The organism is Eudoraea chungangensis (genome assembly GCF_029360665.1).
Classification (GTDB): domain Bacteria; phylum Bacteroidota; class Bacteroidia; order Flavobacteriales; family Flavobacteriaceae; genus Eudoraea; species Eudoraea chungangensis.
Window position 1 is genome coordinate 230,685 of sequence record NZ_JARDUB010000001.1, and the last position, 57,671, is coordinate 288,355.

The 57,671-nt window shown below is 37.7% G+C and carries 49 protein-coding genes, 1 tRNA gene and 1 pseudogene (2 of these 51 cut by a window edge); 32 read left to right on the forward strand and 19 right to left on the reverse strand.

Going from position 1 to position 57,671, the window contains the following annotated elements; genetic code table 11:
* The 3 genes from PXG98_RS01015 to PXG98_RS01025 all read right to left on the reverse strand — a co-directional run.
* Window positions 1-228: the beginning of a peptide MFS transporter gene (locus tag PXG98_RS01015; protein WP_276388480.1), read on the reverse strand. It extends 1,545 nt beyond the left edge of the window; only the first 228 of its 1,773 coding nucleotides appear in the window; it begins with the start codon at window positions 226-228; its stop codon lies beyond the left edge, outside the window.
* Window positions 229-290: 62 nt separating this feature from the next.
* Window positions 291-1,670: a peptide MFS transporter gene (locus PXG98_RS01020; protein ID WP_276388482.1), complete on the reverse strand. Its 1,380-nt coding sequence runs from the start codon at window positions 1,668-1,670 to the stop codon at window positions 291-293.
* Window positions 1,671-1,686: 16 nt separating this feature from the next.
* Window positions 1,687-3,852 (reverse strand): S9 family peptidase, encoded by a 2,166-nt coding sequence (locus tag PXG98_RS01025; RefSeq protein ID WP_276388483.1) that lies wholly within the window; start codon window positions 3,850-3,852, stop codon window positions 1,687-1,689.
* A 165-nt stretch (window positions 3,853-4,017) separates the two neighbouring features.
* On the opposite strand from PXG98_RS01025, the gene PXG98_RS01030 reads away from it, so the two are divergent.
* Entirely contained in the window at window positions 4,018-5,337 is a 1,320-nt protein-coding gene (locus tag PXG98_RS01030; RefSeq protein ID WP_276388485.1) for a hydroxymethylglutaryl-CoA reductase, degradative, read from the forward strand.
* Window positions 5,334-6,287, forward strand: a complete 954-nt coding sequence (locus PXG98_RS01035) for a GYDIA family GHMP kinase (RefSeq protein ID WP_276388487.1) — start codon at window positions 5,334-5,336, stop codon at window positions 6,285-6,287. Before PXG98_RS01030 ends, PXG98_RS01035 begins: the two co-directional genes overlap by 4 nt.
* Before the next feature lie 32 nt (window positions 6,288-6,319).
* On the opposite strand, the gene PXG98_RS01040 is transcribed toward PXG98_RS01035, so the two are convergent.
* From PXG98_RS01040 to PXG98_RS01070, 7 genes are all read right to left on the reverse strand, one after another.
* Window positions 6,320-8,440 carry a peptidylprolyl isomerase gene (locus tag PXG98_RS01040; protein WP_276388489.1) on the reverse strand — a complete coding sequence of 707 codons (2,121 nt, stop codon included), beginning with the start codon at window positions 8,438-8,440 and terminating at the stop codon, window positions 6,320-6,322.
* A 90-nt stretch (window positions 8,441-8,530) separates the two neighbouring features.
* A complete protein-coding gene (locus PXG98_RS01045) occupies window positions 8,531-9,760 on the reverse strand; it encodes a hemolysin family protein (RefSeq protein ID WP_420909542.1) in 1,230 nt (409 codons plus the stop codon).
* Window positions 9,761-9,819: 59 nt separating this feature from the next.
* Window positions 9,820-10,026, reverse strand: a complete 207-nt coding sequence (locus tag PXG98_RS01050) for a hypothetical protein (protein ID WP_276388492.1) — start codon at window positions 10,024-10,026, stop codon at window positions 9,820-9,822.
* Window positions 10,023-10,625 (reverse strand): LPS export ABC transporter periplasmic protein LptC, encoded by a 603-nt coding sequence (lptC, locus tag PXG98_RS01055; protein WP_276388494.1) that lies wholly within the window; start codon window positions 10,623-10,625, stop codon window positions 10,023-10,025. The genes PXG98_RS01050 and lptC overlap by 4 nt, the downstream gene beginning before the upstream one ends.
* A 2-nt stretch (window positions 10,626-10,627) precedes the next feature.
* Window positions 10,628-11,998 (reverse strand): tetratricopeptide repeat protein, encoded by a 1,371-nt coding sequence (locus tag PXG98_RS01060; RefSeq protein WP_276388496.1) that lies wholly within the window; start codon window positions 11,996-11,998, stop codon window positions 10,628-10,630.
* 40 nt (window positions 11,999-12,038) lie between these two features.
* Window positions 12,039-13,304, reverse strand: a complete 1,266-nt coding sequence (gene bamG, locus PXG98_RS01065) for a BamG family beta-barrel-assembly machinery protein (RefSeq protein WP_276388498.1) — start codon at window positions 13,302-13,304, stop codon at window positions 12,039-12,041.
* Complete coding sequence (locus PXG98_RS01070) at window positions 13,305-14,033, reverse strand: type III pantothenate kinase (protein ID WP_276388500.1); 729 nt, start codon at window positions 14,031-14,033, stop codon at window positions 13,305-13,307.
* A 124-nt stretch (window positions 14,034-14,157) separates the two neighbouring features.
* Between PXG98_RS01070 and PXG98_RS01075 the strand changes: the two genes are divergently transcribed.
* From PXG98_RS01075 to PXG98_RS01085, 4 genes and pseudogenes are all read left to right on the forward strand, one after another.
* Window positions 14,158-14,230: transfer RNA gene (locus tag PXG98_RS01075), tRNA-Phe, on the forward strand.
* 340 nt (window positions 14,231-14,570) lie between these two features.
* A pseudogene (locus PXG98_RS16505) lies at window positions 14,571-14,846 on the forward strand (hypothetical protein); the annotation flags it as partial.
* Between the two features lie 141 nt (window positions 14,847-14,987).
* Complete coding sequence (locus PXG98_RS01080) at window positions 14,988-15,266, forward strand: hypothetical protein (protein WP_276388501.1); 279 nt, start codon at window positions 14,988-14,990, stop codon at window positions 15,264-15,266.
* A gap of 141 nt (window positions 15,267-15,407) precedes the next feature.
* Window positions 15,408-16,901, forward strand: a complete 1,494-nt coding sequence (locus PXG98_RS01085; protein WP_276388502.1) for an amidohydrolase family protein — start codon at window positions 15,408-15,410, stop codon at window positions 16,899-16,901.
* A gap of 190 nt (window positions 16,902-17,091) precedes the next feature.
* On the opposite strand, the gene PXG98_RS01090 is transcribed toward PXG98_RS01085, so the two are convergent.
* Window positions 17,092-19,491 carry an ABC transporter permease gene (locus PXG98_RS01090; protein ID WP_276388504.1) on the reverse strand — a complete coding sequence of 800 codons (2,400 nt, stop codon included), beginning with the start codon at window positions 19,489-19,491 and terminating at the stop codon, window positions 17,092-17,094.
* Between the two features lie 129 nt (window positions 19,492-19,620).
* Window positions 19,621-20,313: an ABC transporter ATP-binding protein gene (locus PXG98_RS01095; RefSeq protein WP_276388506.1), complete on the reverse strand. Its 693-nt coding sequence runs from the start codon at window positions 20,311-20,313 to the stop codon at window positions 19,621-19,623.
* A 306-nt stretch (window positions 20,314-20,619) separates the two neighbouring features.
* Here PXG98_RS01095 and PXG98_RS01100 point away from each other — a divergent pair, with 306 nt between their 5' ends.
* The gene (locus tag PXG98_RS01100) at window positions 20,620-21,027 is read left to right on the forward strand and encodes a MoaF N-terminal domain-containing protein (protein ID WP_276388508.1); all 408 of its coding nucleotides are present in this window, start codon (window positions 20,620-20,622) and stop codon (window positions 21,025-21,027) included.
* Window positions 21,028-21,258: 231 nt separating this feature from the next.
* Here the strand turns inward: PXG98_RS01100 and PXG98_RS01105 are convergent, their stop codons facing one another.
* From PXG98_RS01105 to PXG98_RS01115, 3 genes are read right to left on the reverse strand one after another with little or no spacing between them, the layout of a single operon-like run.
* Entirely contained in the window at window positions 21,259-22,050 is a 792-nt protein-coding gene (locus PXG98_RS01105; RefSeq protein ID WP_276388510.1) for a methyltransferase domain-containing protein, read from the reverse strand.
* Between the two features lie 27 nt (window positions 22,051-22,077).
* Window positions 22,078-23,475, reverse strand: coding sequence for an FAD-binding oxidoreductase (locus PXG98_RS01110; RefSeq protein WP_276388512.1), 1,398 nt, complete (start codon window positions 23,473-23,475; stop codon window positions 22,078-22,080).
* Between the two features lie 37 nt (window positions 23,476-23,512).
* Window positions 23,513-24,832, reverse strand: coding sequence for an adenylate/guanylate cyclase domain-containing protein (locus tag PXG98_RS01115; RefSeq protein WP_276388514.1), 1,320 nt, complete (start codon window positions 24,830-24,832; stop codon window positions 23,513-23,515).
* A 246-nt stretch (window positions 24,833-25,078) separates the two neighbouring features.
* Between PXG98_RS01115 and PXG98_RS01120 the strand changes: the two genes are divergently transcribed.
* The 6 genes from PXG98_RS01120 to PXG98_RS01145 all read left to right on the forward strand — a co-directional run bounded on the left by PXG98_RS01120 (window position 25,079) and on the right by PXG98_RS01145 (window position 31,924).
* Complete coding sequence (locus tag PXG98_RS01120) at window positions 25,079-26,950, forward strand: ATP-binding protein (protein WP_276388516.1); 1,872 nt, start codon at window positions 25,079-25,081, stop codon at window positions 26,948-26,950.
* A gap of 20 nt (window positions 26,951-26,970) precedes the next feature.
* The gene (locus tag PXG98_RS01125) at window positions 26,971-27,615 is read left to right on the forward strand and encodes a response regulator (protein ID WP_276388517.1); all 645 of its coding nucleotides are present in this window, start codon (window positions 26,971-26,973) and stop codon (window positions 27,613-27,615) included.
* A gap of 87 nt (window positions 27,616-27,702) precedes the next feature.
* Entirely contained in the window at window positions 27,703-28,317 is a 615-nt protein-coding gene (locus tag PXG98_RS01130) for a MarC family protein (protein WP_276388518.1), read from the forward strand.
* The gene (locus tag PXG98_RS01135) at window positions 28,317-29,213 is read left to right on the forward strand and encodes an MBL fold metallo-hydrolase (protein WP_276388519.1); all 897 of its coding nucleotides are present in this window, start codon (window positions 28,317-28,319) and stop codon (window positions 29,211-29,213) included. Before PXG98_RS01130 ends, PXG98_RS01135 begins: the two co-directional genes overlap by 1 nt.
* 24 nt (window positions 29,214-29,237) lie before the next feature.
* The gene (ggt, locus tag PXG98_RS01140) at window positions 29,238-30,950 is read left to right on the forward strand and encodes a gamma-glutamyltransferase (RefSeq protein WP_276388521.1); all 1,713 of its coding nucleotides are present in this window, start codon (window positions 29,238-29,240) and stop codon (window positions 30,948-30,950) included.
* An 89-nt stretch (window positions 30,951-31,039) separates the two neighbouring features.
* Window positions 31,040-31,924, forward strand: a complete 885-nt coding sequence (locus PXG98_RS01145) for a DUF808 domain-containing protein (protein ID WP_276388523.1) — start codon at window positions 31,040-31,042, stop codon at window positions 31,922-31,924.
* Window positions 31,925-31,968: 44 nt separating this feature from the next.
* Here the strand turns inward: PXG98_RS01145 and PXG98_RS01150 are convergent, their stop codons facing one another.
* Window positions 31,969-32,943, reverse strand: a complete 975-nt coding sequence (locus PXG98_RS01150; protein WP_276388525.1) for a hypothetical protein — start codon at window positions 32,941-32,943, stop codon at window positions 31,969-31,971.
* 234 nt (window positions 32,944-33,177) lie between these two features.
* On the opposite strand from PXG98_RS01150, the gene PXG98_RS01155 reads away from it, so the two are divergent.
* From PXG98_RS01155 to uxuA, 9 genes are all read left to right on the forward strand, one after another.
* Entirely contained in the window at window positions 33,178-34,137 is a 960-nt protein-coding gene (locus PXG98_RS01155) for a 3-keto-disaccharide hydrolase (RefSeq protein WP_276388526.1), read from the forward strand.
* 54 nt (window positions 34,138-34,191) lie between these two features.
* The gene (locus PXG98_RS01160; protein WP_276388528.1) at window positions 34,192-35,697 is read left to right on the forward strand and encodes a S10 family peptidase; all 1,506 of its coding nucleotides are present in this window, start codon (window positions 34,192-34,194) and stop codon (window positions 35,695-35,697) included.
* A 228-nt stretch (window positions 35,698-35,925) separates the two neighbouring features.
* The gene (locus PXG98_RS01165; protein WP_276388529.1) at window positions 35,926-36,711 is read left to right on the forward strand and encodes a hypothetical protein; all 786 of its coding nucleotides are present in this window, start codon (window positions 35,926-35,928) and stop codon (window positions 36,709-36,711) included.
* Window positions 36,708-37,784 carry a PCMD domain-containing protein gene (locus PXG98_RS01170; RefSeq protein WP_276388530.1) on the forward strand — a complete coding sequence of 359 codons (1,077 nt, stop codon included), beginning with the start codon at window positions 36,708-36,710 and terminating at the stop codon, window positions 37,782-37,784. Before PXG98_RS01165 ends, PXG98_RS01170 begins: the two co-directional genes overlap by 4 nt.
* Before the next feature lie 88 nt (window positions 37,785-37,872).
* Window positions 37,873-38,844 carry a phosphotransferase gene (locus PXG98_RS01175; RefSeq protein WP_276388531.1) on the forward strand — a complete coding sequence of 324 codons (972 nt, stop codon included), beginning with the start codon at window positions 37,873-37,875 and terminating at the stop codon, window positions 38,842-38,844.
* Window positions 38,841-40,139, forward strand: coding sequence for an ADP-ribosylglycohydrolase family protein (locus PXG98_RS01180; RefSeq protein ID WP_276388533.1), 1,299 nt, complete (start codon window positions 38,841-38,843; stop codon window positions 40,137-40,139). Before PXG98_RS01175 ends, PXG98_RS01180 begins: the two co-directional genes overlap by 4 nt.
* 2 nt (window positions 40,140-40,141) lie before the next feature.
* On the forward strand, window positions 40,142-41,548 hold the full coding sequence (gene uxaC / locus PXG98_RS01185) for a glucuronate isomerase (protein WP_276388535.1): 1,407 nt from the start codon (window positions 40,142-40,144) through the stop codon (window positions 41,546-41,548).
* A 95-nt stretch (window positions 41,549-41,643) separates the two neighbouring features.
* Window positions 41,644-42,468 (forward strand): SDR family oxidoreductase, encoded by an 825-nt coding sequence (locus PXG98_RS01190; RefSeq protein WP_276388537.1) that lies wholly within the window; start codon window positions 41,644-41,646, stop codon window positions 42,466-42,468.
* Between the two features lie 5 nt (window positions 42,469-42,473).
* The gene (gene uxuA / locus PXG98_RS01195; protein WP_276389248.1) at window positions 42,474-43,628 is read left to right on the forward strand and encodes a mannonate dehydratase; all 1,155 of its coding nucleotides are present in this window, start codon (window positions 42,474-42,476) and stop codon (window positions 43,626-43,628) included.
* Window positions 43,629-43,635: 7 nt separating this feature from the next.
* On the opposite strand, the gene PXG98_RS01200 is transcribed toward uxuA, so the two are convergent.
* On the reverse strand, window positions 43,636-45,201 hold the full coding sequence (locus tag PXG98_RS01200; RefSeq protein WP_276388539.1) for a glycoside hydrolase family 32 protein: 1,566 nt from the start codon (window positions 45,199-45,201) through the stop codon (window positions 43,636-43,638).
* 112 nt (window positions 45,202-45,313) lie between these two features.
* On the opposite strand from PXG98_RS01200, the gene PXG98_RS01205 reads away from it, so the two are divergent.
* From PXG98_RS01205 to PXG98_RS01225, 5 genes are read left to right on the forward strand one after another with little or no spacing between them, the layout of a single operon-like run.
* Window positions 45,314-45,805 (forward strand): rhodanese-like domain-containing protein, encoded by a 492-nt coding sequence (locus PXG98_RS01205; protein WP_276388541.1) that lies wholly within the window; start codon window positions 45,314-45,316, stop codon window positions 45,803-45,805.
* A 21-nt stretch (window positions 45,806-45,826) separates the two neighbouring features.
* Complete coding sequence (locus PXG98_RS01210; protein ID WP_276388543.1) at window positions 45,827-46,441, forward strand: TIGR04282 family arsenosugar biosynthesis glycosyltransferase; 615 nt, start codon at window positions 45,827-45,829, stop codon at window positions 46,439-46,441.
* The gene (locus tag PXG98_RS01215) at window positions 46,438-47,253 is read left to right on the forward strand and encodes a purine-nucleoside phosphorylase (RefSeq protein ID WP_276388545.1); all 816 of its coding nucleotides are present in this window, start codon (window positions 46,438-46,440) and stop codon (window positions 47,251-47,253) included. Before PXG98_RS01210 ends, PXG98_RS01215 begins: the two co-directional genes overlap by 4 nt.
* A gap of 60 nt (window positions 47,254-47,313) precedes the next feature.
* Window positions 47,314-48,069, forward strand: coding sequence for a DUF547 domain-containing protein (locus PXG98_RS01220; protein ID WP_276388547.1), 756 nt, complete (start codon window positions 47,314-47,316; stop codon window positions 48,067-48,069).
* Window positions 48,062-48,754 (forward strand): TIGR04283 family arsenosugar biosynthesis glycosyltransferase, encoded by a 693-nt coding sequence (locus tag PXG98_RS01225; protein ID WP_276388549.1) that lies wholly within the window; start codon window positions 48,062-48,064, stop codon window positions 48,752-48,754. The genes PXG98_RS01220 and PXG98_RS01225 overlap by 8 nt, the downstream gene beginning before the upstream one ends.
* A 7-nt stretch (window positions 48,755-48,761) precedes the next feature.
* Here the strand turns inward: PXG98_RS01225 and PXG98_RS01230 are convergent, their stop codons facing one another.
* Complete coding sequence (locus PXG98_RS01230) at window positions 48,762-49,793, reverse strand: N-acetylmuramoyl-L-alanine amidase family protein (protein ID WP_276388551.1); 1,032 nt, start codon at window positions 49,791-49,793, stop codon at window positions 48,762-48,764.
* 84 nt (window positions 49,794-49,877) lie between these two features.
* Window positions 49,878-50,879, reverse strand: a complete 1,002-nt coding sequence (locus PXG98_RS01235; RefSeq protein WP_276389249.1) for a glycoside hydrolase family 113 — start codon at window positions 50,877-50,879, stop codon at window positions 49,878-49,880.
* 116 nt (window positions 50,880-50,995) lie between these two features.
* Between PXG98_RS01235 and PXG98_RS01240 the strand changes: the two genes are divergently transcribed.
* The 5 genes from PXG98_RS01240 to PXG98_RS01260 all read left to right on the forward strand — a co-directional run.
* Window positions 50,996-52,333: an NAD(P)/FAD-dependent oxidoreductase gene (locus PXG98_RS01240; RefSeq protein ID WP_276388553.1), complete on the forward strand. Its 1,338-nt coding sequence runs from the start codon at window positions 50,996-50,998 to the stop codon at window positions 52,331-52,333.
* Window positions 52,334-52,378: 45 nt separating this feature from the next.
* Entirely contained in the window at window positions 52,379-53,962 is a 1,584-nt protein-coding gene (locus tag PXG98_RS01245; protein WP_276388554.1) for a 4Fe-4S binding protein, read from the forward strand.
* A 156-nt stretch (window positions 53,963-54,118) separates the two neighbouring features.
* Window positions 54,119-54,808, forward strand: coding sequence for a glycosyltransferase family 2 protein (locus PXG98_RS01250; RefSeq protein ID WP_276388556.1), 690 nt, complete (start codon window positions 54,119-54,121; stop codon window positions 54,806-54,808).
* Window position 54,809: 1 nt separating this feature from the next.
* Window positions 54,810-56,294: a cellulose synthase family protein gene (locus tag PXG98_RS01255; RefSeq protein WP_276388558.1), complete on the forward strand. Its 1,485-nt coding sequence runs from the start codon at window positions 54,810-54,812 to the stop codon at window positions 56,292-56,294.
* A gap of 118 nt (window positions 56,295-56,412) precedes the next feature.
* Window positions 56,413-57,671 carry the 5' portion of an MptA/MptB family glycosyltransferase gene (locus tag PXG98_RS01260; protein ID WP_276388560.1) on the forward strand. It continues 103 nt past the right edge of the window, so 1,259 of the gene's 1,362 nt are visible here — the first part of the coding sequence; its start codon is at window positions 56,413-56,415; its stop codon lies beyond the right edge, outside the window.

The following is a 57,671-nucleotide window of genomic DNA, read 5'->3' on the forward strand; positions in this document are numbered from 1 at the left end:
TAGATATAGGAGTGAAGCATAGGTGCCAATAAGAGCTAGAGCATTTTCTCTAGGCCATTCCCATCCCGGATTATCACTTATAATTGGAGCAGTCAAAAAAAGTATAAGCAAAATACGCATGCCATAAAAGGAAAAGCGTTCCCACATCTCGGTAAAAAACAAAACCATTAAACCCGCGGGGTGACCTAATACCCTGTCCTTGAACAAATTCTCTATATCCGTATTCATGGTAAAAAAAGTTTATTTGATTTCTGAAAAGTCAATTTAAACAATGTTTAAGGACCGTCGTCTTACTCAATAATTTCATCTCCAGCGACCATCACACGTTCATTATCTTCTGCGCCATGAGTAAGGGCCTTGAGCTTTTTAATAAAAAGCCAGATAAGTAGTCCGAAAAATATACAGAAAACGGCGATACCTGTAAACACAGTATATTCGCCATACTGGGAAGCCGACTCCCCCAACAAACCAGCTAGCTTATTACCTAGGCCTGTTGTGGCAAAATAAAGTCCCATCATTAAAGAGGCATACTTAGCTGGTGCCAATTTGGTCACAAAGCTCAAAGAAACAGGTGAAAGACTTAACTCACCAACGGTATGAAAAAGATATGCTAATACTAACCAATACATAGCAGAAGAACCTGTTGCCTGATATTCCGCAGTGGCAGCAGTCATAAAGAGAAACCCAGTACCCATAATAATCAACCCTATTATCATTTTAAACAAGGAAGAAGCTTCCTTCCCCTTCAGTTTTCTATTGGCCCAATAAGCAGCAACAACAGTACCAAGGGTTATAATAAAAAAGGCATTTAATGATTGAAACCAAGAGGCTGGAACTTCCCACCCCAAAAGCATTCTATTGGTATAATCCTTTGCATAAATATTCATCAGTCCTCCGGCTTGTTCAAAGGCACCAAAAAAGACAATTACCATTAAGAAAGATAAAATCAAGACTATTACTCTGTCTTTTTCAATCTTGGTAAGAGGTCTTTTCAAGGCTTCTCTATCTTCTAATTTATCGGACTTCCCTAAATACTCCCCAACTCCCTTAAGGTATTTTTGACCATAAACGAATTGTATTAGACCAAAAAGCATACAGATACCTGCCAGGCCAAAACCATAGTGCCAACCATATACTTCGCCCACATAGCCAACGATCAAACTAGATAGAAAGGCTCCAACATTAATTCCTATATAAAAAATAGTAAATCCCTTATCCCTTCTTATATCTCCTTTCTTATATAGTCCTCCCACCATTGTTGAAATATTGGGCTTTAGCATTCCAACTCCGGCGATAATAAAACCCAAGCCCGTATAAAATGCCCACATTTGTTCTATAGCTAACACACTATGGCCGATTACCAATAAAATTGCACCCAGAATAACTGATTTCTTCTGGCCCAGAAACCTATCCGCGATAATCCCACCGGGGATGGATGCAACATAAACTAACATCGTGTACCAACCATAAAGTGCGAGTGCCTCCCCATTTGTCCATCCCAATCCTGGATTTAAGTCTGTAGTCTGTGTTACTAAGTAAAGAACTAATATGGCGCGCATACCATAATAAGAGAAACGTTCCCACATTTCTGTCATAAAAAGGACATAAAGGCCTACTGGCTGCCCAAAAAGCTCCTTTTGATGTGCTGGTTTACTGCTTAGGTCTGACATATTTTAGTTGGTTTAGTTATAAGTTAGATTTAATAAAGTTTGTCATTTTGGTATAAAGATGCAAACGGGTGTTACCGGAATAAATCCCATGGTTCTTATCAGGGTAAATAGCCCATTCAAAATCCTTATTTGCCTGAATTAAAGCTTCTACCATACGCATGGTGTTTTGAACATGTACATTATCATCTCCAGAACCATGCACTAATAAATACTTTCCCTTCAATAATTCGGGATAACTCAAAGGAGAGTTATCATCATATCCCCCGGGGTTTTCTTGTGGGGTTTGCATAAATCTTTCCGTATAAATGGTATCATAAAAACGCCAACTTGTAACCGGAGCAACAGCAATGGCCATTTCAAAGACATCATTCCCCTTTAATAAACAGTTCGTAGACATAAAACCTCCATAACTCCAACCCCAAATTCCTGTTCTAGTCTCATCGATATAAGGTAATTTACTCAACTCCTCCGCAGCAGCTATTTGATCTTCCACTTCATATTTTCCCAATTCTTTATACGTTAGCTTCTTAAAATCGCGTCCTTTGAAACCCGTACCCCTGCCGTCTACACAGACCACAATATAGTCATTAGAAGCCAGCATCTGAAACCAATAATCATTATTTCCATTCCATTTGTTTGCAACCCTCTGCGATCCTGGTCCGCTATACTGTGTCATAAACAAGGGATATTTCTTGGATGGGTCAAAGTTGGAAGGTTTTATCATCCACATATTTAGATCTTCACCATTTATATTTATGGTAGAAAACTCTTTTTCTGGTAAATCGTACGACAAGAGTTTTGATTTTAACAGGCCATTGTTTACTAATACTTTGAGCTCTTCGCCTGTGGAAGTATCTATTAGACTTATTAGCGGTGGTGTTGCCGCCGAGGAATAACTGTTAATAAAATAGGTGAAATCTGTGCTGAATTCTCCAGAATTAGTGCCCGTTCTGGAAGTTAAACGTTCTTTATTCTTCCCTTTTAAATTAATTGAATAGACATCTCTATTAATAGAGCCATTTTCTGTAGACTGGTAGTATACCATATTTTTCTTACGATTGAAACCGTAGTATTTAGTTACTTCCCAGGGTCCCATGGTAATTTGACTCAGGGGTTTCCCTTCCTGAGAATGTAAATACAAATGGTTAAACCCGTCTTTTTCGCTAGACCAAATAAAGCGATCATCTGGTAGAAAAGTAAGGTCGTCCTTTACTTTTACATATGCCTTATCTTTTTCATTATGAAGAAGTGATAATTTCTTGCTACTAGTATTATACGACCAAAGCTTTAGATCATTTTGACGCCTGTTGACAGTCTGAAAACTAAGATCTTGAGGGTTATTTCGCCACTGTATTCTAGGTATATAATAAGGATCGTTTAGGGCAATGTCCACGATATCTGTGGAGGATAGGTCATAAATATGTAAGGATACTTTGGCATTTTCCTCACCCGCCTTGGGATATTTAAACACCGACTGTGAAGGATATAAATTGGAACCGTAAATATCCATGGAAAAAACAGGGACGGAAGTTTCATCAAAACGGAGGTAGGCAAGTTTGGTGCCATCGGCATTCCATTGAAAAGCTCTGACCAAATAGAACTCTTCTTCATACACCCAATCCGCTATCCCATTAATGATACTATTCTTGATGCCATCAGTGGTTAATGTGACCGTTATCGAGCTTTTTAAATCATAGACATATAGATTATTCTCTTGGGCATAAGCAATCTTATTACCATCTGGCGAGAATGCAGGTTCCTGAATCTTTTCCTCAGATACCTGAGAGACTTGCCGGCTTACTAAGTCTAATACGTAGTATACCCCTTTGGTAGATCTGCGATAAATACTTTCTATTTCAGTTCCCAGTAGAATTTTTGTTTCATCCTTACTAAATTCATAGGTAGTAAAATAAGGAATGGCCATATTATCCTCTGAGCTAACTACAGTTTCAACCTTTTCGAGGCTTTTATAATTAAACTTTTCAATAGCGCTGATTTGGCTTGATGAATTAGAGTTCAATAGGGTATATTGCTCTCCATTATTCATCGAATTAAAAGACTCCAATACTTCTTCCTGAAAATTTCCGGCCCATACTTCTTCTAGTCCAATTTGTTTTAACTGAGCCAGTCCAGAACTCACAAAACACAATCCAAAAAACAGAAAAATAAATATCTTCTTCATACTTTATAAAAATATCCTTATTAACCTCCAAGTTTACTAATATTTTTACGATATAAATAGGAAACATCACAAAATCTTAAAGGTAAAAGAATAGTCAAATAAGCTTTACTTAGCCAAGTCGTTTCTTGCTAATCCTTATCTTTGCAAAGACTAAATTGGATTTCTATGACCCAACCAATCAAAGGTTTCTCCAAACTTTCTAAAGAACAGAAAATTGCATGGATAGGAGAAAACTACACTGAAAATGTGCAGAATACAAAAGATATTTTAAGGCAATATTGGAATAATGATCCAAAATTGCAGCAGCTACACGACGAGTTTATAGAAAATACCATAAGTAATTATTACCTCCCTTTTGGAATAGCTCCCAATTTCCTAATAAATGAAAGAATTTACGCCATCCCTATGGCTATAGAAGAAAGTTCCGTAGTAGCTGCAGCAAGTAAGGCGGCCAAATTCTGGTTAGACAGAGGGGGTTTTAAAGCGGAAGTAATAGGCACAGAAAAGGTTGGGCAGGTGCATTTTATTTATACGGGGAACTCAGAAAACCTCTTTCGTTTTATAGGAAAGATTAGGCCTAGTTTCTATGCAGAAGCCAAGTCTATCACCGAAAAAATGGAAGCTCGCGGTGGGGGAATATCCAGTATTGAAATAAAGGACAAAACAGATCTTCTTCCCAACTATTACCAACTTCACTGCACCTTTGAGACTCTCGATGCCATGGGAGCCAACTTTATAAATTCTTGTCTGGAACAGTTTGCGACCACCTTAAAAGCTAAGGCAGACAGGGATGGCTTTCTCAAAGAAGGTGAAAAATTAGAGATTGTAATGAGTATCTTGTCTAATTATGTACCTAACTGTCTGGTCCGGGCAGAAGTTAGTTGTTTGGTCTCTGATTTATCTCTAGACACTACAATTCCTCCTGAAAAATGCGCAGAAAAAATAGTACAAGCTGTTGGCATCGCCAATGTAGAACCACATAGAGCAGTAACCCATAACAAGGGAATAATGAATGGGGTAGACGCGGTTATACTTGCCACTGGAAACGACTTTAGAGCTGTAGAAGCCGGGGTTCATGCTTTCGCTGCAAAAGATGGAGGCTACAAAAGTTTAACCAATGCGAGCATCGAAGATGGAGTTTTCAGGTTTTGGATAGAAATTCCCTTGGCATTAGGCACTGTTGGCGGACTTACCAGCTTACATCCAATGGTACAACTAGCCCATGAAGTTTTACAATACCCCTCCGCAAAACAACTCATGGAAATTGTTGCTGTGGCAGGTTTAGCGCAGAACTTTGCAGCATTGAGCTCCTTGGTTACTACAGGAATTCAGGAAGGGCATATGAAAATGCATCTTTTAAACATTCTAAATCAGATGAAAGCGACGAAGGAGGAGAAAACTACCTTGGTATCCTATTTCAAGAATAATACGGCTACCCATAGTGCGGTAGTCGAGGCGCTTGATAAACTGAGAGAGAATTTATGAAGAAGGTGTATTACAGTAATGGCAAATTACTTCTTAGTGGAGAATATGCAATCCTAGACGGTGCAATGGGCCTGGCTCTGCCTACTTCTTTTGGACAATCCTTAATAGTTTCCCCAAATAACTCCCCCGAGTTACATTGGGAAAGTATAGATGATAAGGCCAAGCTTTGGTATTCCTTAACCCTCAATATGGCAGTTTTCTCCGCAGACGAATTAATGCACAATCAAGGGCATTATTTCAAAACCAAAGGGGATACTATTGGAGCTATTTTGCTACAAATTTTGGGTGAGGCAAAAAAACTAAACCCTCACTTTCTTCAAAACGAGGGATACAAGGTCTCTACTGTTTTAGATTTTCCAAAGGACTGGGGACTAGGGAGCTCGTCTACCCTAATCAACAATATCGCGTCCTGGGCAGGGGTAGACCCCTTCCTTCTGTCTATAAACACCCTTGGAGGCAGTGGTTATGATATTGCCTGTGCTGGTTCAAACCTTCCTATAACCTATAGACTAGAGAATGAAACACCCAAAGTAGAAAAAGTAGACTTTGATCCACCCTTTAAAAATAAATTGTTCTTTGTATATCTCAACCAAAAGCAAAATAGTAGAGAAGGCATTAAGACTTATAGAAATAGATTAAAAAACACGCATAGCCTTATAACTAACGTCGACCAGATAACGAATTCTCTGCTCAGCTGCAGGGAACTGTCCCTTTTTGAATCTCTTCTCCAGGAGCACGAGTTACTTATCGCCTCAGTATTACAGACAAAACCAGTAAAAGAAAAATTATTTAAAGACTACCAGGGCGTAGTAAAAAGTTTAGGAGCCTGGGGTGGAGATTTTCTATTGGCCACAGGAAGCGAAGCCTATTTAAAAAGATATTTCAATAACAAGGGTTATAAGACTATCTTGCCTTATTCGGAAATGATCTTACAAAAAAACCTCTCCTAATAGAGAGGTTTTTTTATTATTTATAGGTCTAACTAGTAAAAAGTAGCTCTGTTATCTTTTATCTCTGAATTTTCTTTTAAAGCTTCAAAAACACTAGCTGCGACCCTTGTTCCGTTTGCAGTTTGTACAGAATTTGCAAAGGTTGCATAATTTTCTAATGCCGGAGCTTCTTCTTTTTTAACAACTTCTACCATAAATACTCCAGTCTCTCCTTCAATTAAGGAAGAAGAACTTCCTTGATCCAGAGCAAAAGCAGTTCCAACGACCATAGATTCTCTTCCTGCACCTGGAATAATCGGATTTTTTACCGTCAGGGCAGAGGCATTGGCAATGGTTACATTATTTAAAGAGGCTATGTCTTCCATAGACTTTCCAGAATTAGCCTGGATTATTTGAGCGGCCTTCTTTTCTTTTCTAATCTTGGGCAGCACTGTGGCAGAAGCATCTTCAACGCTCATTATTCCTTCTTCATAGGTAGCTGTTAATTGAACTACTGCGTAGCCATTTCCAATACTAAATCTCTTAATATCTCCTATATTGGTTTCTTCGTTAAAAGCCCATTGAACTATATTCCTTTGGTTATCCAAGCCTGGCAAATTCTCATCCATTTGCTTTACCTTATTTACCGGTCTTACGAGTAGTTCCTTTTCTTTTGCAAGATCCGGGAAAGACATATCCGATTCTATAGCTCCCATTTCAAACTTCGTTGCGTCTGTAAAAAGGGTGTTTAAAGTTTCTTCCGATGCCTCAATTTCTCTGCTCAAGGTAGCCAGTTGCACTAAGTTTTCTTTGTCGTCTACCCTAACAATATGATAGCCAAACTCCGTTTCTACAAGTCCTATATATCCTACATCATTACCAAAGGCAAAATCGTTAAACTTAGGAGTCATCACGCCTTCCTGAAAATAGCCCAAATCTCCTCCTCTGGGTGCAGAGGGTCCATCAGAATTATCTCTTGCCAATTCTGCAAAAACTACATCTGCTTTTTTTGCTTCTTTTAAAAGCTCTTTAGCTTTTGTCTCAGCCTCTTCTTTTGTTCTGGAAATAGCAGGATTAGCTCTTTCTGCCCCCTCCCAGGTTATAAGAATATGGCTTGCCTTTACGGAACCGTTAGGCTTTTTGGCAACCATTTTTGTAACCTTGTAACTATTGTTATCCTTATAAGGCCCATAGAGTTCCCCTATTTCCAAGCCCATTAAGCTGTCGGCGAATTTTATAGGCAAGTCTTTCTTAGATTTATATATTGTATCAAATTTGGTGTCAGAATTTCTATCGAGAAACGCGGCATTGTCCTTGGTATTTCTAAAGCCGGGAATAGTATCTGTAGCGTCGCGTTCTTCAAAATATTCTACCGTATCACTTAGTAATTTTTGTATATCCTCCTCTATTGCGGCTTCATCTTCTGCAGATGGCTTATCATCAAAATATACAAACTGAATATCACGAGCCGGATCTTGTTTGTATATTTCTTTATGCGCCTTAACGTATTCTCCTATTTCTGCCTTAGAAATGATAAATGAGCTATCGGGAATTGAAGTATAGGGGACTCTAACATATCTAATATCTACTTTATCTGTAGAGAGTTTATAATCTAGTTCTCCTTCTTTCAAAGTAGCTCCTACCCCAGCTCTAATTAAACTGTAGTATGTCTGCTCCTTTGCACCTTGTATTATTGCATCTTCATCTTGCAGCCAATCCTGGTATTGTGCAGGCGCGTTAACACTGAGCTCTGCGATGAAATCTCTAAATTTCATTTCATCGAAAAATCCATTTTCATCTAAAAACTGCGGGTTTTGAGAAATCCCAGGGCTCGATTGAATTACGTTAATAATTTGATCTTGCTCTATGGATATTCCCAGATCTTCAATCTGCTGTCCTAAGATTGTATTTCTTTCAACTTGGCTCCAAACCGAATTTACCAACTGCATCGAAGTCAAATTTGGCCCTCCTCTTCTGGAAGCCCTTTCAACTTTTCTTCTAAAATCGTCTATAGAAATTTCCTCTCCATTAATCTCACCCACCGAAGAACCTACTTTTCCTCCACCAAGATCATTGCTAGTAAATATCCCAGAAATTACGAAGGCAAATAATGCCATCCCGATAATAAGGATTAACACCGTAGTACGTTTTCTAATATTCTCTAGAATTGCCATTGTTTAGTTATTTTTAAATCAGTTTGCGAAATTAGTATTTTAGATTAAGAAATAAAAACATTCCTAGGCCTATCTGTTCCTGTTCTTATGCTAAACCTTATCTAAAATTTGAAGGGATACCAAATCGATTTTTGTGCTGGAGACTTCCAGGATATGAAAAACAAAATTTTCTATCCGGATCTCGGTATCTTTTTCAGGAATTTCTCCTGTTTCATTAACAATTAATCCCCCAAGGGTTTCATACTCTTCGCTTTCAGGAAGTTCTAATTTATATTGTTCATTGATATAGTCTACTTCCAGTCGTGCAGATAATTTAAATCTATTCTCAGAGATTTGTTCTTCAATTAGATCCGTAGTATCATGTTCATCTTCAATTTCTCCAAATAATTCTTCTACAATGTCTTCCACGGTCATAATACCAGAGGTGCCTCCATATTCATCAAGTACAACCGCAATACTCTTACGCTTTTTGGTTAACACATTTAGAATATCCTGAATCAGCATTGTTTCTGGAACAAACTCTACAGGCAGTAAAATACTCTTTATCGTTTTTGGTTTTTTGAAGAGTTCGTAAGAGTGAATATATCCAATGATATTGTCAATAGTTTCTTTGTAGACAAGAATTTTGGACAAACCCGTTTCGGTAAAGAGTTTTGCTAAATTTTTGGGACTTTCTGAAATGTCTACAGCAATGATTTCTGTACGAGGAACCATTACTTCGCGCGCCTTTACCGCTGAAAATTCCAAGGCATTTTGAAAGATCTGGATTTCGGAATCCAAGTCGTCCTCCTCTTTTACAGTCTCCATTTGCTCGGTTATATAGTCCCCTAGTTCCATCTTACTAAAAACAAGTTGTACCTGATCTCCTTCGGTTTTAAAAAATAGTTTTAAAATTATATCGGATACCCGGATTACAAAATCAGATAATAGAGAAAACAATACATAGAAAATATAGGCTGGAAGCGCCAAAATTTTCAGTAGAGAATTGGCGTAAATTTGAAACAGTACTTTTGGCAAGAATTCTGCCGTAATCAATATAACAAGGGTAGAAATAATGGTTTGGGTTAACAGACTAAAATTGGTGAACATCAGCTGAAGAAACGCACTATTGTTGGGCAACATGGTCTGAAACCAGTTCATAAGCGCTTCTCCCATAAAAAGTCCGTAGATAACAAGAGCAACATTGTTTCCAATAAGCATGGTTGCAATAAACTTGGAGGGCTTTTTGGTTAGCCGGTCTAAAATTTTAGCCAGCAGCCCATCTTGTTTCTTTTCAATTTCTATATGGATTTTGTTCGCAGAAATAAAGGCTATTTCCATACCGGAAAAGAATGCTGAAAACAAAAGAGAAATAACGATAATGAAGAAACTCGAATCCACTAGTTCTGCTGGTTATCGCGTTTGCGTTTTTCAAAACGATGTCTATAATTTCTTCGAAAAAGAAACATCCCTATAGAAACAATCCCGAAGAAAATAAAGATGTACGTACCCTCTCTATCAATATTCCAAAGTTCAAAAATTTTATAAACTGAAATAATTGCTACTGCCAAATACAAGTACTCTGTATACTTTAATATTTTTATCATGACTCTTCTTTTATTGTAATTAACCCGTAGGTTTTATGTGCATTAAAAAAGCTAAAATCCTTATTAAAATCCATTCCTTCGCCGTCCATAATGGTCCCATCTTCAGGATTGGTATATTTAAAGGTGCTCTGTGTAAAAATCCATTGGTTTGCTCTATCCCAATATAGTTGCGGCGCCTCTAGTTTTTTCCCATCGTGCGATTTAATTACCACATTGCCCTGTAGGTCTACAAGATTGGTAGTTGAGTAGACAATACCATAGTCTGCTGTAATAGTGCTTTTATTGTTCTCTTCATCAAAAAAATCAATTTCCAAACCCTTTGGAAAAGTCCTGTATTTAAACCTCATATTATCGAAGTCTTCGCTCATGGGGCTGGTAAGGACTGCAATAATGCGAGAGCCTCCTTCATCTTCACTCTCTAATTTCCTTTCCGTTTCTGTATAGGTCAGTACAAAGTTATGGGCTATTCCCTGAGGGTAAATGGTTTCCTGCGCCTCCTCTCCTATTCTTTGGTAATTATCCTTACAGCCATTAAAAAACAATGCCACAGTAAAAACTATGGCAAGGTTCCTTATGTTATTTCCAATAAAATGCCTCATTCTTAGAGGTTAGGTACGGTAACGCTACCTCCTACCCAACAGCTAAAGCTTACAGACTTTCCGGCCATACCAGAATTAAATATGTCTGTTTTGGTTGGTGCTTTTGCACTATAACTCGCTGCAGCCTGGCTAGCCCTGCTACTCAAAGATGGATCTACTCTACCTCCTTTTCGCGCCATATCTGCAGCCTTCCAGTAGATAGCTCTTTTCTCGAAAGGCGTTTCTCCACATTGGTTAGCACTACTAGCGTACAGGGTAGCTATTAGTAAATAAGCTTTTCCATTTGCAGAATTAGCATCAATTGCCTTTTGTGCATATTTTCTGGCTGTAGACTTACTTGTTTTTCTATAACTCGTAGCAATCTTGTAAGCAATATTAGACTTCTTTTTGCTATCTGTTTCTAATTGAAGAGCCTTATCAAAGTCAGCAATAGCCCCTTTAGTATCCCCGGCTTTTTTCTTAAGAGTTCCACCATATACGTAGGCATCTGCGGACGGATCTAAAGCCAACTGTGCTTCAAATAGTTTTTGGAACATAGGGTCGTCTGTACATTCTTTACTGAACATTCTGCCTACTGCTCTTTTAACCCAATCAACATCATTTTTCTTTGCCTCAAAACTCTTCTCGTATAATGGAATAAGGTTTTCACAATCTGCCAGGGCTCCAAGTTTAGAATCTACACTCCCTGCAACTTTACCATAAGATTCCGAGTTGGTAGTAGCCACTTTTAATCTTCTTTTTTCTTTAGAAGTTAGGGTACCAGCCTCTTCTTTGGGAAGCAATTGACTAATTACATCGGTAAGCTTTGCATTTTCTTCTTCAATTTTTTCAGTAACGTCGTCATAGGTATCAAATACAGACTGCAAATCCTTACTGCCCTCATTGTACAAGTCTACCAGACTAGAAAAGTAAAGGTATAAGGCCTTTGGGTTTTTAAAGTTTTTTCTATCCGATTTAAAAGCGTCATCTAACATTTTATACAATTCAGCATCTGAAGACATTTTATTGTCATATAACAATAAGGCCTTGTCAATGGCCACATCAGATTCTGAAAATTGTGCTGGGAAAGTGCTTAAACTTGTATCATATAGAGATAGTAAGTCTTTTATATACCCATCTTTTTCGGCTCCAGAACTCTTTTTAATTTTGTCCTTAAGAATCCTTTCTCCTAAGGTAAAATTTGCCTTATTAATGGATGGACAGTTGTCATAAACCATTTTCCAGGGGGTATAGGCCGCATCATAATTCTTCACTTTTGCATGCTCTGCATAGATAGAAAGATTAGTCATACACTCAGGATTTTGAGCCTGCGCATTAGCAAAACTCATCACTCCTAAAATCCCTATCATCATCAAGTAAAACTCCTTTTTCATCTTGTTTAAATTTTAAAGTGGTTAAAGTAGTAAATTTTTATTAATTAATTTTCCTTTTTTGGAACCATTTATCGTTGAACGACAGTCCTATGTTGACTTTGAAGTAACTCTCCTCCACCAAATTGGCAGTTGCTGTACCCCTAATTCCGTACATAAAACCTAGATTTATATTGTCAAAACCGGCCCCTAATGGTAGACCTAAACCAAAAGTTATGCCATAATCTTTAATCTCCTTGGCATTAATAACCATTCCTGTATTTTCGTATCGCGCTCCAAAGCGGTAATTAACCCTCTTGGCGTAACTGGTAAAGGAGGCGTAATCTGGTATAATATACCCCCCTATTGCAATGGTACTGGCATCCTTATAGGTTATATTACTTTGGTCTACAAATTCATTCCGGAAGCTCGATAAGCCCTGTAAACTATATTCGGCCCCTAAAAACCACTTTTTATCTCTCCCAAATCCTAAGCCCAAGGTGGTGATGGTTGGAATCTTCAATTCGGTATTTTTTAGATCTAAAGCCTCCAAATCTATATCACGCCCTTCAATTTCTTCTCCTGTTATAGTTGAAAAAGAACCAAGGGATTCTTCGTTTTGTGAAGTTAAATTTGCCTGTGTATTTACCATTAAGGAGGTAAAAAGGGTATACCTTCCCATAATACGTGGAGTATAGGTAGCTGCATAATTAAAGTCGAACCCCTTTATTTGCGATTGTTTAGAATTAATAACCCCATATTGCACCCCTGCAATATTTTGTACGGTTCTATATTCTAAAGATCCAAAACTGTAGTTCACTGTGGCACCAATATGAAAACTTTTGGTAATTTCATATCCCGCGGATAAAAAGACCTTGTTTAGACCTCCCTCTCCACCAAACTGGTTTACAACCGTATCCTGAACCGCCGTGACGTTATCTGCAAATACGTTATACCCTACAGAAGTATATGGGAGGACTCCAAATCCTATTCCCATTTTTGGGGTAATCGGAATACCTAATGCAAGATATTGAAGAGAGGTTACAGAAGTTTGTTCGGTACCGGTATAGTCGGTGAGGGTTACCTCGGCATGCCCCCCGGCCGCCGTATAGTTTACCAAACGTAGCTTTCCGTAGGCCGCTGGATTTTGCAAATTGGTGTGAATACTATCCGTATACATTCCAAGTCCGCCCATCGCTTGGTTTTCAACTGTAGATTGGGCTCTAATATCTCCTATTCCGTGATAAGAATATGGGGAAACGGAACTGTTTTGTGCATAGGCAGTAGCCACTACCAGACAAAGTATTGTAAATACTATTTTTCTTAACATTTAACGTTTGTTGTATTCCAACAGGTAATTCAAGCCTTCAAGGAGAAAATTAGAATTCGCAAATAACGTATTTTTTAATCGTTTAGACAAAAATTGGGCATCCCCTCCTGTTAAAATAACTGTTAAATCTTTAAAACGTTCTTGGTATAGGGCGATCACCCCGTCTATCTCCAAGGAAATTCCGTTTAAGATCCCACTATGGATGCTGGAGGCCGTAGAATTTCCAATAAAATCGAACAATTCCTCCGGATTCAATAAAGGCAATTTTTGTGTTTGTCTATGCAGGGCTTTATATCGCATGTGTAATCCCGGGGAAATTGCGCCCCCTAAATATTCTCCAAAATCATTTACAATATCATAAGTAACACAGCTGCCGGCATCTATAACAAGAACATTAGATTCCGGATATTTATAAAATGCTGCTGTGGCCAGGGCCAATCTATCCATTCCAAGGCTATTAGGGGTGGCGTAAGAAATTTTCAAAGGAAATCTAGACTTATGGGATAAAAGATGCACTTCACAAAAAACGGCTAAGGCAGCAAGCTTTTTTTTATCAAAGTCAATTACAGAAGAAACCAGGGCAGACCTAATATTGGGGTAGGCATGAAAAATGCCCTTTACTTTCTCTGTAAAACTTTCTTCCTGCCCCGCTTCCTGCCAAAGCAGAGTGATGCCATTAAACACAGCATATTTGATCAGAGTATTTCCTGCATCAATAACTAGATTCATAGTACAAAGATTAAAAAATAAAAAAAGAGTGGGCTTTTTTTTCTATTTTGTTTGCAGTTCCTAAATTTGAAAGTATATTTGCGCCCTTGTTTGATTAAAATTTAATCACAAGTTTATATAATGGGGTACCTTAGCTCAGTTGGTAGAGCAACGGACTGAAAATCCGTGTGTCCCTGGTTCGATTCCTGGAGGTACCACTTAAAGCACTAAACCCGCTTCTTTCTTAAGAAGCGGGTTTTTTGTTTTTATGTTGCAGGGAAATGTACTTTTCCTGGGGGTTAGTATTTACTACAAAGAATAGGAACTACCCTTTTATCAGAATATTCTTTCAGGCTAAAATAGGAATTACTAGATTAGGCATTAAAGGGATATATTGTTTTATATGCTATATTCAATTATTGTACTTTTTGCTCAGAAACCACTAGCCAATGATAAATTTTTTAGAAGAATAAGACAGGATTTGCTTTTAAAAGGTAAAACTGGAAAGTATTTTAAATATGCAATTGGTGAAATTGTTTTAGTGTTATTGGTATTTTAATTGCATTACAATTAAACAGCTGGAACCAGAACAGACAAAATCGTACGCAAGAACAGCAAATCTTAGTTCAATTACTAAACGAATACGAAAATAATTTAATCCAATTAAATCAAAAAATATTCATTAGAAACGAAACAGTTTCATCCACATTCAGATTACTAAATTATAAAAATGATGAGACGCTAAGTGTTGTTGCAGATAGTTTTAATTTACACCTTGGAAGAGTAATAACACGCCCTACTTTCGACCCAGAACTTGGTGTCACTACAGAACTTACAAGTTCAGGGAAATTATATCTGATAACAAATGCTTCATTAAGAAACGACATCACCTCCTTTCCTAGTTTTTTAGGTGAGCTTCGAGAAGAAGAAATGGTGATTTTTAATCAAGTCGAAGAACGATTAATACCTTTTATAATGGAACATTATCAATTTGGGAGAATTGTTGGAGAAATGTTTAGAGACGAGCATATTAAGAATAAAGTAACTTTCGTTGTAGCTGAAGGATATAGTTCAACTATCGATTTATTTACACAAGTTGATTTTAAACCCTTACTAGATCACCCAGACTTTGAAGATTATTTGGCATTAATGATTAATAATTCGGTTTACACCAACGAACAATCTGAAGGGGTTAAGGTGAAAATAGAAAACATAATTTCTCTTATTAAAAAGGAATTAAAAAAGAAAGAATAACCAATGCATAAACTTCTTGTATAGTGTATGACCTTCGGGATACGCAGCATAAACAAAGCGTTGTAGCCACTTAAAAAATAACCAAACGTAACAAAGCTAGAAGATATTCGTCTTACGCTTAAGAACCAAAACAGACAGCTAATGAAAAAAATATTAGCCATTCTCTCTCTTATAGTTTTATGCTCTTGCCAGGAGAATACAGAACAATTGAACCTTACCCAAGGCCTCTACATATCTAACGTCACCCTTATATCCACGGAAGACGGAAATTATGACCCCTTCATTGGTCATTTAGTTGTGGAAAAAGATAAAATCGTTTATATAGACAAAAATGAGCCAAGTATTAAGGGAACATTCGAAGAGATAGATGGCACAGGAAAATTCCTGATTCCAGGTTTAATTGATAGCCATGTTCATCTTTCGGGAGTAATTGGTATGCTTCCACACCATGAGGAAAAATATCCTGAAATAGCAAAAGAATTTAAGATCCAAATGCCCAGAAGCTACTTATATTATGGCTTTACCACGCTTGTAGATCTAGGAGGTATCTCCGATGAACTAATAGCGCTTTTTAAGAGTCAAAAATTAAGTCCCGATTTATATCATGTAGGGCATTCAGGTGCCGCTGTTGCAAATGGTTATCCTATGAACTTTGCCCCTGAAGAATATCGCTTTCATACCCAACCGAATTTTGTATACCTGGAAAGTCAGGCGGAAAATATTCCAGATGAATATAAACCAGCCGACCATACACCCAAAGCAGTTGTTAACCGAATTAAAAATTCGGGAGCCATTGCTGTAAAATCTTATTACGAGACTGGTTTTGGAGGCTTCTCTAATCTGCCTGTGCCAACCAAAAGTATTATGACTGAATTACTTGACGAGTCACATGCCAATGGGCTTGTGCTTAGCGTTCATGCAAATTCACTTGAAGGGCATGCTTTTTTGGCAGACATAGGTGTAGATATTATTGCGCATGGACTATGGAACTGGCAAAAGCATAAAGAGGTTCCAACAGACTCTCTTCCCTTAGAAATAAAGGAAATATTGGATATGCAAATCGAAAAGCAAATAGGCTATACACCAACTTTAACGGTTATTGCAGGGGAGGAAGCGTTACTCGATAAAGAATTTCTTAGCCAACCCCACTTAAAAAAAGTGGTACCTAAAAATTTACTGGAATGGTATAGCACCGAAGAAGGACAATGGTTTGCTAAAGATCTTTTTGGCGAATCTAATATAGAGGAAACCCATAGAATCTATGGAAATGTGCAATCGCATGCAATGTTAGTTTTAAAATATCTTTCAGACAATAATGGACTAATTCTATTTGGTACAGATACGCCTTCCGGACCAATTTATGGAAACCAACCGGGTTATAATGGCTATTGGGAACTTAAACTAATGAAAGAAGCAGGAGTTTCCTTAAAAAAAATACTTTCATCCGCTACCATTAATAATGCCAAAGCTTTGCAATTAGACGCTTCTCTTGGTTCCCTGGCTATCGGAAAAAAGGCCAATATAATTTTAATGACCAAAAACCCTTTGTTAGACATTGAAGCATATGATGCTATAGAAAAAGTGGTTCTTGAAGGTGAAGTCCTAAAAAGAGAAGAATTAGAGGTCAAAGAATAACTGCCTATTGTGTTCTTTTTTATTCGCCTTTAAATAATACTTACATTTTTTTGAATGTATAAACGTCTTCTCCTAACAAAACCTTGTACTGCACCGATACCCTCTATCTGAATTAGCTGTGATCCCCTTACTTCTTTTATAGGATTTATTTCTATGAATTGTCGAATACAATACTACTTGTACAGATTAACTATTCTGTTCTCAAACTATCCACTGGGTTAACACTGGCGGCCTTAATAGCCTGAAAGCTAACCGTAAGCAAAGTTATTGCCAGAGCTCCAACAACTGCCAAGACAAAAATCCACCATTCAATAATTACCCTATATGGATAGTCTTGCAACCATCCGTTCATCAGGTAATAAGATATAGGGATAGCAATAAAACAGGAAATGACAACTAATTTTAAAAAATCTTTAGAAAGCATGTTCCATACATTAAAAACCGAAGCTCCCAATACTTTTCGAACCCCAATTTCTTTAGTGCGCTGTTCCGCTACGAAAGAAGTTAAACCGAATAGTCCCAGACAACTAATTAGTATTGCAAGAGCAGTAAAAATACCCGACAAAGTACCTATGCGTTCTTCTGCACTGAATTTCTTACCGTATTCGTCATCTACAAAATCGTAGTGAAAAGGAAGACCAGGGAAATGCTCTTTAAAAACTCTTTCAATCACGGCTAAATTCTGACTTGCGCTCTGTTTTGGATTTAAGCGTAGGTTATAATAACTGCCGTTACCATGTTTGTCGAACACATACATGCCTTGCTTTACACGTTCATAAGGACTTTGGGTAATCATATCTTCCACCACTCCAATTATTCTAAGTGGAGGATCCGGGTCTTCCTCAGAATCATCCTTTATTAAAACCCCAATAGGATTAGATAGTCCAAGGTATTTCACGGCAGTTTGGTTTATGAGAACGGCATTTGAATCGGTTGCAAATTCTTTCGAAAAATCTCTTCCCTCAACTATTTTCAAGTTTAAGGATTTGGCGTATTCATGCGAAACCTCTGTCCATGCCAAGTCTTCTTGAAATCCTTCTGGCTTCCCTTCCCATGTAAAGCCATTTCGGTTAGACCAAATTCGTGTTGTGGGACTGCTGGATGTAGACATTTCAATTACCGCATTGGAGCCTAAGAATTCGCTTCGCATCAATTCATATTTACCAGTGAAATCCTGACTAAAAGTAGGTATCTGAATCAAGCCTTCCTTGTCATAACCTATGGGACGATTTTTAGCATGATTAATTTGTTGCATCACAATAACGGTTCCTATGATAAAAGCTACCGAGACGGTAAATTGTAAAACCACTAGAATCTTCCTGGGGAGGCCCTCGTACTTCCCTGCTTTAAAGGTTCCTTTTAAAACATCCACTGGACGAAATGATGATAAATAGAGGGCTGGGTAACTCCCTGCTATCAAAGAGGTTATAAGTATAAAAAATATAGAGACAATCCAGAAAAGAACATTTTGCCATGGAAAGCTAATTTCCTTTCTGGAAAGTTCATTAAATCCGTCTAATGAAAGGAGAACGATAAAAATAGCAAGAAAAAAGGCAAAGCAGACCACAATAAAGGATTCGCTTAAAAATTGTTTAATCAACTGGTTTCTCTGTGATCCAATACTCTTACGAATACCAACTTCCTTGGCTCTTTTTTCTGATCTTGCCGTACTTAGATTCATGAAATTAATACAGGCTAGTAGCAAAACAAAAAGGCCAATTATACCAAAAAGCCAGACATACTTTATTCTGCCTCCAACTTGTTTGCCTTTTTCAAAATTGCCCCTCAGATACCACTCTTCCATAGGGAATAAAAATAGTTGAGGATTAAACTGGGCATTATCCTCGTCTAACTCTTTTTTTACATTTCGAATTTTATCGGTTACAGCCTGCATACTGGTGTTGTCTGCAATTTGTACAAACATTTGAAAAGAGTTATTTCCCCAAGAATTGATAGCTTCTTTTACCCATTCCTGTGTGGTGATGTACTTCTCCCATGGCATAAGAAATTCGGCATCGTTAAAGGAATTATTTACGGGAATATCTTCATAAACTGCTGTGACTTGCATGTCGTATTGGTTATTAACTTCTATTACCTTTCCAATAGCCTCTTCCTCACCAAACAGGGCATTGGCTACAGATTCCGATAGCATTATAGAGTTAATTTCGCGCAAGCCATCTTTTTCGCCTTCTAAGATCTTTAGATCTAACATTTCCGGAGCTCCCCTCTGCATAAAATTTCCGGACTTGGAAATGCTCTTGTCACCATATTTTAAATACTGTGAATTATTCCATGAAGACATCACCAAATGTTCAAAATTGTCTAAATAATTGTCCCGGAAGGCAACTTCCAATGGTCGAGGGATAGCTGGGCCTGTGCCTATTTCGCCGTTAAAGGTCTGGGACTGGAATACCTGCGCAATCTTGCTTTTATTGGTATAATAATCATTAAAACTTATTTCATCTTCGATCCACAGGGCAATAATAAGAGTCACAGCAATTCCAAGTGCAAGTCCGCCTATATTGATAATCGAATAAGCTTTGTTCTTTTTTAGATTCCTCCAGGCAATGGTTAGATAGTTTTTAAGCATGTGATTCGTTTTTTATTGATGATTGATAATAATTCTAGTACTGTTGGAAATTATAGGATTGACTTCAATTTAAGGATTATTTTATGGGCAGAAAAGCTACACAATCCTTTATCTCTTCATAAGAAATACCTAACTCATTGCTCTTAATTTATTACTACTATCGGAAACAATTTGACCATCGAATAAGTTAACAATATTATGTGCATAATAGGAATCTCTTTCGGAATGTGTAACCATTATAATAGTTGTTCCTTCCTGGTTCATTTCGGTTAACAGATTCATTACTTCGATGCCATTTTTAGAATCCAAATTTCCAGTGGGTTCATCGGCCAGAATCAGTTTTGGTTTTGTTACCAAAGCTCTGGCTATGGCTACACGTTGCTGTTGTCCCCCTGACAATTGGTGTGGATAATGCTTCTTACGATGTGATATTTTCATTCGGTCCAGGACTTGGATAACTTTTTCCTTCCGCTGGGCAAGACCCATTTTTAAATAGATTAAGGGTAATTCAACATTTTCAAAAACGGTTAATTCATCAATTAAGTTGAAACTTTGAAATACAAAGCCAAGATTACCTTTTCGCATTGCAGTTCGTTGTCGCTCTTTAAGTCCACCTACTTCTATACCAGAGAAATTATAACTTCCCTGCGTAGGGCTGTCTAACATCCCGATTATATTTAGTAAGGTAGACTTGCCACAGCCGGAAGGCCCCATTATGGCTGTGAAGCCACCCTCTTCTACTTTTAGATTTAGTTTTTGTAATGCCAGGGTCTCTACCTCGTCGGTTTTATAACTCTTCCCAAGGTCCTTTATCTCTATCATATTTAGGCGGTTTTTGGTTCATTTCATTTTAAAGACAGGAGAATTATAAAATAGTGACAGTTTTGCTAAATTTTTTTTAGAATCCTTTCTTTAGAATGCGGAAGAATCCTTGCCTCAAGAAATATGGAACCTTTGCTGAGTACAGGAAGGATTCTTTGGTATAAATAGAAACTAACAAAAAGTTCTTTGCTGGGACTGTTACTATCCAATACTTTAGAGAAATTATGTGAGATGTGTCTTATAGAAGTTAGTTGGCCGTTTTATGCCATAATTATTAATCTGTATATTTAGCTCTAAACCAATATTATGAAAAAGCTTACAACTATTATTCTGGTCTTTGTGGCAATTTCGTTTCAGGCAATAGCGCAAGACGAAGAAAGAACAAATCTATTAGATGGAACTTCTATGGACTATACCTATGAAAATGGAGGTGGGGTTCATGCTGATTTTGTTAATGGAAATTTTAATTATAAATGGACCGCCGGACCAAACGAGGGAGTTGAAGGCTCGGAAGATTATATGTCGAAAAAAATAGGAGACAAATTGTACATGATCGGTTTTATGGTCGAGGCGAATAAATCCTATGTTACTATTGTATTTAACTTTAAGAAGAAGGTATTTTCAACTTCAGCCATACTCTCTCCAGGTACGGACAAGGAAATGATTCTGTTTGAAGGAGGGATTATAAAGCAAGTAGTACTAAAAGAACAATAACCCGGTAATCATTTCTAATTTAACTTTTAATGACTAAAAGCTTGGATACCTCAATTGATTTATTATAGAAATCAAGTCTTATCTGAAAACTCTTTCAAGGGTTAAAATGGCCGAAAGAATAGAAAAGCTGAATGAGAAATTCTAGAATATCCAATCGACCAAAAAAACCCTGCTTTTGCAGGGTTTAATACTGAGAAATGACCTAAGCTATTTTAGCAACTTTAATCATAACTAAGCTATTTTTACGGCCATTAAAGAAATACTTTTAATCCCATATTGCTTGCTGGCTCCCTGGGCGTTACTAGAGATAAACGCATATGGATTTTCTTTAACTTCCATAATTTTTAAGCCGGCTTCTTCAATAAGTTCTTTGTAGTCTTCTACCTGCATGGCGCCGCCGATACAGGCCGCCCAGAGCGTTGCATTACAACTAATGGAAGCTGGTAATTTTGCCTCGGTAACAATATCTGATAATACAAGTCTTCCTCCTTCTTTTAAAACTCTTGCGGCTTCCTTAAATACCCGCTTCTTATCGCTAGATAGATTAATGACCCCATTACTAATAACCACATCTATACAATTAGATACTACAGGTACTTCCTCTATATATCCTTTTCGAAATACTAGCTGTTTAAAACCTGCATCCTTTCCAAGTTTTACTGATTTCTGCAACTGCTCCTCGGTCATATCTATCCCAATAACCTCCCCTGAGGGTCCTACTTGATTTGCAGCAAAAAAGACGTCCATACCAGACCCACTACCCAAATCTACAACTACCTCTCCTTTGTTTAAATTGGCAAAATCAAAATAATAACCTACTCCGGCAAAAGATTCTATGGCCTCTTTGGGAATTAAATCTAATTCCTTGCTCGGATAACCCAAGCTTTCTGCCAGCTCTCTTCCCATTTCAAAATGGTATGTTACTTCTGGTTGTAACGCTACTTTTTTATACATGTCTTTTACCCTTCTCTCCAGATCTATTGGATCTACGGCCATCGCTTCTTGAATATCCCTTGTCTTCATTTTTGTTCTTTTTGGATTAGACGTTATCTAATTTTTGGGTTCTATATTCTGGTTTACTCTAAATAGATTCTCTGGATCATACTGTTTTTTAATACGAGACAAACGGTCGTAGTTGTGTTTATAACTGGCCTTAATCCGTTCCTGACCTTCATCCATAATAAAGTTTAAATATGCCCCTCCTGTAGAATAAGGATGCAGTGCTTCCCAATAGTCTTTGCACCAATCGGTAATCTTATCTGCATTGGCAGGGTCGGGATCTACCCCAACAATAACGCCGGCATATTTAGCATCTCTATGTGCCCAAGGAGTTTCCTCTTTCCCGATCCGGGCGGCTGCACCACTTATTGGGTATAAGTGCATTTGTGAAAGTGGTGTCGGTATTTTTGAGCCAAATTCCAGGTGCTTTGCTCTTACTTCCGGCCCCAGAGCATCAAAATAATCGGCCCTCCAATACCATTGTAATCCCGGAGGTAACATCCCATCAAACATGGTCTGTATAGATGGGTAAGGCATTTCACCTACATGATGAAAAACAGGTTCCATGTCCATTACTGGTTTAAAAACCTCTGTCTGTTTTGCAGGATCTCCGAGATAAGACCAGACAATTCCACAGAACATTTTATTGTGTAACTCTTCCGGAAATGGTGGCCCTGGAATAACCATGGTAGCTATAAACCCATTCAACTCATCAGGCGCGTTGTTTAAGAAATCATGGTACCATTCCATAACTTCTTCGATTCTTTCAATGGGCCATAAGCTTGGTCCTCCAATAATATTTTTGACCGGATGCGCCTGAAACTTAAAGGAAGTAACAATTCCAAAATTTCCGCCACCACCTCTAATTGCCCAAAATAAATCTGAATTCTGCTTTTCATTTACGGTTACAAAAGAACCATCGGCCAATACCATATCTGCTTCCAATAAATTATCAATGGTAAGACCATACATTCTGGATAAGTATCCTACACCACCTCCCAGGGTAAGTCCGCCTACCCCCGTAGAAGAGATTATCCCCGCCGGGACGGCAAGTCCAAAGGCATGGGTTGCGTGGTCTACTTCTCCCCATAGATTTCCACCTCCTACTCTAACGGAACTGTCATTGGTATCTACCTGAACGAATTTTAGTCCCGACAAGTCTATAACCATACCCTCATCACAAAGCCCTAGGCCGCCACCATTGTGGCCTCCACCTCTTACTGCAATTAAAAGATTGTTCTCCCGTCCAAAGTTAACGGCGTACATAACATCTGCTACATCTGCACACATCACCAGCATTCCGGGATGTTTATCAATCATTGCGTTGTAGATTTTTCTACTTTCGTCATAGGTAGTATCCTGAGGAAGTATTAGTTCTCCCCTGATTTGATTTTTAAAAGCCTCTACCAAAGAATTATCCAATTCTTTTACTTTTTGTTTTGTTTTCATACTTGTGTTTATTAATTAGTTATTTGTCTCCTATAGATTATGCATAGGCATTTTCTTTCATTGTATCTATAACAAAGTCGAGTGCAGTATTCCACGCGTCAATGGTTCTTTCAGTTTTATTATTTTCCAAAACTTCACTTATGGTCTCCAGCATCGCCTGTTTTACAATTGGGTAGTATGCTGCCTTAACACCATACTGCACGTGGCTTTTACCCAATTTAGCCAGCCCACGTTTTAGATGTTCCGGTCTGGAAAGAGAGTACACAATCCCACCCAACATATGGGTAAGAAGTCTCCCCTGATCGGTCATATTCTTCCTAAACAAGGCTCTAACAAAAGGGGCCTGTTCAAAGACTTTTTCATAAAAGATTTTGGCAAACTCTTCTTCGTCCTTTAGCATTACATTCATAGAAGATTGCAATTCTAATTGTAGATCCATATTTTTAAAACCCACAAGCTCATACAAATGCATAGGATCCTCTTTGCCTGCCAGTTTGTTGCTAAATTCTTGGCCAAGGACCAGTATATCTTGGTCTAAATTTTCGTAGACCGTGTCAGAAATTAAGATATTAGTATCGGTAGTTTTCGTTTCATTTTGAATTCTACTAGCCACATTAACGGGGTCTCCGATAACAGAAAACTGTTTGTGCGTAGGGTGGCCAAGATGACCAATATAGGCCGTTCCAAAATTTATTCCGATACCAGATTTGAGCTTTATTTCGATATCCTTTAAATCCGTTCGATTTAATGTATCCAGGGCATATTGCATTCCCAAACCTGCACGGATTGCATCTTCACAATTCTTTTGAGCCGTTCCGCCAGTAGTCCCAAATACACCAATTATTTCATCTCCAACATACTGGTATATAATACCATTGTTCATTAGAATTGGCTCCCCTAAGGCTGTATAAAATTTATTGAGCATATAGGCTATGTCAAAATTGAGGTTTTGGGAAGCAATCTTGGTAAAGTTTCTGAGGTCACAGAATAGAATGGCAATTGGTCTTTCTTCAGCATGGCCATTAGGCACCAATTCTTTTTGTAGATTATTTACCTCCCCACTAGACCATATTAAGCGCTGTATGGTAACATCTCCTTTGGGACGTGCCTGACAAGCAAGACGGATAGAAGGATCCCATTTTCTTGCATGGCAACTGGCATTCTCGAAAGATGTTTTAGGGCTTAAATTTTGTATTCCATCCAAGACCCTAACTCTGCAAGTTGTACAGAGACCTCCTCCGCCACATTCATGTAAATGTGGTATTCCGTTTTCTTGAGATATGTCTAATAGTGATTGGGAGTTTGTAGTAGACTCCACTCGTCTGTTTATTGCTGAGTATGTTATCTTGTTTCCCATAAGTAAAGAAATGAGTTAGTCTAATTGTCTTATTAATCTTGGTCAAAGATAAATTTGATGCTCCGCCCATTTAACACCCTATTCTATGATTTTTAAAAATCCATCAACTGTACTAGAAGACATCACACAATTGTGTGATACTGATAATCATAGTTTTAGGTGTTGTATGGAATTAGGAATTCAATAACTTTGGTTTTGAGAAATCTTATCTTCTGTGCTATCTCAGAAATTCAAAAAAGTATTACTATGCTAACTAACCGCTTATGCCTTTTTTTTATACTGTTTGGCTTTTATAGCGGAGCAGGGCAGTCTGCCGAATTAGATAGTTTGCGAACCGCGGTGGAAATGATGCCGGCAGATTCTCTAAAATGTGAAACGTATCTAAAGATTGCCTACCTTATTTACGCCGGTGATGAATCGGTATTGTATGCTAAGAAAGCGCTAAAACTCTCCAAACAAATAGATAGCAAACAACTTATCGGTAAATCTTATCATAGGTTAGCCTGGTGTCTTAGCCTGGATGAAATGGATATGAAAGCAGCCTATTTAGATAGTGCCACAACACAATTCACAGCCATAAATGACCTATATGGTCTTGGCTATGTTTACGACACTAAAGGCTCTATATTAACCACCTATGGTTCTATTGAGGAAGGAATGGAAGCTTATGAAAAGGCCTATACAATTTATACAGAAATAGCCAATCCGGAACGGCAGGCTGCCATACTAAATAATTGGGCAATCGCAGAATATACCGGTGGCAATACGTCAGGGGCACTTTTAAAGTACCAAAAGGCATTAGACTTTAGACTGAAAGAACATCCCATAGACCATGTTTCTATTGCCAGACTATATCAGGGTATGGGAGAGTGTTATAGGATTGATGGGGATATGGAACAAGCAGTAGCAAACTATTTACAAGGATACGACCATCGAAAAAAGGCGGAAAATATTGGAGTTGTTGAATCCATGTTGAGTTTAGCTTCCTGTATATATGAAGCTGCCGAAAAGAAAATAGATACCACCTCTTTAGTTGATCAAATTAAAAATCATGGCTTTAATTCTACCTACAACCTGATCGAAACAGCAGAAAACACAAGGGGAGTGGAGGATAGGATAGGGCTGCAATTTTACATAATGGACGGCAAACGACAACTTCATATCTTAAACAAAGATTATAAAGCCGCCTATGATCTCCTACTTAGACAAAAACAAATTCAAGAAGAATATAAATTAAGTGAAAGTAGTCTCGAAGCTTTTGTAGACTTGAAAGTTAATTTTGAGAAGGATCAACTAAAAATCCAACTACTGGAAGAGGAAGTGTCAAACCAAAAAAAAAGAGCCCAATTGGAATTGCTGGTTTTTTCACTTGGTGGTCTTTTCTTAATTTCTGCCATAGGTTTCCTTTATTATAAGAATCGAGTAAAAGCAGGACAACTAGAACTTAATGAAGCCCACAGAGAGCAACAAATCATATCTATGCGATCTATGCTGGAAGGACAGGAAAAAGAACGGAACAGGATAGCACGTGATTTACATGATGGGCTGGGAAACCTGCTATCCAGTTTAAAAGTGAAAATCGGTAGTTTACAAATTAATTTTGACGATAAGAGTACCCAAAAGATTTATGGTACTGCGAGCCAAATGATTGACGAGGCATGCAATGAAGTCCGTAAAATTGCCCATGAAATGATGCCTCAGTCCTTAAAAAAATTAGGCCTGCGTAAAGCCTTGGAAGATTTAGTCCTAAAGATGGATGCCATCCATGAGTTCGAGGCCGATTTTCAGGTACACGGTAACGAAAAAATATTTGATGATAACACCAATGTAATGTTATTTCGAATCGTCCAGGAAGCATTGAATAATATAGTGAAATACGCAAAAGCGAAACAAGTTTCGGTGCAACTCAATTACAGTGAAGATTGGTTCGATTTAGCAATTGAAGATGATGGAGTAGGATTTGATACACAGTCTTTAAAAAAGGAAAAAGGCATGGGGTTAAAAAGTATAGCCTTTCGGACCGAGTTTATTGGTGGTACTTTTGATCTTAATAGTCGCCCAGGCACGGGAACCTTAGTAACCATAAATATTCCTCTCGAGCCTAAGAAGAAGGCCTAGTTTAATTAATTTAGATTCAAATGGAAAAGATAAAAGTTCTAATCGCAGATGACCATCAGATTATGTTAGATGGATTAAGAGCCATCTTAAATAAAGATAAGTCCATACAAGTAGTGGGCAAAGCTTCCAATGGCCTTGAGGCATTAGAATTTCTTAAAAAAGAAGTTGTAGACGTAATACTACTAGATCTTCAAATGCCGGTGATGGATGGCCTAGAAACTACTATGCATATTAAAAAATCTTTTCCCGAAGTAAAAATAATTATGCTTACCACTAACGATGAAGGAAGTATTATTACCTCCTTGTTTAAGGCTGGGGCTACCGGTTATCTGCTAAAAAACGCCTCCAAGGAATATTTGATTAAAGGCATAAAAGATGCCCATGAGGGAAAAAAGGTCATCAGTTCACATCTTACGGAAAAGATGATCGAAAGCCTTACGCAAGATCCTAAAAAGGGGAACGATGGGACAAAACCCATAATTACCAAACGAGAAATTGAAGTAATCAAGCTTATTGCCCAAGAATATACCACCCAAGAGATAGCAGATCAATTATTTGTAAGTACTAACACCGTTGCAACCCATAAAAGAAATCTTTTTGTAAAAATGGATGTGAAAAATTCCGTAGGAATGGTTAAAAAGGCCGTAGATTGGGGATTAATTTAGCGAATAAAGTACAATTAGTAGCAGAAAACTACAGGGAATACCCTATTAGATGTTTAGTTATTACTAGATTGGACTTTTAAAAAACTAATGGAAAATCTAATCACCTTTTCAATTACGGTATTCACAGGGTTTTTTGCCATTATGAACCCTATTTCCAATGTGCCAATTTTCCTCTCTATGACGGAAGGGGCGGATAAAGAGACAAAACAAAGGGTAAATAAAAAGGCCGTACTAATTGCCTTTATTATTGTCTCCATATTTGTGATCTTAGGCAAATTTATTTTTGAACTCTTTGGAATAACGATCCCGGCGTTTAAAATAACCGGAGGGATTTTAATTTTCTATGTGGGTTTTGAGATGTTACAATCTAAAAAATCTAACATCAAACATTTACAAAAGACCAATTTCGATGAAAACATAGCAGTTTCTCCTCTGGCCATTCCTATTCTTGCAGGGCCTGGAACCATTGTAACCGCCATGAATTTTGTATCGGACTCCAATTATGTGCATATACTGATAGTGATATTAGCATTTGGACTGATGTGCTTACTAACTTATTATATTTTTAAATTCAGCGCCGTTATAGAAAGTAAAATAGGCAATAACGTTATCTCGGTTATTGGAAAAATAATGGGGCTGATAATTGCCATCATTGGTACCAGTATGATTATTGAAGGATTAAAACTAACTTTTAATTTATAATGAAATTAGGTCCCTACAAATTTCTATTGGCTTTCGTATTGTTTTGTTCCTGTGACTATTCGGAAAAGGATATTATTCTAGACACTCAAAAATGGATTCATGGTTCTGAAAATTGTGAGGAGAATTCGGATCCAGCTATACAAATTGTTCAATACAATGACGATACCTGGATACTCCGTCAGAACAAATGCACCAATTATGAGGCGCCATTCATGTTTCTTTTCCTTGGGGAGAAGAAAGCATTGCTGATGGATACAGGGGCAACCGCAGATGAAAATATCTTTCCTCTTTACAAAACTGTAAAAAAAATTATTAGCGCAGGGCCCAATAAAAATAAAGATCTTGAACTAATTGTAGCTCATACCCATAAACATGGGGATCATTATGCTGCAGATGCACAGTTTGATGGAAAGCCAAACACAAGCCTTATTGGTCTCGAAGTAGCGGATATAAAAGCCTTTTTTAAGATTTCCAACTGGCCTGACCAGATTGTTGATTTTGACCTCGGGAATCGGAAAATGATCATAATTCCAATACCAGGTCATGAAGCTTCCTCCATAGCGATTTACGATCCCTCAACAAAAATCTTATTGACTGGAGATAGCCTCTATCCGGGGAGGCTCTATGTAAAAAATTGGGCTGCATATAAGAGAAGTATTGAGCGCCTTGTAGAATTTACCGATACTAATAACATTTCTGCTATTCTTGGAAATCATATAGAAATGAGTCGGAAACCAGGTATAGATTACCCAATACAAACTATCTATCAACCCGAAGAACATCAACTCCCTTTAAACATAAAGCACCTAAAAGAACTTTCAAATGCTCTTACCAAATTAGGTGATCAACCACAAATGGAAATCCATGATAGCTTTATTATCTATCCAATTGACTAATAAATCCAAACTATTGAACTTCTTATGAAAAAAAACCAAATTATCGCAGTCCTGAGTTTTCTCTTAGTATTAACCTCAACTGTAGTCACTGCCCAGACCTATGCCAAGAATGGTATGGTGGTATCGAGCAGCAAGATTGCCTCAGAAGTGGGTAGAGACATCTTAAAAAAAGGAGGGAATGCTATTGATGCTTCCGTGGCGACGGCTTTTGCCCTAGCAGTTACCTTGCCTGCTGCGGGAAATATTGGCGGAGGTGGCTTTATTGTTTACTTGGATTCTTCCGGGAGTGCAACTACTATCGATTTTCGGGAAAAAGCACCACTTAAAGCTAGTTCGGATATGTTTCTGGATGCTTCCGGCAATCTTCCTAAAGGAATTGATTTACGTGGTAGAGAATCTACCATAAATCATATAGGCTTAAAGTCGGTTGGGGTACCCGGAACAGTAGCCGGACTTTATTTAGCCCATCAGAAATATGGAAAACTTCCTTGGAAAGAATTGGTACAGCCGGCTATAGACTTAGCAAGTACAGGTTTTGAGCTGAGCTATGCACTATATCAAACGGCCCTGTCTATTGAAAAAAAATCTAATATCCCATTTCTAAAAGACTATTTCAAAAATGAAAAAGGAGAAATAGTGGGCTTTGGAGAACTATGGCAACAACCCGAATTGGCGAATACGCTTATCGCCATAAGAGACCGAGGTAGGGATGGCTTTTACAAAGGAAAAGTTGCCAAAGAGATCGCAGATTTCATGAAAGAGAACGGAGGTATTATTTCTAAAAAAGACTTACAGAAATATGAGGCCGTTGAGAGAAAACCAATAGAGGGAAGCTACAAAGACTATACGATTTATTCCATGCCTCCGCCCAGTTCCGGCGGAGTTGCTCTCGTAGAAATGATGAATCTCATGGAACTGGCCAATTTAGACTCCATTCCCTTTAATTCTACCGCCTATACCCATCTACTGGCAGAAGTAATGCGAAGGGCTTATGCAGACAGGGCAGAGCATATGGGGGATACTGATTTTAATCTAAACAGCCCAATAAAAAAATTAACATCTAAAGAATTTGCCAAATCCCGGTTTAACAACATTGACATGTCTCATGCTTCCATAAGCGACTCCACAGCATTTGGACAGCTTTATGATGGAGAGAGTACTACACATTTTTCTGTGGTAGACAAAGACAGAAATGCAGTGTCCCTAACCTATACCCTTGAACATTCCTACGGCTCCGGAATGGGGTCTCCGAAACTCGGGTTTATTTTTAATAATGAAATGGGCGATTTTAATCCGATTCCTAATAAAACTACAACAAGAGGACTAATTGGTACCAAGCCAAATCTAATTGAACCGGAAAAGCGAATGCTGTCTAGTATGACCCCTACAATTGTGGCACAAAATGGCAAGCCATACCTTGTAATTGGAAGTCCGGGAGGAAGAACAATTATCAATACCGTTTTTCAAACCACACTAAATGTTCTTGGATATAATATGCCCATCAAAAAGGCTATAGAAGCCATGAAAATTCATCACCAGTGGTTGCCAGACAGGGTAGTATACGAATATGACCTTCTTTCTCCAGACACTAGGAGAACTATGGAACAGATGGGACATAAAATGGTCCCTGTTCGAAACCTGGGAGTCTTAATGGGAATTCTGATAGATACAGAGAACAACGTTCTCATTGGTGCGTCGGATTCTTCAAGTGCAGATGGTGGAGCAAAAGGCCATTAAGTAGTTAGAAATCATCTAAGAGCTTACCATTTCTAAATGATTTCGGTATTCAATATTCCTAGTTTATATTTGAAAAATAAAGAGATTTTATGGCTTCAGGGTTTTTTGCTGTTTTAGATGATGTTGCTACACTCTTAGACGATGTGGCCTCCATGAGTAAAATTGCTACTAAAAAGACGGCAGGTATTCTTGGAGACGATTTGGCCGTAAATGCCGAAAAAGCCTCCGGCTTTGCCTCTAAGAGAGAACTACCTGTACTCTGGGCTATTACCAAAGGCTCTCTTCTTAATAAGTTGATTATTCTACCCATTGCCTTTTTATTAAGCGCCTTTTTACCATGGGCAGTAACTATGATTTTAGTTCTTGGCGGACTATATTTAGCCTTTGAGGGAGCTGAAAAAATCTACGAATTCTTCGTGCCACATAAAACGACCCTCCTACCCCCCAACCTTGAACTACCAAGTAAAAAAAATATTTTGGAGTTAGAAAAGACAAAAATAAAATCGGCCATTGTAACCGACTTTATTCTATCTATTGAAATTGTTATCATCGCATTAGGCACCGTTCTTGATCAGCCGCTTTTAAATCAGATACTGGTGGTTTCTGTCATTGCCCTAATTGCCACTGTAGGTGTATATGGAATAGTGGCCCTTATAGTTCGAATGGATGAGTTTGGCACCCGATTGATTAATATTAATGAGAGAAATAATAGTATTTCAGATAGTATCGGTAGGTTTTTTGTAAGCGCTCTTCCCTTGGTAATTAAATCGCTTTCTGTAATTGGAACCATAGCCCTGCTTCTTGTTTCTGGAGGCATCTTTGTGCATAATATTTCTTTACTTCACCATCTTTTCCCTAGCATCCCTGGTTTACTACTAGAATTTCTTGTGGGCCTTGCTGCAGGCTTTCTGGTGCTTTTGATTTACAAAGGAGTAAAAGGAATGCTTTTAAAACCAAAAAGCAAAAGTTCTTGAACTTTCATAAACGATCTGCTTAAACCAAAAATTTTGCCTTTCCCCTATTCTTCAACTTCAATTTTCCCCTCTACCCAATCAGGCAAGTAAAGATTCATCCCGGTCTTTTCTTCTATGTCGACCAGTTTATTACGTAGTTGTACAGATCTTAGTCCGGCTTTTTCTCGCAGGGCATTTGTTTCTCCAAGGGTTATTTTTAGAGGCGGGCTTAAAAAACCATATCCTACTGCAGAACGTTTAGATAGCACTGCTAGTCTCCAATCCTCTATTAGAGCATACTCGTAAGGGGATATCTCTCCGGAAGCCAAAGCCTTTTTCAAAGCCGGTCTTATATGATTGTAAAGGGTATCTCCTCTAACATATTCCTCCGAAATAGAATTATGATGACTTAGCACTGTGGACATCCAATAATCATTACCAATATGTTTTTCTCCAGGATATCCAAGGGTATCCATAATTACAAACAATTGAGCCATTTGCCCTTCACTATGTGGTGCAAATTTCTCAGACCCGTATTTTTCTTGCGCCTTATTACCTATTTTAAATAAAGCCCCTAACGCCTTTTTTTGATCCTTTTTAAATAACTCATTTACCCCTTCCCTGACTGCAAGGTCTATACGTTTAAGATATAAGCTATGTAGGGAGTCGTAGTTATTTTGGATATAATTCCAGCGCGGTTCTTTTTGCAAAGGAGACAGAAATTTTTCTTTTTTTAGTGCTTTAAGCTCCCATCCCGAGGCCAGGCCCTCGTTAACTAAATCAAAGGCCGTGTCCTTATCATTTACAAAAAACGCTAGCTGTGCGGCCACCTTGTAGTCTCTTAAAAAGACAAAGTTGAAAGAGGTGAAGGTCTCCTTATAAATCTCTAATGCTTTTTCGTAGTCTTCTTCGCTAATAAAACCCTCTGCCTTGTTGATTTGTTTATGGTAAAAATCATAATCTTCTGGAATCATAGTCTTATCCTGAGCGGGACACAGAAAACAAAAGAAAAAGAGAGCAACTAGTAAATGCCAGTTCATGAATGGAGGATAGATTTAAAACTTACAGCCAATCAAAAGTGAGCAATTCTAACGAATCGTGCCAATTTTTAACAAAACCATACCATTTACAAGGAACCTAAGGAATAAAAAAGATGGATTACCATTGGAAAGTAGGAGATAAGACTTACTAGAATTTTAAAACATTCATTTTCTACTTTATAATTTTAGTACCTTAGAACGGTCTAGTATTATAAAGACAAACACTTACATACCTTGAACAAAATAAAAACAAAAGCTCATAGCCTTAAGAAATCATATTTACTACTTTCTTGGCCTTTTATCTTACTAATCTTATTGACCCTTTTATACAGCAGCTGTAGTACGGAGAAGAAAAATCAGTCGGATTCAAGTGAAGACTGGATCTCCTTATTTAATGGCAAGGATCTATCCGGCTGGGATATAAAAATCGCCGGCTATAAACTTAATGACAATTATAAGAACACCTTTGTGGTGGAAGACAGTATGATTCGCATCAAGTACGATGCCTATGAAGGGTTTAATGATGCTTTTGGGCATATGTATTTCAAACAGCCTTTTTCCTATTACAAGTTACGATTTAAATATAGATTTATTGGAGAACAGCTAAATGGCGGAGCAAGCTGGAACGTTCGCAACAGCGGTGTTATGCTACACTCCCAATCGGCTTTAAGCAATGAACTAGAACAGGGATTCCCGGTTTCGGTAGAAATGCAGTTATTGGGCGGTCTAGACCAGGGAGTGCGCCATACTGCTAATGTATGTACTCCAGGTACCGCCGTGGAAATAGATGGAAAAATAGACTACGAGCATTGTATAGCATCTTCATCTAAAACCTATAATGGCGATCAGTGGGTAGAGGCAGAGGCGGTAGTTATGGGAGGAGATTTTATGACTTTTATTATTGAGCAAGACACCGTCCTGCATTTTGAACACCCACAAATTGGCGGGGGTTTTATAAGTAAGGAGCAAGAAGGGGAAGATTGGGATGCTTTTCAAATAAAACGAGATAAAGCGATGTGGATAGGTAAAGAAGGGGAAGTACTAACGGCGGGTTATATTGCCCTGCAAGCGGAGAGTCATCCTATAGATTTTAAAGAGATTGAACTCTTAAACCTTTGCGGCTGTATGGATCCGGAAGCGAAGAACTACAAAACTTATTATATTAAAAATACCCCGAAAGACTGTCTCTATTAAAGACTTTTTCGGATTATTGCACTTTTTGATCTTAATATTTAATAAATCCATGATATGAAAAAATACTATACTACCTTCTTTATCTTTTTGTCCCTGGCGATTAGCGCACAAGAAGAAACCCCCGACGAAACGCTTCCAGAAGGAGAAATATTTAGCTCCACCCAGTCGGTTATTATCGACGGCAAGACGATAAGCTTAGCAACGGAAACAGGTACTTTACAGCTTAGAGATGAAAACGATAAGCCTTTTGCTCTCTTTGGTTTTACCCACTATAAGAAAACATCGGGAAATAAGAATAGACCCATTGTATTTGCCTTTAACGGTGGTCCACTTTCGGCATCCTTCTGGTTGCATTTTGGTGTTCTTGGACCAAAACGAGTGGAAGTTAATGATCCAGATTACACAAATCCAGCTCCCTATAAAGTGGTTAATAATGAATTCTCCATCTTAGATAAGGCAGATTTGGTTATGATAGATCCAATTGGGGTGGGTTTTAGCAAGCCTATTGGAGAGGCAAAATGGACAGATTTCTGGGGAGTAGACCAGGACATAAGAAGTATAGGTTTGTTTATTGAACAATTTCTAATTCGTACAGGAAAATTTAATTCTCCTAAATATTTGCTTGGGGAGAGTTATGGGACTTTTAGAAATGCCGGACTTGTAAAACACCTTCAGGATAAGGGAATTGCCATGAATGGCGTAATCATGGTATCTGCTGTCTTTGACTTACAACATCTGCTCTTTGGCCCTGGCGATGATGTTGCGTATTTGGTTCATTTTCCTACCTATGCCGCAACAGCATGGTACCATAAAAAAGTAAAAAACAAAGGAGATTCTCTGGAATCCTTTTTAGAAGGGATACGGAAGTTTACACAAGAAGAATATGCCCCGGCCCTGCTTAAAGGAGATCAACTAAGTGATTCGGAAAAAGACGCTATCGCTCAGAAGATTTCAGATATAACCGGCCTTAGCAAAGACTATTGGATTAAAGCAGATTTAAGGGTTACTAACTCGGAATATTTTCAGGAATTACTCCGAGACAAAGGGGAAACGGTTGGAAGACTTGATTCGAGGTTTACGGGAGTGAATGAAGATATGCTGTCGCAAAATGCCTTTACAGATCCACAGAGTGATGCAATCTCCGCACCCTATATCTCGGCCTTTAAGGATTACTTATACAATGATCTAAAGGTGAGAAAAGACCTTACCTATACCACAACCGCCGGGGGAAGAGAAGGTTTTAAATGGGACTGGAAACACAGTGGAAATATAGCATGGAATGCGCAGGTGGCTGTAAGTACCCTTCCAGACATGACCTCGGCTATGCAAAGAAATCCGAATCTTAAAATATTAATCCTCAACGGTTATTACGATCTGGCAACGGTTTTTTATGGGGTGGAACATTCTATAAACCATATGGGATTAAGTCCTGAACTAAAGAAAAATATTATCATGAAATATTACGAAGCAGGCCATATGATGTACACCCATTTACCTTCCATGGAACAATTTAAACTGGATGTGGATGCCTTTATCGACGAAACATCGAAAAGAGACTAGTTGTAAGGAAAATCCGAAACAAACAATGGCCAAGTTTGATTTTTAATTCATGGCTTTGAGTTGTGGATGTTTTACACTTAGAAAATAAGAACAAATATTACCAAAGAATAGGGTTTGGGTTTTTGGCAGAGGAGAAGTAAATGCCAGTCTTTACTTATTTGTATCTTCCACTGGGAATTTAGAGGCAAATTTTTACCTTTAAGCACCAAAGATTATCAATTAACACTCATGAAGCACCTAAAAGTCGTCTTTGTTCTTCTTTTTTTAGCCCCCTTGTTTTTAATTGCACAAAAGGAAAAAAAATCTGCAGATAAAAGTACTCCCTATGAGCTGATGTCTAGTTATTATGCCAACGACTTCAAACCCTTTAAAAAACATAGTTTTTATACCGGGCTTGCGGTATCTCTTAGTGACAGAAGTCTTAATAACGTAAATCAGCTTATTCAAAATGTTATTGAGGGGAACGACTTAAGTTATGAAGTAGTTTTTAAAGGAGGTTTTTATACTGGCGACTACGCCATGGTTGGTTTGGATTTTGAATATAAAGAAGAAAAATTTGAGGGTACTGTTTTTAGACAGCCAGACACCTTGCAGTCTAACTCTATTTCAAGGTTATATAGTCTTACCCCGAATGTAAGATCAACCGTACCACTCACCGAAAATGAACGGCTTAGTTTTTTTACTATTTTGGGAGTTGCAGTTGGTGTGGGTAATAGTCTAACCAGAAATACTAAAAATCTAGATGAGATTGAAAAAGTATATACCGACGATTTTAATATGCGTATTGGAATTAGTCCGGGTGTGACCTTCTTTGCTATAGAAAATTTTGCTCTTGAAATTCAACTAGATGTACTGGGATATGAATTAAGAGTACGAAAAAGTGAAATAAATGGGGTGGAACAGTCCAAGGACGTTAGAAATAATATAGACTTTAATATAGATATTTTATCGCTTAAGTTAGGATTAGCTTATTATTTCAAACCCATTAAAAAAGGTAAAAAGCCTAAGAGATGAATAAATATAAGTGGATAGTGTCTTTAACATTGTTACTGGTTTTCTCTTGTATTAGTGAAGACTATTTTGGACTGTCAAACATTGGCAATATAAAGAGTATCGAGGTAAGTAACCAGGCCCAAACCGCCGTAATAAATACCGACAGTCTTAGTGTAAAAGTTCAAATCCCCAATGGGGTAGATCTTTCGAATATCACCATTGAAAAATTAGAGATATCCTCGTTTGCTTCTTCGGACAAGGACGTTGGGGATTTACTAAATTTAAACAATCCCCAGACAATTGAATTAATTGCAGAAGATGGCAGCAATTATCTGTGGGAAATTGAAGCCTTTATTGCTTCCGATAATCCACAGCTAGACAATTACGACCTTAATTTATGGTATGAGACCAGCACTAACTATTTTGAACCAGGAGCGGATGCTTCCTCCACCATTTGGGGAACAGGTAATCCCGGTACCCAGATACTTAATAAGCTGGCTACTACCCCAACAGATTTAGGTGACAATAATTTAGCCGCAAAAATGGAAACTTTAGACAATGGCCCTATTGCTGGTGCATTTGGCGCACCAATATCTTCCGGTTCTATTTTTACGGGAGTTTTTAATTCAGACAATATTGATCCTAGTAACCCTCAGGCAGCAATAGAGTTTGGAACGCCCTTTGCAGGTCGTCCCCAATCTTTTAAAGTCAAATACTCCTATAATCCTGGAGCGGAAAATAAGGATAAAGATGGGAATGTGCTCGGCTTCCCTGATGCATGTGACATTTACGCTTTATTGGAGATAAGAAGTGGGGGACAGGTAGAGAGGCTTGCAACTGCATGGTTCAGAAGCAGTAGCTCACAAACAGATCTTGCTACCTTAGAAATTCCTTTTACCTATGGCCCTCTAGATGAAAGCTTTCCAGATTATACCTTTCCAACGGATCATGGATTTGTAAGTAGAGATTCTGCAAACTTCGTCCTTCCAACCCACATTACCTTCGTTGGAGCATCAAGCTTTGGGGGAGCCAATTTTTCCGGAGCTATTGGGAGTGTTTTAGTCATCGACGATGTAGAAATGGTGTATGAATAAATACTTTTATATCTTCCCAAACCTAATATGTGGTACCCTTTGTTAATTTATTATTTAGGGACCCTATCTTACATGAAAATAGCATTGAATGACTAATATAGATCTTAAAACACCCGTTAAACAACTGGAAGACTTTTTAAGGTTGAAAAGTTGGTTAGGGTCAGAAGAATTCATACAAGATATCTCTAAGCCCGGAGAAGGAAATATGAATGTGGTATTGCGCATTAAAACAAACCAGCGTTCTCTGATTCTAAAACAATCCCGTCCTTTTGTTCAGAAATATCAAGAAATAAAGGCCCCGCTTAATCGAATTGAAGTAGAGCAACACTTTTACAAGACTATGGCCACCTCCAAAGTGAAGCATCATTTTCCAAAAATCCATTACTACGATATGGAAAATTACCTGATGGTTTTGGAAGATCTGGGAGAATGCAAGGATATGTCTCTTTATTATAATACTGGTTCTTTTAGTATTCCAATGATAGAAACGCTGGTAGAAGTTCTAAACAATATCCACAGTCAGCAAAAACCCAAGGATTACCCCCTAAATAAAGAATTAAGAGCTCTAAACTACCAACATATTTTTGTGCTTCCCTTTTTAAATAACAATGGTTTCACCTTGGACTCTGTGCAGGAGGGGCTTCAAAATCTATCCCTACCCTACAAAAATGATCCGGCTCTTAAAGAGGTTGTAAACAGCATAGGCGAAATATACTTATCAGAAGGAGACGTACTACTTCATGGGGATTACTACCCTGGCAGTTGGATGCAAAAAGAAGGAGACATTTTTATTATTGATCCTGAATTTAGTTTTATCGGTTTTCGAGAATTTGATCTTGGAGTTATGTTAGCCCATGTGCTAATGGCCAATATGGAGGAGCATTTAATAGATCATATTCTTGGAATTTATAAAGCAAATGCTAATATTAATCTTGTTAAGCAAGTGGCCGGAATAGAAATAATTCGAAGAATAATTGGATTGGCACAATTGCCTCTACAACGGAGTCTCCCAGAAAAGGATTATCTTTTACAAATAGCAAGGAAAATGATTTTAAAATGACCAGAAGCTTCTCATATATTCTTCTTTTTACGGTTTGTCTGGCCGTTTCCTGTAAAAAAAATACCACAGATACCTTACTCAAATCTCCTGATAAAGCTACATACACCCAAGAATTGTATAGCCCGGAGAAGGTATTGTTATACGACAAGGTCTTAGGTGCTTTGGTAGGTTCTGCCATAGGAGATGCCATGGGAGCGTCTACTGAAATGTGGCAGAGAAAGGAGATTCAGACTAAATATGGCTACATACTAGGTCTAACCACAGCAGAACGAACTCAATCCCCGGAAGGCACATGGGAAAACAATCTTAGTGCTGGAGCAACAACCGACGATACTCGCTGGAAGTATTTAATGATTGCTTATCTAGAAGGGGGTAAAGATAAACTGAACCAGAAAAATTTTGCTTCTTTTATCACAGACTACTATAAGCAGGAAGCAGAAGAATTAAAGGATCAGGCCGTTTCAAACTCTCCCGACTCGCTCGATATTCGAATGGAGAAAATAGATTGGATTAAAGAATGGGCGAGAGTATCCCTTGCCTATGAAAATGGCCCTATGGAATACCAAAAGGCTCAGAACAGATTTTATGGTGGGGAAATGTCCTGCGCAGGAATGCTGTATACCCCCATGTTTGGCTTGATAACGTCTACTCCGGAAGAGGCCTATACCCTCGCCTATAAACATACGCTTTTTGACATCGGCTATGCCAAAGACATCTCCGCTCTAGTTGCTACAATGACCCAAATGGCTTTGCGAACTCAGAACATGGATTCTATCCTAGACGCCACGGTTTATATCGACCCTTATCAGTACCAAAATAGTAGATTAGTTGGAAGGATTTCTTACCAAATTGCGAATAGCGCGAGGAAGTACGTGGCCATGTCTAAAAATCAATATCTTGAAGACAGCACAAAAATAAGAGTCCCAAGAAATTACCATGGTAGTAAACAAGATTGGTTAAGACAGGATTTCATATACGAATTACTAGAAAAGGATGCCAGAGCCATACCCTTTCATGCGGGAGAAATTTGGCAAATATTAATGGCGGGATTAGCTTTCGGGGAGGGTGACTTTCAAAAAACTATGCAATTTATTGTTAACTACGGAAGGGATAATGATACTGTGGCCGCTGTAGCTGGTATAATTTTAGGTGCCAAAGATGGTTATACTAAACTGCCGGTTGATTTAAAACAAGAGGTCATAAGAATTAACAGAGAACAATTGGGAATCGATTTGGAAGACATGGCCCATAGGATGGTAACAGCTATAGGCATTAAAACTATTAATAAACCCTAGCCATGGCAGAAAACATTTTTATAAAAGAGGACTTTTTATTACACACTGAATTTGCCAAAAGGCTGTATCATGATTATGTAAAAGACCTACCCATTATTGATTACCACAATCACCTATCCCCCCAAATGATAGCTGAGGACCATCAATTTGAAAACATTAGCCAGGTATGGTTGTACGGAGATCACTACAAATGGAGAGCAATGCGAACCCTCGGCATTTCAGAAGAATTCATTACTGGAAATGCTACGGACAGATCTAAATTTATAAAATGGGCAGAGACGGTTCCTTTTACTATGAGGAACCCCTTATACCATTGGACACATCTAGAACTAAAGCGCTACTTTGGAATTGATGCCCTTTTGGGGAAAGAAAATGCTGAAGAAATCTATGACCATTGTTCCAAACAACTTACACAAAGTAGTCATAGTACAAAAGGCCTTCTAAGTCAGATGAAGGTTGAAGTAGTTTGTACTACAGACGATCCATTAGATTCCTTAGATTATCATTTAGAAGAACAGAATAATCCAAATTTAAAACTACTTCCTGCCTTTAGACCCGATAAGGCCTATGCCGTGCAAAATACAACTGCATACAACCACTATTTAAACCAGCTAGAAGAAGTTTCCGGTATTCAAATAAAAACTTTTGACGATCTAAAAGAAGTCCTTAAAAGCAGAATTTCCTATTTTCATTCCAGAGGAGGCAGACTAGCAGATCACGGTCTGAACTACTTACCCTATTTTGAAGAAGAAGGTTTTAATGTGGATCATATGTTTAAAAAAGTTCGAGGTGGAAAAGAATTAAGCCTTCTGGAAATAGAACAATTCAAAGCCTCTGTCTTAAAATTTCTTTGCAAGCAGTACCACAAAAATGGTTGGGTACAACAGTTCCATCTGGGAGCCTTACGAGATAATAATTCTCGAATGCTAAATCTATTGGGACCGGATACGGGATTTGATAGCATAGGAGATTTTAAACAGGCTGCTTCTTTAAGTAAGTTTTTAAATCATTTAGACAGTACAGATCAACTTTCAAAAACGGTCATTTATAATTTAAACCCCGCAGACAATGAAGTAATTGCTGCCATGGTGGGAAATTTTAATGATGGGAGTGTAAAAGGTAAGGTGCAATTTGGTTCTGCATGGTGGTTTCTAGATCAAAAAGACGGCATGGAAAAACAGATTAATTCGCTTTCTAATATTGGACTTCTTAGCTGTTTTATCGGGATGCTAACCGATTCAAGAAGTTTTTTATCTTTCCCCAGACATGAATATTTTCGCAGAATTCTTTGCAATTTATTTGGACAAGATGTTACCCTTGGAGAGTTACCCCGAGATGAGAAATGGATAGGTAAATTGGCCTCAGATATTTGTTATTACAACGCTAAATCTTATTTTCCCTTCAAATAAGGCCAATATGTTGCACCTCAATAAATACCCTTCTCGCTTTTATTTGTTATGGATGATTAGGGCATTAATGCTTACATTACCCTAATTTTATTTTAATGATGACACAGAATAAATTATTCTCAGTTAAGGATTTGATAATAGTAATTAGTGGTGCCACTGGTGTTTTAGGGGCATCCATAACTAAACATTTAGCATTGGAAGGAGCGAAGGTTATTGTTCTAGGTAGAAATAAAGAAAAAATAAAACAGCTTATCACAACCATAGGAGAAACACCTAATCAGATATTTTCTCTAGTGGCGGATGTGACCAAAGAAGACGAATTAGACAATGCCAGAATAATTTTAGAAGAGTCCTTTAATAAAATAGATGTTCTCATTAATCTTGCCGGAGGAAATATGCCTGGAGCTGTCATTACACCACAACAGACTTTATTGGATGCAAAAGTTTCTGAACTTCAGAAGGTTATGGAATTAAATTATATGGGAACCTTTCTGCCAACAAAAGCCTTTCTTCCATTATTCCTAAAAGATTTAAAGGGTAGTATAATAAATATTTCGTCAATGGCCGCACAAAGACCCATAAGCAGAGTCCTCGGCTATGGTTCGGCAAAAGCTGCCATCGATAATCTCACCCAATGGTTGGCTGTAGAATTTTGCAGTAAATATGGAGCCGATTTAAGAGTAAATGCTATAGCTCCCGGTTTTTTTCTCACAGAGCAAAACAGAAGATTGCTAACAGAAGAGGATGGTTCTTTAACCAGCAGAGGAAATCAAATAATTAATAACACTCCTATGAACAGATTTGGGGAACCAGATGAATTGTTAGGAACGGTGCAATGGTTGGCCAGTAATGCTTCTAAATTCGTAACCGGAATTATTGTAGCTGTAGATGGTGGGTTTAATTCTTATTCGGGCGTATGAAAATGATGCAACAAACAATGCGGTGGTATGGACCTAAAGACCCTGTTAGCCTGCAAGATATAAGGCAGGCAGGAGCTAGCGGAATTGTAACGGCACTTCATGAGATACCAAACGGTGAAGTTTGGAGCAGACAGCAAATAAAAGAAAGAAAGAACTTAATAGAAAATGCTGGACTGAGCTGGGTGGTGGTAGAAAGTGTTCCGGTACATGAAAAAATAAAAACCCGTACAGGGAATTATAAAGACCTAATAGAGAATTATAAAAAGACATTAGTAAATCTGGCAGCAGAAGAGATCTATACGATATGTTATAATTTTATGCCCATCCTAGACTGGATAAGGACGGATCTTTATTATGAGCTCCCGAATGGAGCCAGGGCTCTTTATTTTGAAATGAAGGCTCTGGCTGCCTTTGATATTTTTATACTTCAAAGAGAGGGAGCTGAGGAGTCTTATACAACAGACGTTCTGGAAAAAGCACGCCTGTATTATACTAATATGTCTTCCGATGAAATTGATAGGCTTAAAAGAACTATTTTAGATAATCTTCCAGGTGCTGAAGTAGGATATACTCTGGAGGAATTTCAAAAAGTTTTGAGCACCTACGATGAAATTGATCGCAGCAAACTCGAAGAGCATCTAAGACTATTTCTAAATGAAATCCTTCCAACGGCAGAGCAGGTTGGTTGTTTTATGGCTATTCACCCAGACGACCCTCCCTTTTCTATTCTTGGTCTTCCCCGAATCATGAGTTCTATAAATGATATAGAAAGAATCCTTACCAATAATGCCAGCCCAAACAATGGCATAACCTTTTGTACGGGATCTTTGGGAGTTAAAAAAGCCAACGATCTCTTAGAAATTATTGATCGGTTTAGTTCCCATATTCATTTTGTTCATCTGAGGAGCACCAAAAGAGATTCGGAAGGTAACTTTTTCGAGGCAAACCATTTGGAAGGAGACGTTCCTATGTATGCGGTTATTAAAAAGCTTCTAACTATTCAAAAGAAAAGAAACTTAGAGCTTCCCATGCGGCCAGATCACGGACATCAACTTTTAACGGATCTTCAAATTAAAACAAATCCCGGCTACTCAGCAATTGGAAGACTTAAAGGTTTAGCTGAACTCCGGGGGGTAATGTATAGTCTGCAGCATAAATAACTGGCTGTTAATGCCAAATAGACTGCATTGTATTAATAGTAAAAGACTGAAGTTGCAATAATTCATCCCCGGTATTCTTAATTCGAAGACGGCTATAAGGTTCTCTGGGGAAAATCTGTGAAGTCATAACTTTCTGGCCCCTATTGACAAATATTTCAACCGAAGACCAATCCATTAAAATCCTTATCTCTATTTCTCCTGAAGGAATATCTCCCAATGGCATTCGGTGAATTTTATCCGCAAAAGCATCTTTAAAAGCCGTCTGACCCGAACTTTTCCTGTCTAATAACAACTCTGCCTTTGCCTGATTAAAAAGGAACTTTTGTTCATCGCCCAAATCATTATAAAAAATCATTTCAAAATTTCGTCCGGCGGTTTCGAATAGTATTTCGGACTGATTAAAATTGGCAAGACTAATTACCTTTTCCTCTTTTGCGCCAATAGAAACATCTTTTGAAAGTATAGGATTTCTTAAACTATTCAGCGTTTCCAGCGGATAATTAAAAAGTGTAAAACTATCGTCTACCTTTTCTAAAAATAAATTTCTTGGAAGCGTCATGGCACTTCTCCAACGTTTTGTTGGGGTATCTCTTGCGTAGTCCCAATTACTCATCCAGCCAATAAAGATACGCTCGTCTGAAGGAGTATTGTTATAGGTTACCCCCGCATAATTATCCGTTCCCCAATCTATCCATTTCACCTCTTTTTGTTCTGAAGTAAAGGTGGCTCCATCAAAATCTCCAACAAAGTATTGTGTGCCGCTTCCTCCGTTTGGAGCCCCCGGATTTATGCTAATCAACAAAACCCATTTCTTTTCTCCTGTTTTCCCTACTTCTAAGGGAAATAGATCTGGACATTCCCATACCCCTCCATGGGCTCCAACCTCTTTACCAAAACTACTCCTTAGCTCCCAGTCTTTTAGGTTTGTAGAATTGTAAATAAGTGCATGATCCCCTGCCACCAGAACTAAAACCCAACTTTTAGACTCTTGGTGCCAAAAGACTTTAGGGTCCCTAAAGTCTTTAATCCCGGGATTAGATATAACAGGGTTTTTAGCGTATTTAACCCAAGAATCTCCGTTGTCTAAACTATAAGCTATTCCTTGCGTTTGATAGTCCAAATTGCCGGCCTTTTCGCCTTCCATATTGTGGTAGGTGAATATTGCTACCAAAGGTGCTGTATCCTCAGTACCATAACCTGAAGTATTCCCCTTATCTACAACTGCACTTCCGGAAAATATATAACCTTTTTCATCTGGAAATAATGCGATAGGGCGATGTTCCCACGATACCATATCCCTACTCACTGCATGACCCCAATGCATTGGTCCCCAAACAATATCTTCCGGATAAAACTGGTAAAACAAATGATAAACACCATCATTATAGACTAATCCATTGGGGTCATTCATCCATTTCTCTGTCGGAGAAAAATGGTATTGCGGCCTATATTGTTCCTCATACGTATTTACAATAGATTCTTTAACCGGCAAGGTAGTTTTATCTAAATTTTTATTCTTGCAAGCACTGAGGAAACAAATGAAGCACAATCCTATACAAAATTCGGTCTTCATTTTAAATTGTTTTGGGAATAAACTAAAGTACACTCTTATCTTTTATTTCACAAACATTCTTTAAGCTCATTCTAGCCTTAATACCTATCTTTATACTAATAAAGGACGTGCAGTGAAGTTTCATTTGAGCATACTATATGCAGTGTTAACAGTTACTTTGGTTTCTTCTCAAGAGAGTATTGAAGAGACTCTAAGACGTTATAACGAAGATTCAGTCCCCTATATTAGTGTGAAGGAATTGAATGAAAAGAACAATGTTCTAATTTTAGACGCAAGAACAAAACAAGAATACCGTATAAGCCATCTCAGAAAAGCTATTTGGGTTGGGTACAAGGATTTTGATATTGTTTCCTTTTTAGAAAACCACTCCAATAAGAATCAAAATATTGTAGTTTATTGCTCCGTTGGAGTGCGATCTGAAGATATAGGAGAGTCCCTTTTGAAATATGGATATCTTAATGTGTCTAATTTGTACGGCGGTATTTTTGCATGGACCAATTCAGGGTTTTCCGTTTACGATAGTCTTGAAAATAAGACGCAAAAAGTACATGCTTTTGGTAAGGAATGGAGTCATTTATTGACCAATGCCGAAAAAGTATACTAATATAAAATCTTAGCATAGCATATGAATAAGAAAGACTTACTGTTAATTTTTACTCGTAATCCGGAACTTGGAAAGTGCAAAACGAGGTTAGCAGCAAGCATAGGAGACAAAAATGCCTTGGAAGTATACCTTCAATTATTAGAACACACCAAAAACATTACCCAAGGTTTAGTATGCACTAAGGAGGTTTATTTTTCAGAAGACATAGAGAAAGACACCCTTTGGGATAAAGAGACATTCAGCAAAAAACTCCAAAAAGGAGAAGACCTGGGTGAAAAGATGTACAATGCTTTTAAGCTGGGTTTTGAAAATGGGTTTGAAAATATTGTGGTCATTGGAAGTGATATTTATGATTTGGATTCCGATACACTTAAAAAAGCCTTTGCACAACTTGAATATCACGAATACGTTTTGGGCCCGGCCCAAGACGGAGGGTATTATCTGTTGGGTATGAAACAATTAAATCCTTCTCTTTTTAAAAATAAAACCTGGGGTACAAGCTCTGTTCTCGCGGAAACTTTAAAGGATATAGGTGAGAAGAGCGTTTTACTATTATCTGAAAGAAACGACATAGACGTTTATAATGACTTAAAAGGCATCGATTTATTTGAATCTTACCTAAAGCCAGATTTATGACAAACAAACAATTGAAAGAGTCTTACGACTATCTTATAAACAAGGGCTTTGAAGCCCCAGAACTGGGGATTGTCCTAGGCACTGGTTTGGAACAATTAGTTGGCTTTATTGAAAATCCAATAACCGCTCACTACCACCACATACCGTTTTTTCCATTAGCCACGGTGGAGTTTCATTCCGGTAAGTTAATCTACGGATTTCTGGAAAACAAAAGAGTCGTCGTTATGCAGGGTAGGTTTCATTGTTATGAGGGCTATTCCTTTTTAGATGTTACCTATCCGATACGTGTTATGCATAGTTTAGGAATAAATAAGCTCTTTATTTCCAATGCCGCTGGAGCCATAAATCTCGATTTTAAAAAAGGAGATCTTATGCTAATTGAAGATCATATAAATTTTCAAGGCGGTTCTCCTTTGGCTTTTAAAAATGTTGCAGATTTTGGCCCAAGATTTGTGGATATGAGCGAGCCTTATGACCCCCAAATGAGGCAATTAATTACCTCTATAGCTCAAGAGCAACAAATAACACTGCGTCATGGGGTCTACGCTTCGGTGGTAGGACCACAACTAGAGACCAAGGCAGAATACCGTATGCTAAAAATAATAGGCGCCGATGCGGTAGGGATGAGCACCGTTCCGGAAGTAATCGTGGCCAACCAACTTAAGCTACCAGTCATGGCAATTTCAGTACTTACAGATGAATGCGATCCTGATAATTTAAAACCAGTTCATATTTCGGATATCTTAAAAGTTTCTTCGGAAGCAGAACCCAAAATGATCACTTTGTTTCGCGAATTAATTAAAAATCTCTAAAGTATTTATTACAAGAATGTTTGTAAGTTTTACTACAGTAAAACCACTAAAAAAAATAAAATGCCTGCTTCCATCAAATATTCTGTCCTCTTAATCTTCGCAGCTGCCGTCTTTTTCGATGGGAGTGAGTTTAACAATTATAAGGATAAAACCCCAAATATATATGGCCTTTGGGATTCTCTTCTTTCCAGGCATGTAGATTCCAAAGGAAACGTAGATTATAAAGCTTTTAAAGATGAGGAAGAAGATTTGGAAGCTTATTTGCAGGCCATGGCACAAGACATCCCCAATAAAAACTGGTCCAAAGCTAAGACCCTTGCATTTTATATTAACCTTTACAATGCCGCAACGGTAAATCTAATTATTAAAAACTATCCCATAAATAGTATCCGTGATATTAAGAATCCATGGGGTAAAAAAATAGTACCGCAAAATGGACGCTTACTGTCTTTAGGAGAAATCGAACACGACATCCTGAGAAAAATGGACGATCCCAGAATCCATTTTGCAATAAATTGCGCTTCTGTCTCTTGTCCAAAATTGAATAATTTTGCCTTCAGCGAAAAAAACCTAGAAGAGCAACTAGAAAAAGTTAGTAAAGAGTTTATATTGGACTCTACAAAAAATATAATTTCTCAGGATAGTGTCGTCTTGTCCGAGATATTCAAATGGTATAAAAAAGACTTTGAAACAAATGGTTCGGTACTTGAGTACCTGAGCAATTACCTAAATACACCCATTGCTGCAGATGCAAAAATAGCCTATCTTAAGTACGATTGGAATCTGAACAACATAAACCCCAAAAGTCTTGATTAGCATTATCATTCCTGTCTTAAATGAAGAGACTCAAATAGAAACACTCCTCGGGTATTTAGAAAAATATGTAAATGGGGATCTAATAGAAGAAATAATAGTTGTAGACGGCGGAAGTTTTGATTCTACTGTGGAAACAGCAAAGGCTTATGGCATAAAAGTATTGGAAGGCGCCAAGGGAAGAGCTAAACAGATGAATTTAGGTGCTTCATTTGCTAAAGGTTCAATTTTCTACTTTTTACATGTAGATACCTTGCCCCCAGTAGATTTCGACAAAAGCATCGTGAGTTCTATTGAGAGAAATAGCGAGGCAGGATGCTTTAGGTTAAAATTTGATAGTGATAATAAATTATTACGGCTCTTTTCCTGGTTCACAAGAATAAACCATCGTCTGTGCCGGGGAGGAGATCAGTCCTTATTTATCACCAAATCCCTTTTTGAAAAATGCAATGGATTTAATGAAGACTATATTATTTATGAAGACAACGAATTTATTGGCCGCCTATATAACGCAACCAAATTTAAAGTGTTAGCGCATCAGGTTAAAACATCAGCAAGAAAGTACGAAAAAATAGGAACCCTGAGGCTGCAGTATTATTTTGGAATGATACACTTACAAAATTCGATGGGGGCAGGACCAGCAGAACTGTACAAATACTATCAAAAGAAGATTAATACTAAGATATAATCTCTAATTACTTCGATTCGTAATCGAGCAGAATACCTTCCGAAATCCATTTGGCAAGGGCTTGTCTATTATCATGATCCAAAATACGTTTCTGGTCTTTCGTGTTTCTAATATTCCCGATCTCGATAAAAGTCATTGCAGGAAGGGTCTTTTTTACTACATAGAGACTAGATCTATCCTGAAAAGTACCAGAATAGGTCCTGTTTGGTTGGTATTTCTGATACTTCTGTTTAAAGGTTTGATGTATGCTTTCCGCCAATTTTTTTCCATTCTTACTCTTTTCATGATGGTAAAAAAAGACGTCAATATTCTGCCCTGTGCTCCTGCTATCTACGTGAGTAACAATTAATCTTTGATGCTTTCCTTTGTTCTTCCTGTATAGGTTGTTTACCGCCGTTACCCTTTGATCCAGTCGTGCCTTTTGGTTGTATGGTATCTTTTTAGCAGGGTAAACTACCTCATCCTTGTCCATTTCCAAGATTTTTGCATCTCTTATGCCGTCGTCCAAGTCGCGTACAATAATATAAACCATGGCATCGTGAGAAATCAATTCTCTTGCCAATCGCAGAGTAACGTCATAGGCATATTCGTCTTCAGCAATAGATTTTCCTTTGTATTTGGTCATAGCTCCGGGGTCTGGACCACCATGTCCTGAAACCAAATAATAGACGGTACCACTTAAACGTTTGCTCTTGGAAGGAACATTTTTATACTTTTCACCAAAAATTTTATAGGTAACTCCTTCTTCAGTATCTTCCTCCTTAGTGCCAGGCTCCTTAGCAGAGACCGTATCGCCCTGCGTTTCAATTTTCTTGGGAATTAGGTAGGTCATTCCTTCTAAGAGCTGGATACTATCCTTTAGTTTCGCTTCATTAAGACTGATAAAATCTTTATAGGAATTATATGGGTCTACACCATTCTTTCTTAAAAAGGAATAAATCCCATCGCCCTTTTCGGCAATGGCCTCGTCTAAGGAATCCTGGCCAAATACTGAAATGCAGAAAAAAACTAAACCAAAAAAGAGACTATTTCGCAGCAAGGGTGATGTTTTGTTACAAAGTTTATCAAATATGTTGCCAAATAGCAAATGAAAAATAAACTTTAAGAAAACAAAAGACTTCCATTAGCCTTTTGTGTAGAATATTTTAATGATTTCTTCTGCCGGTTTATTTTGCGGTGTAAACCTATTGTCGTTTCCCCCACCTGCCTTATCATGTTCAATAAACCACTTCCAGACAAAACCTCCGGCAAACCAATCTTCATTCCAAAACTCTTCAAAAATAGCCCTCTTGGCATTTACTTGAGCCTCCAAATTAATACCTTCCTCTGTTCGATCTACTAACCACGGTTTTTTGGCAGTATAGTCCATACTACGATATCCAAATTCTGTGAAAATTACCTGTCTTTCTGTTTTGGATGACAAAGAGGCAATTTGATCTTTCCAAGGTTTCCAGCCCTTTTTAAGTTGCGCTACCGTTGGGGTTTTGGCGTCAGATAATGGAAAATATGCATCGATCCCAATAAAGTCTAGGTCTTTCCAAAACGGGGTTCTTTTGTATTCATCCCAATTGGCCGCATAGGTTAGTTTTCCTTTATAAACTTTTCTAATCTCGTGAATTAAGGAAATCCAATACTTCGGTCTATTTTTCACAAACTGCTCCAATTCTGTACCAATACAGAAAATTTCTGTTCTGGTTTCCTGAGCTAATTCAGCATAGGTAAGAATAAAGTCACGATAGGAAGACTCTAGTTTTTTCCAGTCTTGTTCTGAGTTCATTTTAAGGTTACCTGTAAACTCTCCTTTCCAAATCCAAATTTGTGGCTTCAACATAACTCTTACCTTATTAGCCCTCAAAAGTTCAATATATTGCCTGGCTCCACCTTTGGTTTCTCCATACCACTGTCTGTCAGTATTAAAAACAAGCTCAGGTGATTCTAAGTTTTTAATAAACCCAAAAGGCATTACGGCGGCATGGTCGGCATTTATTTCAAGAAAAGCATCAACATGTTCTTGTACCGCCTTTTCTCTGGAGGCCACAAAACTGATACCATTGATTTTGCTTTCTGCCTGACTTGTACAAGAAAGTTGAAAAAGAATAAGGAATAAAAACGCTACGATTCGCATAATCATAATTATGGAGGTCTAAACAAAAATAAGATATAATTACGGATCAAATTCTGTACTCTTTGTTAAGTTATTATCTTTATAAACGACAGACCTATCAAATTCAAACCAATTCTATGCAGAATATTGTCATAATAGGAAATGGCATTGCCGGCGTAACCGTCGCAAGGCATATTCGCAAAAACTCTAACGACAGAATTATTATTATATCTGCTGAAACGGACCACTTTTTCTCTAGGACCGCGCTAATGTATGTTTATATGGGGCATATGAAGTTTGAGCATATAAAACCTTATGAGGATTGGTTTTGGAAAAAAAACCGTATCGAATTAGTCCGGGGATACGTGAGTGAGATAAGGCCAAAGGAAAAAGAACTGCTTATAGAAGACGCCAGAATTATAAAGTTCAACAAACTTGTGTTGGCCACCGGTTCTAAACCAAACAAATTTGGTTGGCCTGGCCAAGATCTTTTTGGAGTGCAAGGCCTTTATTCTAAACAGGATTTAGACCTTTTAGAGGTAAATGCTCCTAACAAGGAAGTTTGCAAACGCGCTGTTATTGTTGGTGGAGGCTTAATTGGAATTGAACTGGCAGAAATGTTACGCAGCAGAAACATCGCTGTAACCTTTTTAGTAAGGGAGCAGAATTTTTGGGACGGTGTACTCCCAGAAGGAGAAGCAAAAATGATTAATGAGCATATTCTTGATCATCATATAGATTTGCGGCTAGCAACTAATCTTGTTGAAATTATAGGCTCTGAAAATGGAAGAGTAAAAGCCGTAAAAACAGATAAGGGAGATATTATTGATTGCGACTTTGTTGGATTAACCGCTGGGGTAACGCCTAACATAACTTTTCTAAATAATTCTGGTCTGGATTTGGGCAAGGGAATTAAGGTAAATAAATATCTGGAGACGAATCTGGAGGATATCTATGCCATAGGAGACTGTGCAGAGCAGTTAGAACCAGAAGAGAATCGTAGGGCTGTTGAAGCTGTCTGGTATACCGGAAGAATGATGGGAGAAACATTGGCGCAAACTCTTTGTGGCAACAAAACTGCTTACAAACCAGGTAATTGGTTTAATTCTGCAAAATTCCTGGATATTGAGTACCAAACGTATGGCTGGGTGAATAGCCTAAGAAATAGAAAAGAATACGAATTACATTTTCATTGGCGACATCTCACAGAGAAAATATGCATCACGCTAGCTTATCACCATTCCACTAAAAAATTTTTAGGAATAAACACTTTTGGAATTAGAATGCGTCATAAGGTATTCGACCGCTGGCTAAATGAAGAGAGAGACCTAGAATACGTTGTCTCTCATTTAAGGGATGCCAATTTTGATCCAGAATTTTATAGGCAGTATGAGCCCGAGATAATTGCAAAATTTAATTCGGAATTAAATGCCCAAATAAGTCTTAAAAAGAAACAATGGAACAGGATATTTTAGAAAAGCTAAGGTTGAATTTTTTTAATACTAAAAACCAATAGATCTATGAAAACCTATGACAAAAACATGGCCATAAGCAGCTTAGGGACCAATTCTCTTAGCAGTCCTCAAAAAATTGGTCTTACAATAGGTTATTTAGGGTTATTCATTGTTCTTTTGGCTGCCTTTAATCCTTCTTTTCCGTTTAAAACAATTTGGTTAAGTATTGCACTATTGTCCCTTTTTATTGGGATTATTTGGTATTCAAGAGCAAGCTATCTACCCAAATTAGCCGGTATTAAAAATGATGGTGTTTGGTTTAATGCCATATCCTCCAAAGGATGGGCAGGTTGGTTGGCCGGAATAGCCATTACTAGCTTTTATATTGTTCTTTACTTTTATCCTCAATACCTTGGTTTAAACGCAAATGGCAGCAATACAGGAATTATTGGTTTGTTTGACCCATTAAGCAGGTTACTTAGTGGAAATCCGGCAAGTCAATGGTTTGTATATGGCACCCTCTACACAGTGGCCATTTTAGCTTTTGGAGTTAAGTTTATCCTGAAATACAGACACAATAGATATGAAATAATACGGACTATTAGCGTGATGTTTTTTCAGACTGCTTTTGCCTTTCTTATTCCGGAGATTATGGCAAGATTAAACAGCACTCTACCCTATTATGACTTAAAGAATATGTGGCCTCTAAATTATTATAATTTTGAACGCTATAGAATTAACTCCTTTATTGAGGCGGGTGACATAGGGTTGGTAATGTTATTTTTTGGTGTCTTATCCGTATTTGTAATTTCACCTATCCTTACATTTAAATATGGAAAAAGGTGGTATTGCTCCTGGGTTTGTGGCTGCGGTGGTTTGGCGGAAACTGCTGGGGACGCCTTTAGACAACTCAGTGATAAAAAACTATCGGCTTGGAAAGTGGAAAGGTGGGTAGTGCATAGTGTGGTTGTTTTTGTTACTTTAATGACCACTGCGGTTATTTATTCCTATTTAGGGAATGATACTTCCAAATATTGGCTAACAAAGAATATGTTCTTAATAGGAGTTACCCTTGTCTTAAGTTTGGTCTTTTTTGGAGTGATGCTATTTAAGAGGAACGAATTTAAAAAAGACGCTAAATATGGTGCCATCGGCTATTTTGTTATAATAATATCTCTAATAGGATTACATTATTTCAGCGGTGATGGGAATGTATTTCTTTTTAAATCCGAAACCTTGAGAAAGTCTTATGGTTTTCTTATTGGTAGTATTTTTTCCGGTGTTATAGGAACAGGGTTTTATCCCATTTTCGGCAATAGAGTCTGGTGTAGATTTGGCTGTCCAATGGCAGCTATCTTAGGTTTTCAACAACGTTTGTTTTCAAGATTTCGAATTACAACCAACGGAGGACAATGTATTTCATGTGGTAATTGTTCCACCTACTGTGAAATGGGAATAGACGTTAGAGCCTATGCTCAAAAAGGAGAAAATATAGTACGGTCAAGTTGTGTAGGATGTGGTATTTGTTCCGCAGTTTGCCCTAGGGGAGTTCTTAAATTGGAAAACGGGCCACTAAAGGGTAGAATTGATAGTAATGATATTCTTCTGGGCAATGATGTCGATTTAATGAAATTAGTCGATAAAAATTAGTGATTTAGAAATACTGTTGTCGTTTGATCTCTTTCAAAATAATATTCCCTTAATTTACTGTTAATAAGCATTATTTTTGGGCCTTAAATTCTTGGAAACGCAAGGTTATGAATAGAATGAATGTTTAATTTAAGCAATTGAAATTTCACTTTTCTAATGACGGATATTAATGTAATCATTCCTGCTTATAACGAAGAAGATTCCATAGCTAAGGTTATAAAGGAAATTCCGGATCGTGTTTCAGAGATTATAGTAGTTAGCAACAATTCTACAGACAATACGTTAATAAAGGCAAGAGATGCGGGTGCTACAGTTTTGGAAGAGCCTCAGAAAGGGTACGGCTATGCATGTTTAAAGGGAATGAATTATGTGGCCAAAAAGTCCAAGAAGCCCTTTATTATCGTATTTATGGATGGTGACTATTCCGATTATCCTGAAGAGCTGATAAAACTTGTTGAACCAATTGAGCAAAACAACATCGATTTGGTTATTGGGTCGAGAACAGAAGAACTCAGGGAACAGGGTTCTATGACACCTCAACAGATATTCGGGAATAAACTGGCCACCACCTTAATGCAGTGGTTTTTTGGAGCTAATTTCACAGATCTAGGGCCTTTTAGAGCCATTAAATACGATCGGTTATTGGCAATGAATATGTCGGATAAGACCTACGGCTGGACGATCGAAATGCAGCTTAAAGCTCTTAAAATGAAGATGTCGTACACCGAAGTACCTGTGCGCTATAAAAAAAGAATCGGAGTTTCGAAAGTCTCCGGTACATTAAAAGGTAGTATATTTGCAGGCATAAAAATTTTGGGTTGGATTTTTAAATATAGTTTAAAATAATATGGGACTAACAATTGCATACATTATTATTGGAATTTACAGTACCGCCTTACTGCTAATCTTCTTTTACAGTTTGGCTCAATTAAACCTTTTAGTAAATTACCTAGGGAATAAAAAGATCAATGAAGTTGCCCCTAAATACAATTTATTAGATCCCAAAGAAATACCTTACGTCACTATACAGTTACCTATTTACAATGAGGAATACGTAATGGAACGTCTTCTGGATAATATTTCCAAGATAGAATATCCCAAAAGCAAATTAGAAATACAGGTCCTGGATGATTCCACGGATGATACCGTAATTGAAACTGCAGAACGAATTGAAGCACTTAAAGCACAAGGTTTAGATATACAACATATAAGAAGAACCAACAGGGAAGGCTTTAAGGCTGGAGCCTTAAAAGAAGGTCTAGAAATTGCAAAAGGGGACTTTATTGCAATTTTTGACGCAGATTTTCTTCCAAATTCAGATTGGTTAAAGAAAACTGTAATTTTCTTCAAAGACAGCGAAATAGGAGTGGTCCAAACTAGATGGGGCCATATTAATAGAAACTATTCTACACTAACCAAAATTCAGGCCTTCGCATTAGACGCTCACTTTACCTTAGAACAAGTAGGGCGAAATGCCAAGGGGCATTTTATCAACTTTAATGGTACTGCGGGAATCTGGAGAAAAGAATGTATTCTCGACGCAGGAAACTGGGAAGGCGATACGCTTACGGAAGATTTAGATTTAAGCTACAGAGCGCAACTTAAGAACTGGAAATTTAAATATTTAGAAGACGTTGAAACTCCGGCAGAATTGCCAGTAGTTATTAGTGCAGCCAGATCTCAACAATTCAGATGGAATAAAGGTGGCGCAGAGAATTTTAGGAAAACAGTGTGGAGTGTTCTCAATGCGAAAAACATTTCTTTTAAAACAAAGTTTCACGGAGTAATGCACTTGCTTAATAGCTCCATGTTTTTATGCGTCTTTATAGTGGCCCTTTTAAGTATCCCTATGTTATATATTAAAAATACTTTTGGCCATCTAGGGTGGATTTTTGAAGTTACTAGCTTTTTTATTTTGAGTACGGTAATCCTTTTTATCTGTTATTGGTTTACCTACAAGAGCATACAGGGAAGTAGTTTTGATAATTTTGTAGATTATATAAAACTATTCTTCACCTTCTTTTCTGTGGCACTAGGTTTTTCTCTTCACAATTCTGTAGCTGTATTGGAGGGGCATATGGGAAAACGAAGTGAATTCGTCCGAACTCCAAAATTTAACATCTCCAAGCTAGGAGATAGCTGGAAAGGTAATAAGTACTTAGCCAAAAAGATCTCTCCCAATATGATCTTAGAATTTGGTTTAATGCTTTACTTTTTATTTGGCATGTATAGTGCTATTCCTTTAAATGATTTTGGACTTTTTCCTTTCCATTTTATGCTTTTCCTTGGTTTCGGATTTGTTGCGTTTAAATCCCTGACTGCTAAGGCATAAAGTTTAAGCCCTTTTTACAACTAACAGCTAATAATTCTTTTCCAACTATTGCGGCTTTATTTTAGCTGAAATATTGTGAGTTTTTCTGTATTTTGTAGATGCCAAACAATTGCAACCAATGGCTTCTAAAGTTACTTCCTATTGGAATCTTCACAGACTACCTATTCTTATGTCTTTGGCTTGTATACTCTTTTATACGAGTTTTGCCTATGACTTGGAGAGAACAGATTTTACAAAGTTAATCTCGCTCTATTTAGCTTTGTTTTTCCTTTGCTATAAGTTAATTCAATTTGAAAAATGGAATTTCAACTTTTTGCTTGTTATAGGTATCCTGTTTAGGATGACTTTCCTTTTTAGCGAACCCAATTTATCACAAGACTACTTTCGATTTATTTGGGATGGTTCATTAATCATTCAGGGTTTAAATCCATATTTATTTACCCCCGACAGCATAATGGAAAGTGCTACGGTGCTAATACCTAATGGAGAAATACTACACCAAAATATGGGGTCCCTTAGTGCCAGAAATTTCAGTAATTACCCGCCACTGAATCAAATTCTTTTTGCTTTATCTGCCTATGCGGGAGGCAAAACTATTGTAGGGACCGTTTTAAGTATGCGGACCCTTATTATACTTGCTGATATTGGAATCTATTATTTTGGAAAAAAATTACTTCGTAACCTCAACAAATCTCCCCATCTAATTTTTTGGTACTTCCTAAATCCTCTGGTAATCATAGAGCTCACAGGAAATCTTCATTTTGAAGGAATAATGCTTTTCTTTTTTATTTGGGGCCTCTGCCTAATAGTGCAGAACAGGTGGGTTTTAGGCGGAATACTATTTGCGTTTTCCATATTGGTTAAATTGATTCCCCTTATGTTTTTGCCAATGTTCTTCGCATACTTTGGCTTTAGGAAGAGTCTTAAGTTCTATTTCGTTGTTCTGTCAACAATACTATTATCCGCTTGGCCATTCTATGCCCCAGAATTTCTAGACAACTACACGCATACAGTTGGACTTTGGTTTTCTAACTTTGAATTTAATGCAGGTATTTTCAATGTCGTAAAGGAAATTGCTGTTCAATGCGGTGTTCAATCATGGAAGGTAATAAAAGTATATGGCCGTTTTATCCCCGGTATTATTATCTTAATGGTAAGCATTTTTTCAGTAATAAATAAAAAGAAGAGTCTTAATGCCTTGATGTTATCCATGTTCTGGGTATTAACTGTATACTATTTGCTGAGCTCAACAGTACATCCCTGGTATATTATTTTTGTAGTTTTCCTTAGTCTCTATACAGACTATAAGTTTCCTTTGGTTTGGTCTTGTCTTGTATTTCTCAGCTATGCAGCTTATGGCAATAGTAGTTTTGAGGA

What these genes read in the sequence shown, in the direction of transcription:
- PXG98_RS01020 (WP_276388482.1), bottom strand. Translation starts at nt 1,670, where the DNA reads ATGTCAGACCTAAGCAGTAAACCAGCACATCAAAAGGAGCTTTTTGGG.
- PXG98_RS01025 (WP_276388483.1), bottom strand. Translation starts at nt 3,852, where the DNA reads ATGAAGAAGATATTTATTTTTCTGTTTTTTGGATTGTGTTTTGTGAGT.
- PXG98_RS01030 (WP_276388485.1), top strand. Translation starts at nt 4,018, where the DNA reads ATGACCCAACCAATCAAAGGTTTCTCCAAACTTTCTAAAGAACAGAAA.
- PXG98_RS01035 (WP_276388487.1), top strand. Translation starts at nt 5,334, where the DNA reads ATGAAGAAGGTGTATTACAGTAATGGCAAATTACTTCTTAGTGGAGAA.
- PXG98_RS01040 (WP_276388489.1), bottom strand. Translation starts at nt 8,440, where the DNA reads ATGGCAATTCTAGAGAATATTAGAAAACGTACTACGGTGTTAATCCTT.
- PXG98_RS01045 (WP_420909542.1), bottom strand. Translation starts at nt 9,760, where the DNA reads ATGGAAATAGCCTTTATTTCTGCGAACAAAATCCATATAGAAATTGAA.
- PXG98_RS01050 (WP_276388492.1), bottom strand. Translation starts at nt 10,026, where the DNA reads ATGATAAAAATATTAAAGTATACAGAGTACTTGTATTTGGCAGTAGCA.
- lptC (WP_276388494.1), bottom strand. Translation starts at nt 10,625, where the DNA reads ATGAGGCATTTTATTGGAAATAACATAAGGAACCTTGCCATAGTTTTT.
- PXG98_RS01060 (WP_276388496.1), bottom strand. Translation starts at nt 11,998, where the DNA reads ATGAAAAAGGAGTTTTACTTGATGATGATAGGGATTTTAGGAGTGATG.
- bamG (WP_276388498.1), bottom strand. Translation starts at nt 13,304, where the DNA reads ATGTTAAGAAAAATAGTATTTACAATACTTTGTCTGGTAGTGGCTACT.
- PXG98_RS01070 (WP_276388500.1), bottom strand. Translation starts at nt 14,033, where the DNA reads ATGAATCTAGTTATTGATGCAGGAAATACTCTGATCAAATATGCTGTG.
- PXG98_RS01080 (WP_276388501.1), top strand. Translation starts at nt 14,988, where the DNA reads ATGGAACATTATCAATTTGGGAGAATTGTTGGAGAAATGTTTAGAGAC.
- PXG98_RS01085 (WP_276388502.1), top strand. Translation starts at nt 15,408, where the DNA reads ATGAAAAAAATATTAGCCATTCTCTCTCTTATAGTTTTATGCTCTTGC.
- PXG98_RS01090 (WP_276388504.1), bottom strand. Translation starts at nt 19,491, where the DNA reads ATGCTTAAAAACTATCTAACCATTGCCTGGAGGAATCTAAAAAAGAAC.
- PXG98_RS01095 (WP_276388506.1), bottom strand. Translation starts at nt 20,313, where the DNA reads ATGATAGAGATAAAGGACCTTGGGAAGAGTTATAAAACCGACGAGGTA.
- PXG98_RS01100 (WP_276388508.1), top strand. Translation starts at nt 20,620, where the DNA reads ATGAAAAAGCTTACAACTATTATTCTGGTCTTTGTGGCAATTTCGTTT.
- PXG98_RS01105 (WP_276388510.1), bottom strand. Translation starts at nt 22,050, where the DNA reads ATGAAGACAAGGGATATTCAAGAAGCGATGGCCGTAGATCCAATAGAT.
- PXG98_RS01110 (WP_276388512.1), bottom strand. Translation starts at nt 23,475, where the DNA reads ATGAAAACAAAACAAAAAGTAAAAGAATTGGATAATTCTTTGGTAGAG.
- PXG98_RS01115 (WP_276388514.1), bottom strand. Translation starts at nt 24,832, where the DNA reads ATGGGAAACAAGATAACATACTCAGCAATAAACAGACGAGTGGAGTCT.
- PXG98_RS01120 (WP_276388516.1), top strand. Translation starts at nt 25,079, where the DNA reads ATGCTAACTAACCGCTTATGCCTTTTTTTTATACTGTTTGGCTTTTAT.
- PXG98_RS01125 (WP_276388517.1), top strand. Translation starts at nt 26,971, where the DNA reads ATGGAAAAGATAAAAGTTCTAATCGCAGATGACCATCAGATTATGTTA.
- PXG98_RS01130 (WP_276388518.1), top strand. Translation starts at nt 27,703, where the DNA reads ATGGAAAATCTAATCACCTTTTCAATTACGGTATTCACAGGGTTTTTT.
- PXG98_RS01135 (WP_276388519.1), top strand. Translation starts at nt 28,317, where the DNA reads ATGAAATTAGGTCCCTACAAATTTCTATTGGCTTTCGTATTGTTTTGT.
- ggt (WP_276388521.1), top strand. Translation starts at nt 29,238, where the DNA reads ATGAAAAAAAACCAAATTATCGCAGTCCTGAGTTTTCTCTTAGTATTA.
- PXG98_RS01145 (WP_276388523.1), top strand. Translation starts at nt 31,040, where the DNA reads ATGGCTTCAGGGTTTTTTGCTGTTTTAGATGATGTTGCTACACTCTTA.
- PXG98_RS01150 (WP_276388525.1), bottom strand. Translation starts at nt 32,943, where the DNA reads ATGAACTGGCATTTACTAGTTGCTCTCTTTTTCTTTTGTTTTCTGTGT.
- PXG98_RS01160 (WP_276388528.1), top strand. Translation starts at nt 34,192, where the DNA reads ATGAAAAAATACTATACTACCTTCTTTATCTTTTTGTCCCTGGCGATT.
- PXG98_RS01165 (WP_276388529.1), top strand. Translation starts at nt 35,926, where the DNA reads ATGAAGCACCTAAAAGTCGTCTTTGTTCTTCTTTTTTTAGCCCCCTTG.
- PXG98_RS01170 (WP_276388530.1), top strand. Translation starts at nt 36,708, where the DNA reads ATGAATAAATATAAGTGGATAGTGTCTTTAACATTGTTACTGGTTTTC.
- PXG98_RS01175 (WP_276388531.1), top strand. Translation starts at nt 37,873, where the DNA reads ATGACTAATATAGATCTTAAAACACCCGTTAAACAACTGGAAGACTTT.
- PXG98_RS01180 (WP_276388533.1), top strand. Translation starts at nt 38,841, where the DNA reads ATGACCAGAAGCTTCTCATATATTCTTCTTTTTACGGTTTGTCTGGCC.
- uxaC (WP_276388535.1), top strand. Translation starts at nt 40,142, where the DNA reads ATGGCAGAAAACATTTTTATAAAAGAGGACTTTTTATTACACACTGAA.
- PXG98_RS01190 (WP_276388537.1), top strand. Translation starts at nt 41,644, where the DNA reads ATGATGACACAGAATAAATTATTCTCAGTTAAGGATTTGATAATAGTA.
- uxuA (WP_276389248.1), top strand. Translation starts at nt 42,474, where the DNA reads ATGCAACAAACAATGCGGTGGTATGGACCTAAAGACCCTGTTAGCCTG.
- PXG98_RS01200 (WP_276388539.1), bottom strand. Translation starts at nt 45,201, where the DNA reads ATGAAGACCGAATTTTGTATAGGATTGTGCTTCATTTGTTTCCTCAGT.
- PXG98_RS01210 (WP_276388543.1), top strand. Translation starts at nt 45,827, where the DNA reads ATGAATAAGAAAGACTTACTGTTAATTTTTACTCGTAATCCGGAACTT.
- PXG98_RS01215 (WP_276388545.1), top strand. Translation starts at nt 46,438, where the DNA reads ATGACAAACAAACAATTGAAAGAGTCTTACGACTATCTTATAAACAAG.
- PXG98_RS01220 (WP_276388547.1), top strand. Translation starts at nt 47,314, where the DNA reads ATGCCTGCTTCCATCAAATATTCTGTCCTCTTAATCTTCGCAGCTGCC.
- PXG98_RS01235 (WP_276389249.1), bottom strand. Translation starts at nt 50,879, where the DNA reads ATGCGAATCGTAGCGTTTTTATTCCTTATTCTTTTTCAACTTTCTTGT.
- PXG98_RS01240 (WP_276388553.1), top strand. Translation starts at nt 50,996, where the DNA reads ATGCAGAATATTGTCATAATAGGAAATGGCATTGCCGGCGTAACCGTC.
- PXG98_RS01245 (WP_276388554.1), top strand. Translation starts at nt 52,379, where the DNA reads ATGAAAACCTATGACAAAAACATGGCCATAAGCAGCTTAGGGACCAAT.
- PXG98_RS01250 (WP_276388556.1), top strand. Translation starts at nt 54,119, where the DNA reads ATGACGGATATTAATGTAATCATTCCTGCTTATAACGAAGAAGATTCC.
- PXG98_RS01255 (WP_276388558.1), top strand. Translation starts at nt 54,810, where the DNA reads ATGGGACTAACAATTGCATACATTATTATTGGAATTTACAGTACCGCC.